Origin of the sequence: Microbacterium murale (assembly GCF_014635185.1) — a bacterium.
Classification (GTDB): domain Bacteria; phylum Actinomycetota; class Actinomycetes; order Actinomycetales; family Microbacteriaceae; genus Microbacterium; species Microbacterium murale.
In genome coordinates this window covers 170073-226994 of record NZ_BMCM01000005.1, presented here as the reverse complement: position 1 = coordinate 226994, position 56922 = coordinate 170073, and the positions used below count along the sequence as shown (strand labels likewise).

The window sequence follows — 56922 nt, the reverse complement described above, 5'->3', positions numbered from 1 at the left end:
GCTCAGACCGTTCGCGGCGTAGATCGCGTCCACGGACGTGCCGTGCTTCTGCGCGATCGCGAAGATCGTGTCGCCGGCGACCACGGTGTGTGCTGTGCCGCTGGCGGCCGCCGGGGCCGGCGTGGAAGCTGCGGGAGCTGCCGCGGGGGCAGGGGCGGGTGCTGCCGTGCCGGAGACCGCGAGGGTCTGACCCGGATAGATGACCGAATCCGGGCTCAGGCCGTTGGCCGCGAGGACGGCGTCGACGGTCGTCCCGTACTTCTGGGCGATCGCGAAGACCGTGTCGCCGGCGACCACGGCGTGCGTGCTTGTGGCGGCCGGAGCGGCCGGTGCCACCGGAGCCGACGCGGCAGGAGCCGGGGTCGAAGCGGGCGCAGCAACGATGAGGGTCTGACCCGGATAGATCACAGAGCGCCAGCCGAGTCCGTTCCAGGTGAGAACGTCGACGGTGCGCAGCCCGAAGCGCTGCGCGATCGAGAAGACGGTGTCCCCGTCTTGAACGGTGTAACTGGTGGGATTCGTCGTCGCGGGCAGGATGCGAGGCAACGCCGTGAGCCGATTCTCCGACTTCTGCTCGATCGGTGCTGCGGCGCTCGCTGGAGCGGCGCTCATCGCACTCGCCAGCACGCCCAGAACGGCCGCTGGAACGCCGAGCTGGACATATCTGGCACGAAGGCTCAGGGTGTTCGCTGTCAAGGTTTCCCCCCTTTGCTGACCCTGAAACGCTGACACGTATGTATATGGATGTCAACCAGAGTGACGGAAGTGATCTGTGTGAAAGAAGTGTCGATATGCGGTGCCGCGCTGAAGATGAGATAGTCGAAATGTGTCTGAGACTTCCCCCGAACCCACTGCCATCGAATGGCTGACGATGCCCGATCTCGTCGAGAGGCTCGACGAGCCGCTCGGCCGCGTGCGTCGGATGATCTCCGAGCAGTACCTGGTCGGATCGAACCGGAACGGTGTCTTCGGCGTGCCGGCGCAGTTCATCGTCGACGGGCATCCGCTCTCTTCCCTGCGCGGCACGATCATCGTCCTCACCGACGCCGGATTCACCGACGACGAGGTGATCGACTGGCTGTTCAGCGAGGACGACGAGCTCGGTCGCACGCCGATCGCCGCACTTCTGGACGGTCACAAGAGCGCCGTGCGCCGCGTCGCGCGCACACTCGCCTGACCCGCTTCAGGCGGAACGCACGGTCGCAGCGCGCGCGAGGTCTCGCAGCTCGCCGACGGCGGCGTTGTCCAGTCGCGCACCCGAGAGGGCGCGATCGGCCTCTTGCGCGTACGAGACGATGAGTTCCTCCACCCGCGCCAGTGCGCCGGATTGGGCGATCGTGGCCTGAAGCGCCGACACCTGATCAGCGGTGAGCGTCGGATCGCCCAGCAGCTCATCGAGCAGTCGCCTGGCCGATGCATCCAGCTGCTCACGCGTGAACGCGATCAGCACGGTGCGCTTGCCCTCACGAAGATCGTCTCCGGCCGGTTTGCCGGTGACCGACTGATCGCCGAACACACCGAGCACATCGTCGCGCAGCTGGAACGCCATGCCGATCGGATGGCCGAACCGGCGCAGCGCGTTCTGCTGCGACTCGTCGGCTCCGGCGAGCAGGGCGCCCAGCAGCAGCGGCTGCTCGATGCTGTACCGCGCCGACTTCAGCGAGATCACGCGCAGCGCGCGATCGGCGTGCTCCGAGATGGGATTGACCCGCCAGGCTGATTCCTCGGCGATGTCGAGGAACTGGCCCGTGGTGACATCGCGACGCATCCGGGCGTACTCCCGACGCACGTGGGGCGCCTGTGCGAGCCCGGTCAGAGCCTGCTCGAGCAGATCATCGCTCCAGGCGACGAGCAGATCGCCGAGAAGGATCGCGGCTGCGCGTCCGAACGGCTCGGCGTCTCCAGACCACGACAGCGCTCGGTACTGATGCTCGAGGGAACGGTGCGCTGCCGGAACGCCCCGTCGCGTGTCCGAGTTGTCGATCAGGTCGTCGTGCACGAGCGCGGCCGATTGGAAGATCTCCAGTGCGGCGCAGAGATCCCACAGTGCATCCGTCTCGACGGCGTCGCGTGCGGAGAAGCGCGCGACGGAGCGCCATCCGGCGTGGCAGAACCGTGCGCGCAGACGCTTGCCGCCCCGCAGCGTGGCTGCCGCGGATGCGATGAACATCGCAGCATCCGGTCCGTACGATTGCGTCTCGGATCCGAGCGCGGTCATGAAGAGATCCAGGCGGTCGGAGACGGCATCCTGGACAGGTGTGGAGGAGGGCACGATAATCAGCTTAGGTTCTCAGCCGATAACTAGCCTCGGCGGTTCCGCGAGCGTAGAATGAAAGACACTGAACCAAGGGGGGCGTCATGCCACTGTCTGAACAGGAGCAGCGTCTGCTCGACGAGATGGAACGCCATCTCCTGCACAACGACGCAGACATCGTAACCGCGCCCTCCGGCGATCGAACGCTCAGCTACCGCAATCTCGTGTACGGTGCCGTTCTTCTTCTCGTCGGAATCGGCGCGCTCGTCGCGGGCGTCGCACTCGGTGGCCAGCTCGGCGCTGTCGCCAGCATCATCGTCGGCGTGATCGGATTCGCCGCGATGGTCGCCGGCGTCATCCTGGCGGCGACTCCCGTGCGCCGCGTGGGCGGCACGCCTCGGGTCCGAAACGGCGCGGCGTCCAAGCCGCCGCAGACTTCGGCCTCCTTCATGGACCGGATGAACGACCGCTGGGATCGTCGCCAAGACGGTCGCTGACCTCTCCACTCACCAGAGCCCGGATGCATTGAGCATCCGGGCTTTTCTGCGTCCACGGGGATTGCGCGGCTTCTGAACGCCTCGATGCGTTGATCTCCTCCACTTTCCCTCCACGCTCCTCCACTGCACGCTGTTCCGCATTCTGGCGCGGAATCCCGGGGGAGGCGTGACCCGATATCGCCGAATCTGCCATGCTGTCCTGGTTTGCTCATATGAAAGTGGAGCAAAGTGGAGTAAAGTGGGGGACACCTCGAAGTTGGCCGGACACAGAGGGGGTGATGGCCGATGTTGCTGGGAACGCATTCACCGAAGCTCGACGACAAAGGTCGGGTCATCCTGCCTGCGAAGTTCCGTGAGGACCTCGGTGGCGGCATCGTCGTCACCCGCGGTCAAGAACGATGCCTGTACGTGTTCAGCACGGTCGAATTCGAGGCGATGCACGAGCGGATCCGGCAAGCACCGCTCAGCAACAAGCAGGCACGCGACTTCCTGCGCATGTTCCTTTCAGGGGCGAGCGCGGAGATGCCGGACAGCCAGAACCGCATCACGATCCCCGCGCACCTCCGTCAGTACGCGGGGCTCGAGAAGGAGCTCGTCGTCACCGGCGTCGGCGCGCACGCCGAGATCTGGGATGCGGCGGCCTGGAACGACTACCTCGCCGCCGGCGAGGACAACTACTCAGAACTCGAACAGGAGGTGATTCCGGGACTGTTCTGACCTCGACTGTGATGCCCCGCCGCTCCCGCCCCGACACACTTCCCCGGTGCCGGGTCGAGAAGCGGAGGGGGATCAGAGTCGAAGGTCACCCGAAACGATCATGAATCTTCGCGACATCCACACCCCGGTCCTCCTCGAACGCTGCGTCGAGCTGCTCGCGCCTGCGCTGCAGCATGACGGCGCAGTGCTGGTCGACGCCACGCTCGGCATGGGCGGGCACTCCGAGGCCCTGCTCGAGCGTTTCGGCAACATCCGTCTGATCGGGCTCGACCGCGACACCGATGCGCTGCGCATCGCAGGTCAGCGACTCGAACGCTTCGCCGATCGCGTCACGCTCGTGCACACGGTCTACGACGAGATCGGACTCCACGCACACGGCGCCTCCGGCATCCTCATGGATCTGGGCGTTTCGTCGCTGCAGCTCGATGAGGCCGAGCGCGGCTTCGCGTATTCGAAGGATGCTCCGCTGGACATGCGCATGGACCAGACGAAGGGCACGACCGCCGCCGATGTCCTCGCGACGTACAGCGAAGGAAACCTCCGTCGCATCTTCGAGCGCTACGGCGAGGAGAAGCTCGCTGCACGCTACGCCCGTTTCATCGTGCGCTCCCGTGATGAGAAGCCGCTCGTACGGTCGCAGGACCTCGTCGACCTGCTGCAGGCGGCGACTCCGGCCGCCGCACAGCGCGCAGGTCACCCGGCCAAGCGGGTGTTCCAGGCGCTGCGCATCGAGGTGAACTCCGAACTCAGTGTGCTCGCCGACGCGATCCCCGCCGCGATGGACGCATTGACCGTCGGCGGACGCATCGTCGTCATGAGCTACCAGTCGCTGGAGGACCGCCTCGTGAAGCAGGCCTTCGCGGCGGCATCCGCCTCCACGGCCCCTGCGGGGCTTCCCGTCGAATTGCCACAACATGCACCGCGCTTTCGCACCATCACGAAGGGCGCAGAAATAGCGGGCGAAGACGAGAAGGCACGAAATCCGCGCGCCATTCCGGTGCGTCTGCGTGCAGCCGAACGGATCAGGGAGGCCGCATGAGCCGTCAGGCGGCGACAGCCGCAGCACTGCTGCCCGAGCCGATCGCACCCGCGCCGCGCACGCCCCGTCGGCTTAAGCCCGTCACGGCGCCCGCTCGGCGTGCCAAGCCGAAGCTGGCCTACGCGCTCATCGCGCTCGGTGGGGCAGCGGCGATCGGGATCGCCCAGATCGGCCTGTCGCTGGCGATCACCCAGGACTCCTTCACCCTCGCAGACCTCACCTCGCAGCAGCGTGAACTCGACCTGCAGACGAGTGCGCTTCAGGATGAGCTCGCGGGGACGAGCTCACCTCAACTGCTCGCGACCAAGGCCTCCGAGCTGGGGATGGTCGTCGCCGGATCCGCCTCCTACCTGCGTTTGAGCGATTCGGCCGTGCTCGGTGCGAACACCGGCGCCGACGGCAGGTCGACGATCGATCCGAACGGGAACGGCGCGGTGCACAACGCGCTGTTGAACCAGAAGGCGCTCTCGGCGGCTGCGGCAGATGACGCAGAGACCTCGGCCGACGCCACCTCCGACGCCGTCGATGCGAACCTTCCCCCAGCCATCACCGACGGACTTCCGAGCCCCACGACCCGCTGATCACAGACGGAGAGAGCGACATGACGACACGATCCACCCGCGGCCCACGGCGCCGCACCGTCGTCGCCCTGGCGGTCATCCTCGCGGTGCTTTCGGCATTCGTCGTACGCCTCGTAGACATCCAGGTCGTCAGCGCGAACGATCACGTCGAAGACTCTCTGCATGTCGGACAGCTCGGCTCGACCGTGACGCTGCCCGGCAATCGCGGCTCCATCGTCGACGCGAACGGCACGGTGCTCGCATCCAGTGTCACCGTCTACGACGCGCAGCTGGACCCGATGCTGATCGCGAAGCTCGAGGACGATGAGGAGAACCCGCCGAAGACGTCCTGGAGCGACGCCGCCGACAAGATCGCGGCGATCACGGGGCAGGATGCAGACGATCTGCGCGCCGGTGTCGCCGCCACGCTCGAGAGCGACCCTGCATCGCGCTACCTGCCGCTGAAGAAGGGGCTCAGCACCGAGAAGTTCCTCGAGCTGCGCGATCTCGACCTGGTGTACCTCGACATGCTGCCGCGCGAGACGCGCGTGTATCCGAACGGCGCGGTCGCCGGCAACGTGATCGGCTACGTCGACAGCGCAGGTGTCGGCCAGTCGGGCGTGGAACAGCTCGAGAAGCAGTGCCTCTCGCCGGTGAACGGCGAGCGCACATATCTTCGCGGCAAGGACGGCAACATCATCCCCGGCAGTGATCGGACGGTCGCGGCGGAGAACGGCGGATCGGTGCAGCTGACGATCAACAGCGACCTGCAGTGGTATCTGACGCAGATGATCTCTGAGGAATCCCAGCGGATGGGCGCCCAGTCCGGCACAGTGACCGTAGTGGAGGTCGACACGGGCAAGATCCGCGCTGCTGCGGAATGGCCGTCGCTCGACCCCAACGACCTCAATGCCTCATCGCCCAACGACTGGGGCACGCGACTGTTCACCCACACGTTCGAGCCGGGGTCGACGTTCAAGGCGATCACGGCATCCACCGTGCTGGACACCGGTGCGGCCGACCTCAACACGACCGTCTCGGCGGCGAGCCGGGAGACGTTCCCCAACGGGGCCGTCATCAACGACGCGTTCGTGCACGGCGCCGAGAACTACACGCTCGCCGGCGGACTCATCGACTCGTCCAACGTCACCCTGTCGAAGTTCGGCACCATGGTCGACCCGCAGGTGCGCTTCGACTACCTGCAGAAGTTCGGCGTAGGAGAGCGGACGATCGACTTCCCCCGCGAGGAGCCCGGCGACTTGCCCCCCGCCTCCGGGTGGGACGCCCAGTCGCTGTACACCACGACGTTCGGGCAGCACTTCACCATCACCGCGCCCCAGCTCGCCGGCGCCTATCAGGCGATCGCGAACGGTGGCGAGAAGATCGACCTGTCGCTGATCGAGTCCTGCACCAAGGAGGACGGCGAGGTCGTGAAGCCCGATGCTCCCGAGCACGAGCAGATCGTCTCGGAATCGACCGCCGACACAGTGGCCAGGATGCTCGAGAACGTCGCCGTGCAGGGCGGTCTCTCCAAGATGGTCGACGTTCCCGGCTACCGCGTCGCGATCAAGACGGGTACCGGTGAGGTACCGGACGGCAGCGGCGGATACAAGCAGGGCGTGTATTTCACGAGCATGGTCGGCTTCGCCCCTGTGGACGATCCGCAGTACGTCGTGGTGGTCACTCTCGACCAGCCGACTAAGGTTGTATCGTCCACCGCCACGGCATCCGCCTTCCAGCAGGCGATGACGCAGGTGCTGAAGACCTACCGTGTCTCGCCCTCGACCGTCCCGATGGACGAGCTGCTTCCCAAATTCAAATAGCCGGCACTGAGCCGCGCATGGAGATTTCATGATCGCCCTGACGCTTGCCGAGATCGCCGCAATCACCGGTGGCGACTTGCGTCTCGTAGACCCCGACACTTCGGAGACCGTTGTGTCCGGTGTCGTCGACACCGACTCGAGGAACATGACCGCGGGCGGCGTCTTCGTCGCCAAGCCCGGAGCGGAGACCGACGGGCACCGATTCGTCGCGGCAGCGGTGACTGGCGGAGCGTCGGTGGCGATCGTCGAGCACATCGTGGACGCCCCGGTGTCGCAGGTGGTCGTGGCGGATGCCGTCGCCGCTCTCGCCGACCTCGCACGCGCTGTCGTCGCGCGCGTGCGCGCCGAAGGGCAGCTGAAGATCGTCGGCATCACCGGATCGAACGGCAAGACGACCACCAAGAACCTGCTCGCCCGCATCCTCGAGGATGAAGGCGAGACGATCGCTCCGATCAACTCGTACAACAACGAGGTCGGCGCCCCGGTCACGATGCTCCGCGTCACGGACAGCACCCGCTACCTCGTCAGCGAGTTCGGCGCCGCAGGCCCGGGCAGCATCGCCCACCTCGCGGGTCTCGTCGAGCCTGACATCGCCGTCGTCCTCATGGTCGGCATGGCGCACGCCGGCGGTTTCGGCGGCATCGAGGAGACGGCCAAGGCCAAGGCCGAACTCATCGCAGCCTCGCGCCCCGGCGGCACTGCCGTGCTGAACATCGACGACTCCCGAGTCGCCGCCATGCGCGATGCGGCCACGGCGCACGAGATGAACATCGTCGGCTTCGGGCAGGACGGCTCGGCCGACGTGCGCGCGAGTGACGTGCAGGTCGCCGCCGACGGCACCAGAGCGGTGATCACCACGGCCGAGGCGAGTCTGCCGCTGCACCTGAAGGTGCTCGGCGCGCACCACATCACCAACGCCCTCGCTGCGATCGCCGCCGCGGGCGTTCTCGGGGTACCCCTCGCCGATGCGATCGCCAGGGTCGAGACCGTTCAGGTCGCGGAGCGCTGGCGCATGCAGCCGCTCGGCAACGACCGTGTGCGCATCATCAACGATGCCTACAACGCCAGCCCCGATTCCATGGCCGCCGCCCTGCGCACACTCGCCCAGATCACCGGTCCTGACGAGCGCACCGTCGCCGTGCTCGGAGCGATGAGCGAACTCGGCGAGAGCGCAGGGGAGGAGCACGACAGGATCGGACTGCTCGCGGTGCGCCTGAACATTCGGCGCATCGTCGTCGTCGGTCCTGAGGCGCGTCGCCTCTACCTCTCCGTCGTCGGCGAGGGGTCCTGGGACAGCGAAGCCGTGCACCTGCCCGACCAGGATGCCGCCTACGAATACCTGCGCACGGAGCTCCGCGACGGAGACCGTGTGCTCGTGAAATCATCCAATTCCGTGGGCCTTCGGCATCTCGGCGATCGTCTGGGAGAATTGTTCTCGTGAGATCACTCCTCATGGCGGCTGCGATTTCGCTCGCCTTCACTCTGTTCCTGACTCCCGTCTTCCTCCGGCTGTTCCGCCGGTGGGGCTGGGGACAGGTGATCCGCACCCCCGAAGACATCGCGAATCCGAGCCACAGCGCCAAACGCGGCACGCCGACCATGGGCGGTCTCATCTTCATCGTGGGCACGATCGTCGGCTACTTCGTCGGCGTCTACGCTGGTGGCAGCGAGCCCGCACTTTCCGCGCTCCTCGTCCTCTGGCTCATGATCGGGTTCGGAGCCGTGGGCTTCATCGACGATTACATGAAGGTGAAGTCCCAGCGCAGTCTCGGCCTCTCGGGCTGGCGCAAGGTGATCGGCCAGCTCGTCGTGATGATCCCGTTCGGGGTCGTCGCACTGAACTTCCGGAACCAGTTCGGCCAGACGCCCGCAAGCGGCTACGTCTCGCTGTTCCGCGACATCACCTGGCTCAACCTGTTCGGCTTCGGTTTGATCCTCGGCTGGATCGCGTATCTGATCTGGATCGCCGTGATCGGCATCGCCACCTCCAACAGCGTGAACCTCACCGACGGTCTCGACGGGCTCGCATCCGGTGCCGGAGTCTTCGTCGTCGGCGCGTACAGCCTGATCGCCTTCTGGCAGTTCAAGCAGTCCTGTGCGAGCGCAGGGGTCGATCCCGGCACCCTCGACGCCTGCTATGAGGTGCGAGATCCGTTCAGCCTCGCGATCGTCTCCGCATCGTTCGCCGCCGGGCTCATCGGATTCCTCTGGTGGAATGCGCCCAAGGCCAAGGTGTTCATGGGTGACGTCGGCTCGATGGCGATCGGCGGCGTCATCACGGCGATGGCGATCCTCACCCGCACCGAACTGCTGCTCTTCGTGATCGCCGGCGTGTTCGTGCTGTCGTCCGGATCCGTCATCCTCCAGCGGCTGTACTTCAAGATCACCCGCGGCAAGCGCCTGTTCCTGATGAGCCCGTTCCACCACCACCTGGAGATGCGCGGCTGGTCGGAGATGACGATCGTCGTGCGTCTGTGGATCATCGCGGGTCTGCTCGCGGTCTCCGCTGTCGGTCTGTTCTACGTCGAGTGGCTCACCGGAGTGGACGGATGAGCAGCGTTCGTCTTGACGCTCTGACCAGCTGGCACGCCGACTGGAAAGGGCTTCGCGTCGCGGTGCTCGGCCTGTCGGTGACGGGCTTCTCGGCAGCCGACACCCTCGCCGAGCTCGGCGCCGATGTGCTCGTGCTCTCGGAATCCGCCGCGGAGGAGTACGAGCGCCTCATTCCCGTCATCGGTGCGCGCCTCGACCTCGGCGCACTCGACGAGGTGCCGCAGTCGCTGCGTGACTTCGACCCCGAGGTCATCGTCGCCTCTCCCGGCTTCTCGCCGTCGCATCCGATCATCCGCTGGGCTCAGGATGCCGGGATCGCTCTGTGGGGAGACATCGAACTCGCCTGGCGGGTACGCGACAAGGTCGTGCGCGCCGACGGAACCCCGGCCGAGTGGGTGCTGATCACCGGCACGAACGGCAAGACCACGACCACCCAGCTCACCGCGACGCTGCTCGTCGAGGGCGGCCTGCGGGCCGCTCCGTGCGGCAACATCGGCATCCCTGTGCTGGATGCCGTCCGCGACCCGGCAGGCTTCGACGTGCTCGTCGTCGAGCTCTCCAGCCACCAGCTCTGGTACATCGGTCTGAGCAGCAGTGCAGGCGCCCTCGTGCCGTACGCATCCGTCTGCCTGAACCTCGCCGACGACCATCTCGTCTGGCACGGCAGCGCAGCGGCCTACCGCGACGCGAAGGCCCACGTCTACCGGAACACCCGCGTCGCCTGCGTGTACAACAAGGCCGATGAGGCGACGCGCATCATGGTCGAGGACGCCGAAGTCATCGAAGGGGCGAGGGCGATCGGATTCGACCTCGGCGTGCCAGGACCGAGCGATCTCGGGGTCGTCGACGGCATCCTCGCCGACCGCGCATTTCACGACGACCGCGCTCACAGCGCCCTCGAACTCACCACCGTCGAAGACCTCGCCGAGGCGGGGCTGGCGGCCCCCCACATCGTGCAGAACATCCTGGCGGCCAGCGCGCTGGCTCGCTCACTCGGCACCGCTCCGGAGGCGATCAAGCGCGCCCTGCAGACGTTCCGCCTCGACGAGCATCGCATCCAGGTCATCGCCCGGCACGCCGGCATCACCTGGGTCGACGACTCCAAGGCGACCAACCCGCACGCGGCGGCCTCTTCGCTGCGCGCATACCCCGGCGCGATCTGGGTCGTCGGCGGCGATCTCAAGGGCGTGGACCTGTCGGAGCTCGTCGCGGATGCCGGCAGAACCGCCGGCGCTGCACTGGTGATCGGCGTCGAGCGCGGTGAGGTCGTCGCGGCATTCGCGCGACACGCGCCCGCGGTGCCGGTGATCGAGGTGGTCACTGGCGAGACTGAAGATGTCATGACCCGTGTGGTGGAACTCGCCGCAGGGATCGCCGATGACGGGGGAACGGTACTACTGGCTCCCGCCGCGGCGTCCTTCGACCAGTTCACGAGCTACGGGGATCGTGGACACCGTTTCGCCGACGCGGTGCGCAAGTGGATCGATCGGGGGAGCGCCGATGACGCAGGTGGCCCGCCCGCCGCGCACTGACGCGGGGCAGCCCAGCAGGGGACTCGCGGCGCGTGTCTCCCTCGGGCGCATCTTCACACCGCCGTCGAATGAGTTCCTCCTCATCGCATCCACGGCGCTCCTGCTGACGGTGTTCGGGATCATCATGGTGATCTCGGCCACGAGCGCGACAGAGACCGGCGTCATGGACACGGCCATCAAGCAGGCCATGTTCGCCGCCGTCGGCATCCCGCTGATGTTCCTGGTCAGCCGCCTCCCGATCCGTTTTCTCAAGCGGATGGCCTGGCCGGCGCTCATCCTCGCCACCATGGTGCAGCTGCTGGTGTTCATCCCCGGCATCGGCGTGAACAGCGACGGCAACCAGAACTGGATCCGCATCGCCGGATTCTCGATGCAGCCCTCGGAGTTCCTCAAATTCGCGCTCGCACTGTGGGTCGCGTACGTGCTGCTGCGCAAACGTGCGCTGCTCGGCATCTGGCAACACGTCTTCATCCCCGTGATCCCGGTCGCCGTGCTCGTGATCGGCACGGTTCTCGCGGGGCGTGACCTCGGCACCGGGATGGTGCTCGTGCTCATCCTGCTGGGCTGCCTGTTCTTCGCAGGCGTCAAGCTGCGCCTGTTCATCATCCCCGTACTGCTCGGCATCGTCGGCGTCATCGCGCTGGCTGTCCTGAGCCCTGACCGCATGCGACGCATCACCGCGGTGTGCACCGACATGAGCAACTACGAGAACGACTGCTACCAGTCGATCCATGCCGTCTGGGGCATGGCGAACGGGGGGATTTTCGGCCTCGGCCTCGGCAACTCGCAGGAGAAGTACGGATGGCTTCCGGCGGCCGCGAACGACTTCATCTTCGCGATCGTCGGAGAAGAACTCGGACTCATCGGGTGCCTTGTCGTCCTCGGACTGTTCACGTTCTTCGCGGTCGGCGCGTTCCACATCATCCGCAAGACGACCGACCCGTTCATCCGCGTCGCAGCGGGCGGCATCACGGTCTGGGTGCTCGGTCAGGCGCTCATCAACATCGGCGTCGTGATCGGCATCTTCCCCGTCATGGGCGTGCCTCTCCCGTTCATGTCGCAGGGCGGCACTGCGCTGCTCGCGGTGCTGCTGGCCTGCGGTGTGCTGCTCGCGTTCGCTCGCACGATCCCCGCATCCTCGCGGGGTAAAGTCACCAGGTGACCACGTACCTCCTCGCCGGCGGCGGCACCGCCGGCCACGTCAATCCGCTGCTTGCCGTCGCCGATTCGCTGCGTGAGCGTGACCCGGAATCGACCGTGCTCGTGCTCGGCACGAAGGAGGGTCTGGAGGCGCGACTTGTTCCGGAACGCGGCTATGAACTGCTGATCGTCGACAAGGTGCCGTTCCCGCGTCGTCCGAACAGGCAGGCTGCAGCGTTCCCCGCGCGGTTCCGGAAGGCGATCGCTCAGGTGCGCGTGCACATCCGCGAACACCGTGCCGAGGTCGTCGTGGGCTTCGGCGGCTACGCCTCGGCGCCCGCGTACATCGCGGCCCGCCGTGAGAAGGTGCCGTTCGTCGTGCACGAGGCCAATGCCAAGCCCGGACTTGCGAACGTGCTCGGCGCGCGCTGGGCGGCGGGAATCGGCGTCGCATTCGAAGGCACCCCGCTGAAGCGCAGCGAGGTGGTCGGCATGCCGCTGCGTCACGAGATCGTGGACCTCGACCGTGCAGCGACGCGCGCGGAAGCCGCGGATCATTTCGGAATGGATGCGGCACAGCCCGTGCTTCTAGTGTTCGGCGGCTCGCTCGGCGCGCTCCGCCTGAACGAGGCCTTCGCCGGCTCCTGGCGCGACGTGCTCGCAGCGGGGTGGCAGTTGCTGCATGTGACGGGGGAGCGCAGCGATCTCGTCGACCCTGAAGCGCCCGGCTACGTCATGCGCCGGTATATCGACCGCATGGATCTGGCGTTCGCCCTGGCCGATCTGATCGTCTCCCGCGCCGGCTCAGCCACTGTGAGCGAGATCAGCGCTCTCGGCATCCCCGCTGTGTATGTGCCGTACGCGGTCGGAAACGGAGAGCAGCGGCTGAACGCCGCGTCCGCGGTCGCCGCGGGCGCCGCGATCCTGCTCGAGGACGGCAGCTTCACGGGTGACACAGTCCGCGACACCGTCGTGCCGCTGCTGGCGGATCGTGAGCGCATCGACCGGATGGCGCGCGCGGCAGAGCACGTCGGCACGCGCACCGGCACCGAGAACGTCATCGCGATGATCGACCGCGCGCTCAGGGCCGCGAATTAGGATGGACAGGACATGATCAGACCTGACCTCTCCCTCCCGATCCCGGAGAACATCACCGCCGCCCACTTCATCGGGATCGGCGGGTCCGGGATGAGCGGACTCGCGAAGATGTTCCTGGATGCCGGCATCACGGTGTCCGGATCCGATCGGGCCGACAGCGACGCGCTGCGCTCGCTCGCCGCCGCCGGAGCCACGGTGCACGTCGGCCACGACGCTGCGCACCTCGGTGATGCCGACACGGTCGTGCACACCGGTGCGATCTGGCCGGAGAACCCCGAGTTCGTCACAGCCAAAGAGCGTGGTCTGCACGTCATCCATCGTTCGCAGGCGCTGCACTGGCTCATCGGCGGCCGCCGGTTGGTATCGGTCGCCGGCGCGCACGGCAAGACGACCTCGACCGGGATGATCGTCACCGCGCTGCAGGCGCTCGGCACGGATCCGAACTTCGTCAACGGCGGCGTGATCGAGCAGCTGGGCACATCCAGCGCGTCTGGCGCTGATGACCTCTTCGTCGTCGAGGCCGATGAGTCCGACGGCACCTTCCTGCTCTACGACACCGCGATCGCCCTGATCACGAACGTCGACCCCGACCACCTCGACCATTACGGGTCGGACGACGCGTTCCACGACGCATTCGTCCGCTTCGCCGACCGTGCGAGCGAAGCGGTCGTGATCTCCAGTGACGATCCGGGCGCGCTCCGTGTGAGGGCCGGGCTCTCGCATCGGAATGTGATCAGTTTCGGCGTCGCGCCCGATGCCGACGTCCGCCTGACCGACATCTCCACCGCGGGACCAGTGGCCGCGACCATCACACACGACGGACGCAGCGAGCGCATGCAGCTCGCGGTGCCCGGCGAGCACAACGTGATCAACGCGGCGGGAGCCGTCGCCGTGCTCCTGACGCTCGGTCATGATCTCGCCGACGCGGTGCGCGCCGTCGAGGGCTTCGCCGGAACGGTGCGCCGATTCGAGCTGCACGGCGTCGAACGCGGTGTGAGCGTGTTCGACGACTACGCGCATCACCCCACCGAGGTCAAGGCCGCGCTCGAGGCAGCACGCAGCGTCGTCGGCGACGGGCGGATCATCGCCATTCAGCAGCCGCACACGTATTCTCGTACTCAGCACATGTATCGCGAGTTCGCAGAGGTGCTCGAGACCTACGCCGACCACACCGTGATGCTCGATGTCTACGGCGCGCGGGAAGACCCCGTGCCCGGGGTCACCGGGGAGCTCGTCAGCGACGCATTCCGCGACCAGGAGCACGTGCACTACGTTATCGACTGGCAGCAGGCCGCCGACTACACGGCGACCGTGGCGCGCGAGGGCGACTACGTCATCACGCTCGGGTGCGGAAACGTGTATCTGATCATCCCGCAGGTGCTCGAATCGCTGCGGCGGACGACCGGAGCCTGATCGATGCGTCGCCCGCCCCCGCTCCCGACTCCGCCGGAGCAGGAGACGAAGCCCGCAACCGCACGCTCCTCCCGTCGCGGACGCGAGGAGGTCGACCCGGCTGACACGGGACGACCGATCGTGTCGGTCACCCGTTCAGGGGACGCACGAGCGGATGCCGTGGATGAGCAGCCCGAGTCGTCGGAGGCACTCACCGCTGGCGATGTCTGGCGCGCCGCGCGCGCCCGCCGCAAGGCACTGCGTGCGGAGATCCGCCGCTTCACCCAGCGTTCGCGGCGCAGACGACTGATCTGGCTCTGCGCCCTGGGGGCCGTGGTGCTGCTGATCGGGAGCAGCGTCGCCGCCGCATACAGTCCGCTGTTCGCCGTCGAGAAGATCACGGTCGCCGGCGCGTCGACGCTGGACGCCGCAGCCGTCGAGGCGGCGCTTGGCGATCAACTCGGCACACCGCTGGCTCTCGTCAGCGAGAGCGATGTCAAGGCGGCGCTCATCGCCTTCCCGCTGATCGAGACGTATGCGCTGGAGGCCAGGCCGCCCCATGATCTCGTGGTGAGGATCGTGGAGCGCACACCGATCGGCGTGATCGAATCGGGCGCCGGGTTCACTCTCGTGGATGCCGCGGGGGTGGCGCTCTCGACGACGGAGGACCGTCCCGACGGACAGCCGGTGATCGCCGTCGACGGCGGCATCGAATCCGATGCGTTCGAGTCGGTCGGACTCGTCATGAGGTCACTGCCCGCCGACGTGCGCGCCGTCGTCACCGATGTCTCGGCCACCACGCTCGATGACGTGACGTTGACCCTCGCAAGCGGTCTCACAGTGGTGTGGGGGAGCGCGGATCAGTCGGCGTACAAGGCCAGAGTGCTGGCGTCGACGATGGTGGCCAACCCCGCCGCTCGCGAGATCGATGTGTCCTCTCCCGACGTCGTCGTCGCTGGTTGAGCCGCGCGCGTCGCGCCTGCGCTCTGTTCTGCACGCCAAAGCAGCGACACGCCCGTGTCGTTGCGCGCGCGCGGCGCTACGGCGCATACCTTCGATCAAGAGAACGCAATACCGGGAAATACTTTACACCTCTAGTTGAGGTTTAAGGTTCACATTCGTTTCCAGGCTCAACACATCGGAGGCCGGCCATGAGCCAGAACCAGAACTACCTCGCCGTGATCAAGGTCGTCGGCGTCGGCGGTGGCGGCGTCAACGCCGTGAACCGCATGATCGATCTCGGCCTGCGCGGGGTCGAGTTCATCGCTGTCAACACCGACGCACAGGCGCTGCTCATGAGCGACGCCGACGTCAAGCTCGACGTGGGCCGTGAGCTCACCCGTGGTCTGGGCGCCGGTGCCGATCCCGAGGTCGGTCGTCGTGCCGCCGAGGATCACGCAGAGGAGATCGAACAGGCCCTCACAGGCGCCGACATGGTCTTCGTCACCGCAGGCGAGGGCGGCGGCACCGGCACCGGTGGTGCTCCGGTCGTCGCGCGCATCGCGAAGTCGATCGGTGCACTGACCATCGGTGTCGTCACCAAGCCGTTCTCGTTCGAAGGCCGCCGTCGTCAGAGCCAGGCAGAGGCCGGCGTCTCCAAGCTGAAGGAAGAGGTCGACACCCTCATCGTCGTGCCGAACGACCGACTGCTGGAGATCAGCGACCGTGGCATCTCGATGATCGAGGCGTTCGCCACGGCCGATCAGGTGCTCCTCGCCGGTGTGCAGGGCATCACCGACCTCATCACCACGCCGGGTCTCATCAACCTCGACTTCGCCGACGTCAAGTCGGTCATGCAGGGCGCCGGCTCCGCGCTGATGGGCATCGGCTCGGCGCGTGGCGCCGACCGCGCGATCAAGGCTGCTGAACTCGCGGTCGAATCCCCGCTGCTCGAAGCGTCGATCGAGGGCGCCCACGGTGTGCTGCTGTCGATCCAGGGCGGGTCGAACCTCGGCATCTTCGAGATCCACGACGCCGCCGACCTCGTCAAGGAGGCTGCGCACCCCGAGGCGAACATCATCTTCGGTACGGTCATCGACGACACCCTCGGCGACGAGGTGCGCGTCACGGTCATCGCCGCCGGCTTCGACGGCGGAGAGCCGTCGCTGCGACTCGACCCGATGGTGGTCTCGCGCCCCGCGGCGGAGACACTGCCCGAGGTGTCGCTCTCGGATGACTCGGAAGCCCCTGTCGCCGAGCAGAAGCAGAACGAGGCCCCCCAGCAGCCCGCACCGCGCATCGCGGCGACGAGCCTGGAGCCGGCGTTCGCCGACGATGACATCGACATCCCCGAGTTCCTGAAGTAAGGCCCTCTTGTCCGACCTCGCTGCGCGGCTGTCCGCGATCGATTCGCAGATCGCGGACGCCGCGCGCACCGCAGGCCGGGATGCGGCGGACATCACCCGAATCGTGGTGACGAAGTTCCATCCGGCGTCCCTCGTGCGTGAGCTGCATGCGCTCGGTGTGCGTGACGTCGGCGAGAACCGTCAGCAGGAGCTCGAGGCGAAGAGAGCGGAGCTGGAGACCGACTCGTCGCAGGATGCGCCGGCGCTCGACGGCCTGCGCTGGCACTTCATCGGGCAGGCGCAGACGAACAAGGCCGCCTCCATCCGGCGGAACGCGGATGCCGTGCACTCGGTCGACCGCATCAAGCTCGCCGATTCACTGCACAGAGTCGCTGGGGACGCGCAACAGGACGTCCTCGACGTGCTCGTGCAGGTCAACCTGACCGACGACCCCGGACGTGGCGGTGTCGCCCCCGACGAGGCGCAGCGGCTCGCAGAGCACATCCTCACCCTGCCGTCTCTGCGGTTGCGCGGCGTCATGGGCGTCGCCCCGCTCGATGAGGCACCCGCGTCCGCGTTCGCGCGGCTGCACGGCGTCGCAGACGGCATCCGCTCGCTCGACGCGAGTGCCACATGGATCTCCGCCGGCATGACCGGCGACTTCGCCGAGGCGATCGCTGCAGGTGCGACACACCTGCGGATCGGCTCCGCAATCACAGGACCCCGGCCCGACCGGGGTTAACCTCGAAACAGATCAGCCCACGTCGAACACGGAGGACACGATGGGAAACCCGCTCAAGAAGACCATGGTGTACCTGGGACTCGCCGATGAGGAAGAGGCCTACGAAGAGCAGCTCGCCCCGGCGCCTGCTCGCGCACATCGTGAGCGTGATCGCGACCGCGACCATGAAGAAGCCGCACCAGCACCGGTGACGCCGCTGCGTCGTCCGGTGGCAGTGCGTCAGCCTGCAGCCGGCACGGTCAACGAGATCCTCACCGTGCACCCCAAGCAGTACCGGGACGCGCAGCTGATCGCCGAGAACTTCCGCGAGGGCGTGCCGGTCATCATCAACCTGTCGCAGATGAGTGATGCCGATGCACGTCGTCTGATCGACTTCGCCAGTGGCCTCTCCCTCGGCCTGTACGGCCGTATCGAGCGCGTCACCAGCAAGGTGTTCCTGCTGTCGCCGGAGAACATCGCGGTGTCGGGTCATGGTGGTATCGCGAGCGCAGATCCGGAGTCTGCGGGCTTCGATCAGTCCTGAGCCGTGACCGCACTGGTCTCGGTGGTCGCATCGATCATTCACCTGGTCCTGCTGATCTACATCTTCGTGCTCTTCGCACGGCTGATCCTCGATTACATTCCGCTGTTCAATCGTGAGTGGCGCCCCAAGGGCGGCGGTCTGATCGCAGCGGAACTCGTGTACACGGTCACCGACCCTCCGATCCGACTGTTCCGGCGCTTCATCCCTCCGCTGCGCATCGGGACGCTCTCGTTGGATTTCGGCTTCACGTTCACCATGCTCGCCGTCCTGATCCTGATGGCGATCGTGCGCGCGTTCATCTGAGTCGTGCACCCGACCGTGGGCACCGCTGCCCACCCCTCATATCGCATCACCTGCGAGCGAGGACTATGCTTGCTCGAGGTGCGCGCCCCGGGTACGCGCCGGATCAATACCGAGCCACACTTCAGTCCCTGGCAACAGAACTCATCGAAAGAGGAGCCGAGAAAATGGCACTGACCCCGGATGACGTCGTCACCAAGCAGTTCCAGCACGTCCGTTTCAAGGACGGCTTCGACCCGGACGAGGTCGATGACTTCCTCGACGAGATCGTCGTCGAGTGGCGCAAGGCCCTCGAAGAGAATGCAGAGCTGAAGACGAAGCTCGCGGCCTACGAGTCCGGCGAGACCCCGGCTGCTCCGGCAGCTGAAGAGGCTCCCGCTGTCGTCGAAGAGGTTCCCGCCCCCGTGGCTGCAACCCCCGCTCCCGCCATCGAGGTGCCGGAGACCGCCGCAGTCGCCGCGGGTTCGACCACGGCTACCGCGGGCATCATCGAGCTGGCCCAGCGCCTGCACGACGAGCACGTCGCCGAGGGCGAGGCCAAGAAGAGCCAGCTGATCTCGGAGGCGCAGACCGAGGTCGACCGCATCCGTGCCGACGCTCAGGCGAAGGAACGCGAAGAGTCCGCCCGCCTCGAGCGCGAGCGCAACACTCTCGAAGCGCGCATCACCGAACTGCGCAACTTCGAGCGCGACTACCGCACTCAGCTGCGCGGCTACATCGAGGGTCAGCTCCGCGATCTCGACGAGAAGTCGGCATCGACGGACTCGACCCCGGTCTCCGCGATCGGGCTCTAGGTCGTCCCTTTGCCAGGACGTCGTCCACTCAGTCGGTCGGCGGCCGGCATCATCGTCGCGATTCTCGCGGCCCTGGTGCTGGCCGCCGATCAGTTTGTGAAGCACCTCACGATCGAGAACCTTCCTCTGCACGAGGTGGTCCCGGTTCTCGGCGAGTTCCTGCAGCTGTACTACATCCGTAACTCTGGTGCCGCGTTCTCGCTCGGCAGTGAAGTGACGTGGATCTTCACGATCGCGCTCACCGTCGTCGCCGGCATCATCATCTGGAAGTCGTTCGGCCTGCGTTCACGGCTGTGGGCAGTGGTGCTCGGTCTGCTCCTCGGTGGCGTGCTCGGCAACCTCACCGACCGGCTGCTGCGCGAACCCGGCTTCGCCGTCGGACACGTCGTCGACATGATCTCGATGCCGTGGATGATGCCGGCGATCTTCAACGTCGCCGACATCTTCATCGTGTGCGGCATGATCGCCGTCGCGCTGCTCGTCGTGCTCGGTCTGCGTTTCGACGGCACGCGCGAGAAGGACGACGTCGCACCGGATGCTGACGCGGACGCGACCGATTCAGACGTCGGTGCCGACGCCGCGAAGACGTCCGCACCGATCGACGCCGAGCCCGAACAGGCCAACTGAGGATGCAGTCCCGGTCGTTGCCGGTGCCAGACGGCCTCGAGGGCGCTCGCGTCGATGCCGCACTCGCGAAGATGCTCGGGTTCTCGCGCACTTTCGCTGCGGAGGTCGCTGAAGCGGGTGGGGTGAGCCTCGACGGCGTGACGCTGGGGAAATCCGATCGGCTTCATGCCGGCGGGTGGCTCAGCGTGGACTGGCAGCCCAAAGAGGAGCCGAAGATTGTTCCGGTCGTGGTGCCCGATCTGGGGATCATCCACGACGATGACGACATCGTCGTGGTGGACAAGCCGTCAGGCGTCGCTGCTCACCCGTCACAGGGGTGGGACGGTCCGACTGTGCTCGGAGCACTCGCGGGTGCCGGATTCCGGATCGCCACCAGCGGCGCGGCGGAACGCGCCGGCATAGTTCATCGTCTGGATGTCGGCACGAGCGGCCTGATGGTGGTCGCGAAGACCGAGTCCGCCTACACGGCGCTGAAGCATGCCTTCAAGGAGCGAACCGTCGAGAAGGTCTACCATGCCGTCGTGCAGGGGCATCCCGACCCGCTCGCAGGGACGATCGATGCACCGATCGGGCGGCATCCGAATCACTCGTGGAAGTTCGCCGTCACGCCGACAGGCAAGGATTCGGTCACGCACTACGAGACGCTCGAGGCGTTTCCAGGGGCCTCGTTGCTCGAGATTCATCTCGAGACTGGGCGCACGCATCAGATCCGCGTGCACATGGCCGCGCACCGGCATCCGTGCGTCGGCGATCCTCTCTATGGGGCGGACCCGACGATCTCCGCACGGCTGGGACTCACCCGGCAATGGCTGCACGCGCACCGGCTCGGGTTCACGCACCCGGCGACGGGGGAGTGGGTGCAGTTCGAATCGCCGTACCCCGCCGATTTCGTGCACGCACTGGATATTCTGCGCGGGGACTGATTCTGGATCGTCCTGACAGGCCGGTTTAGTCAGGTCAGAGCGTGCTCGCCCGAGCGGCCTCGACCACGGCGTCGAGCGTGCGGCTGAGGAACACGACGAGTTCGGTGTCGTCCACGCTCTCCTGTGTGGCGAGGGTGACGAGCACCTCTTCCGTGAACGACACCCAGGCACGCAGCGCGATCGTGAGCGCTCGCGTGTCGGGGATGCCGAGCTCGGAGAGTGCGTCATGGAGGTGCTCGGCGTTGATCTCGCGAGATTCGTCGACGAGCTCTCGCACCGTCTGATCACCGCTGGCGATGCCGCGGACGAGCGAGATGAATGTTCCACGATGCTCGCGCACGAAAGCGGCGAATCGCAGCAGAGTGTCCTCGATGCGCTCTCGCGGGGGCAGTTCGGGTCGAGGCGCCGTGGCCTGCAGCATGGCGTCTCGCGCGGTCAGCACGACGGCGCGATGCATGCCCTGGCGGGTGTCGAAGTAGTGGAAGAGCAGCGCACGCGACACGCCGGCCCGACGTGCAAGTTCATCGATCGTGAGTTCGTCGAGCGGATGGTCGGCGAGGAAGTTCACGCCGAGGGCGATCAGCTGAGCCCGGCGTTCGTCTGGCGTCAGTCGGCTGCGGCGATCGTCGGGCATGGGGCCAGCCTATCCGTCGGTGATACGGCGCGATCGGTATTGACTCTGAGTCAATGGTGGTTATGCTCGAACAGATGTCGTCGAAGGTGACGGCTCCGAATCTGGAGGATCGATGAAGTTCCCATCTCTCACCAAGTCCCACGCCGGCCGCGTCACTCTCGCAGCGGTTCCTGTCGGAGTCGTCGCTGCGCTGCTGCTCGGCGGCGTCGCGCAAGGAGCGGTTCCGGTCTCGTTCGCCGTGTCTGGCAGTCAGTTCCAGATCGGCGCCAGTCAGCTCGAGGGCACCGGGTTCTCCCAGTACGCGGGCGTCGCGACCGATTCCGAAGGCGGCGAGCACACCGTCGCCATCGCGAACATCAAGAGCGCGACGCTGTCGGATCTGTGCCAGTCGGTGATCACCGAGACTCCCCTCGGTACGGTCGGTGTGCTGATCAAGGCCGGTGGCGGCGGCAATCCCGCGTCTGCCTCCGATCTGCAGATCGGCATGACGGGTCTCAAGGGCGACGCCACCTTCGGCAACATCCGCATCGGTGTGGATGCCTCGACGGTGAACACCGATGCCAAGGGCTCGGCGGGCGACTTCGCCCAGGACTCAGACACAGTGTCGATCAGCAATCTGCAGCAGACGGCATGGAGCACACAGGCTTCGGTGTTCACCTTGACCGGCATGACGCTTGAGTTGACGGACGGATCCGAGGCATGCTTCTGAGCGTGAAGCGACAGGACGAGACCCGCGGCAACGAGCCCGAGCGCACACGCAAGAGTGCGGCCGCGCGGCCGAAGAGCCGACGCTTCCGGGTGTGGCGGCAGGAGCGTCCGTTCGTGGGCGGTGTTCTGATCGCGATCGCCGGCGTCGAGATGTTCTTCTCCGGGCAGCTCGACATCGGGCACCTGCACGTGCAGCTGGGCATCGAGGGGCTGCAGGCCACGGTGATCCCCGTGATGCTGGTGCTTCTCGGAGTTCTGGCCATCGTGATGCCGGCGCACCACATCTTCTACGGAGTGATCGCGCTCGCGGTCGGGATCTATGCGATCATCGGCGTCAATCTGGGTGGCTTCCTGATCGGCACGATCCTCGCGTGCATCGGCGGAGTGCTCGTGGTGGCGTGGATGACGCCGGATGCGCGAGCGCGAGCGAAGGAAAGGGCTCAGCGACTGAGCGAGGACGACGTGCAGAATGCGGAATCCGCATCGGGGGAGAGCGCGTGATCTCTCGCCGACTGCGAGTGGTCGGAATGCTCGCCGCTCTCGCGGTCGCCGCGCCGCTCGTCGCGGGTGCTGCGCCCTCGCCGCGTCACACGGGGTTCTGCGACTCATTCATGTCGTTCCTGTGTCCGAAGCCGACCCCGACAGAGCCGGCAGCGCCTGTCGATCCGACGGCGCCGGTCGATCCGGCCGTCCCCGATCCGTCGGCACCGGATCCGGTCGATCCGGATGCCGTGCTCCCGGAGGATCCCGCGACGCCGCCCGCATCGACCGAGCCGGTGCCTGCGCCAGTCGATGACGCGGCTCCGATCTTCACCGGCACGCCGGCGGCCATGCGCGCAGGCGGGCTGTCCTTCACCGGGCTGAAGGGGATCAGCATCGTCAGCGTCCCCACAGTGGACGGCGGATCCGTGCGCGCGCTCAAGATCAGTGCGGACTCCATCACCATCACCGGCTTCTCGCTGACCGTTCGCCCACCGGACCACGACGGGCTCGTCACGAACGCCGACACCATGGAGCTCGCAGGCGACGTGTCCGTGTATCTCGGCTCGGTGTCGGCGTCTTCGATGGGCGGAGCACCGCTGACGATCGGAACGGACACGCCGCCGCCGCTGGATGACGTGGCTCCCGGTCTGCTGGACGTGACGATGGGTCTCGTCGGCAGCACAGCGGACTCGATCCACTACACGAACACCGACCAGCGGATCGTCGCGGCCGAATAGCACCGGCGGCCGCTGCCCGTGGCGGATGTCGGCGGCATCCGCCACACTGTCGGCATGAGCATCGAGGTGCGGCCGGCGACGGTCTTCGACGACGTCGCGACGATCGTCGGCCCGAAGAAACCGACATCGAACGTGTGCTTCTGCCTGAGCTACCGACTGGGCTCGAAGGAGAACAACGAGCTGAAGGGGCCGGAGCGCGCGAATCGCGTGAAGGAGCTCTGCCGACAGGACCCAGCCCCAGGCGTCATCGCCTATCTCGATGACGAGCCTGTCGGATGGGCGGCGGTGCATCCGCGTCGCGACACGAGTTTCGCGACGAACAGACGGATCCCGCATGTCGACGATCTCGACGTCTGGTCCCTGTGGTGCGTCCGGGTACGACCGGGGTACCGCAAGCAGGGGATCATGCACGCCCTTGTGGACGGTGCCGTCTCCTACGCCAGAGAGCGCGGTGCCCCGGCCGTCGAGGCGTATCCCGTCGACAACGGGGGTGAGAAGGTCGACCTGACGATGGCGTACGTAGGGACGAAGGCGCTGTTCGAGAAGGCGGGCTTCGTCCAGGCATCCGAGACGTCATCCGTTCTGAACGGATTCCCGCGCGTTCTGATGCGGCTCGCCCTGACGTGATCGATGGTGCAGCGGGAGCGGAGAACGCCATATCAAAATGCCGACGTCGGCGCCCCGACGTAGACTCGAACACGTGGCATCCGACTCCTTCGTACACCTGCACGTGCACAGCGAGTACTCGATGCTGGATGGTGCTGCCAAGATCAACTCGATGACGCAGGCGGCTGCCGATTACGGTATGCCGGCCATCGCCGTCACCGATCACGGCAACACCTTCGCGGCCTTCGAGTTCTACAACGCGGCCAACAACGCTGGCGTGAAACCGATCATCGGCCTCGAGGCCTACGTCACCCCTGGAACGCACCGCAGCGACAAGTCGCGCGTGGCGTGGGGGTCTCCGGATCAGAAGCGCGACGACGTCTCAGGCTCCGGTGCGTACACCCACATGACCATGTGGAGCCAGAGCACCGAGGGCATGCACAACCTCTTCCGACTGAGCTCGCTGTCCAGCCTCGAAGGCCAGTACTTCAAGCCCCGCATGGACCGCGAGCTGCTGCAGACGTACGGCAGGGGGCTCATCGCCACGACGGGGTGCCCGTCCGGCGAGATCCAGACACGCCTGCGCCTCGGACAGTACGATGCCGCGCGCGCGGCCGCAGCCGAGTTCCAGGACATCTTCGGCAAGGAGAACTACTTCGCCGAGATCATGGATCATGGCCTCTCGATCGAGCGCCGGATCATGACCGACCTGCTGCGGCTGGCCAAAGATCTCGGCATCCCCCTGGTCGGAACGAACGACTCGCACTACACGCACCAGCACGAGGCCGATGCCCACGCTGCACTGCTGTGCGTGCAGTCCGGGTCGACCATGGACGACCCCAACCGTTTCAAGTTCGACGGCGACGGGTACTACATCAAGACCGCGCAGGAGATGCGCCAGCTCTTCCGCGACAACCCTGAGGCGTGCGACAACACCCTGCTGATCGCCGAGCGCTGCCAGGTCGACTTCAACACGTCCGCCAACTACATGCCGCGCTTCCCCGTCCCGGACGGCGAGACCGAGGACAGCTGGCTCATCAAAGAGGTCGAGGCGGGGCTGCACTACCGCTACCCGTCCGGCATCCCCGACAATGTGCGCAAGCGCGCCGAGTACGAGACCGGCATCATCCTGCAGATGGGTTTCCCCGGCTACTTCCTCGTGGTCGCCGACTTCATCAACTGGGCCAAGGACAACGGCATCCGCGTCGGACCAGGCCGTGGTTCCGGTGCCGGATCCATGGTCGCCTACGCGATGAAGATCACCGACCTCGATCCGATCGAGCACGGCCTCATCTTCGAGCGGTTCCTCAACCCAGACCGCGTCTCGATGCCCGACTTCGACGTCGACTTCGATGATCGTCGTCGCGGCGAGGTCATCGACTACGTCACCGAGAAGTACGGCTCGGAGCGCGTCGCGCAGATCGTCACGTACGGCACGATCAAGTCCAAGCAGGCGTTGAAGGATGCCGGGCGCGTGCTCGGTTTCCCGTTCAGCATGGGGGAGCGCCTGACCAAGGCGATGCCGCCGCCCGTGATGGGAAAGGACATGCCGCTGGACGGCATGTTCGACGCGAAGCATCCGCGATTCAAGGAAGCCAGCGAGTTCCGCACTCTGATCGAGACCGACCCGGAGGCGAAGACGGTCTTCGACCGCGCCGTCGGGCTGGAAGGGCTGAAGCGCCAGTGGGGCGTGCACGCCGCAGGCGTGATCATGTCGAGCGAGCCGCTGCTCGACATCGTGCCGATCATGCGCCGTGAGCAGGACGGCCAGATCGTCACGCAGTTCGACTACCCGTCGTGCGAGAGCCTCGGCCTGATCAAGATGGACTTCCTGGGGTTGCGCAACCTCACGATCATCTCGGACGCCCTCGACAACATCCGCACCAACCGTGGCGAGGAGGTCGATCTCGAGCATCTCGAGCTCGACGATCAGGGCGCCTACGATCTGCTCGCCCGCGGAGACTCCCTCGGTGTGTTCCAGCTCGACGGCGGTCCGATGCGCTCACTGATGCGCCTGATGAAGCCCGACAACTTCGGTGACATCTCGGCGCTCATCGCGCTGTACCGTCCGGGTCCCATGGGCGCGAACTCGCACACGAACTACGCGCTGCGCAAGAACGGGCTGCAGCCGATCACCCCGATCCATTCGGAGTTCACTGAGTCACTCGCCGAGATCCTCGAAGAGTCGTACGGCCTCATCATCTACCAGGAGCAGGTGATGGCGATCGCGCAGAAGGTCGCCGGATTCTCCCTCGGACAGGCAGACATCCTCCGCCGCGCGATGGGAAAGAAGAAGAAGTCGGAGCTGGACAAGCAGTTCGAGGGCTTCCAGTCGGGTATGCATGCCAACGGATACTCGGACGGCGCGGTGAACGCGATCTGGGAGATCCTGCTGCCGTTCTCCGACTACGCCTTCAACAAGGCGCACTCCGCCGCGTACGGCGTGGTCTCATACTGGACCGCCTATCTCAAGGCGCACTATCCGGCCGAGTACATGGCGGCGCTGCTCACCAGCGTCGGCGACTCCAAGGACAAGATGGCGATCTACCTCAATGAGTGCCGCCGCATGGGCATCCAGGTGCTGCCGCCCGACGTCCGAGAGTCGATCAACTTCTTCGCGGCCGTCGGCGACGACATCCGGTTCGGCCTCGGCGCCGTCCGCAACGTCGGCAGCAATGTCGTCGACGGCATCGTCCAGGCGCGCGAGAAGGAGAGCTTCGATTCCTTCCACGACTTCCTCAAGAAGGTTCCGCTGCACGTCTCGAACAAGCGGACCGTCGAATCGCTGATCAAGGCGGGCGCGTTCGACTCGATGGGCGACACCCGTCGTGCGCTCATGGAGATCCACGAGGATGCCGTGGAAGCAGCCGTCGGTCAGAAGCGGAACGAGGCGCAGGGCGCCATCGGATTCGATTTCGACAGTCTGTACGATGCGGTGGAAGAGACCGTTCCCGCGAAGGTTCCAGGTCGCCCGGAATGGGTCAAGAAGGACAAGCTCGCCTTCGAACGCGAGATGCTCGGCCTGTACGTGTCCGACCATCCGCTCGCCGGGCTCGAGGTGCCGCTCGCGAAGCACGCCTCGATCTCGATCAGCAACCTGCTCGCGTCGGAAGACCTGCAGGACGGCGACCAGGTCACGGTGGCGGGCCTCGTGACCAGCGTGCAGCATCGTGTGGCGAAGGCCAGCGGCAATCCGTACGGCATGATCACGGTCGAGGACTTCAACGGCGAGGTCACCGTGATGTTCATGGGCAAGACCTACACCGAGTTCCAGCACACTCTGCAGCAGGATGCGATCCTCGCCGTGCGCGGGCGGGTGTCGCGTCGCGATGACGGACTCAACCTGCACGCGCAGTCGGCGTTCTCGCCCGACGTCGGGTCGTTCGACACCGCAGGGCCTCTCGCTCTGGTGCTCGCAGAGCAGCGCGCGACCGAACGGGTGATGAACGACCTCGCCGAGGTGCTGCGTCGCCATAACGGTGAGACCGAGGTGCTGTTGAGGGTGCATCGAGGAACCACGGCGAAGGTGTTCGAAGTGCCGATGCCGGTGAAGGTCTCCGCCGATCTGTTCGGTGACCTGAAGTCGCTTCTCGGCCCCGCCTGCCTGGGCTGAATGGGCAGATCTGCACCATGCGCCGCCCCGATGCAGCAGGTAGTATCGGGACGCGTTGGGCGCACACGATCAGCCCGAGTGCGCCACGTTGAAAGGACCACGCTTCATGAGCACGGAATCCCCCCTTCCCGGCGACCCGGAGCCGTTCAGCGACCCGGAGAGTCTCGCCGACGCGGCGCCGTTGGCAGAAGACGACGGTGTGCTCTACGACGATGAGGTCGCACCGCAACCCGGCATCCTCGGGTTCACATTGCGGGAGCTGCTCATCGTCGGCGTATGGCTCGTCGCGTTCGTGACGTCGTTCTTCCCCGTGTACGCCCATGCCGGCGGCGCTTCGCTGTGGGGACAGGGAATCCAGTGGGTTCTCGCGCTGGGGCTGCCCACCGCGGCCGTCTTCCTGATCGTTCTCCGCCGCTTCTCACCGGACGGCATTCGCAGGGTCGGCTCGCTCGGGATCGACCAGTTCGCGTCCGTCGCTTTCTCGGTCAGCGCTCTCTACTGGGCGACCGTCAACTGGGACCTCGCCGCGGTCTCGGCGGCCACAGACGAGTTCGCGTTGACATGGCTCACGATCGTTCAGTTCGTCGCTGCGCTCGCACTCGTCGTGATCACGGTCTTCGCACCGCTCATCCCCGGACTGCGCGATGACTTCCACGGACGTCTGGTCACGCTCGCGCACCGCAACGCCAACCCGGTCCGCCCCGTGATCGCCCGCCCGCGCCCCGAGAAGCCCGCTCCCGCGCCGCAGGAGTCGCCGGTCACCGATCCCGAACTGTCCGGTGAGCACACGACCGACGAGATCGCGGATCTCGGGCTGGGCGACCGCGTGTCGTCCACGGCGCACGCGTCAAGTCGCGACCTCGGCGCCACGCCGGGGGCCGGAGCCGAGATCGGTCTCGGAACCACCGTCGGCGCCGACGACAGCGACTACCTTCCCGCCTATGCGCGGACGTCGCGACGGCAGTTCAACCCTGACCACGAGCAGGATGCCGTCGCCGCAGACCTTGCGGAAGAATCCGAGTCGACTCGCTCAGAGGTTGCCGAGCCCGCACCGGTCGATGACCGGACGGGTGTCATCGAAGACCTCGACGCGACGGCACCGCGTGAGGTCGCGGCTCCGGCGGCGACCTCGACGGAAGCACCCGTCGAGGAAACAGTCGAGCCCGCATCTTCGCAGCCGTTCTGGGCGCTCGCCCCGACCGAGCGCGACGTCGTGGATGAGCGCGGTGAGCCGCTGTTCCGCGTCGGTCCGACCGCATGGGCGCTGGTGATCGAAGACCGGGGCGGAGCGTTCGTGATCCGACACGACGACGGCCGGATCGGCTACCTGCACGACATCGCAGACATCACGAAGGGCTGAAGTGCGAACGATCGATCTGCGAGGGCAGAAGCTCTCGCCGGCAGCCATGCTCGCGGCTGTGCCCAGGGCCGCCCAGGCCAGAGCCGAAGCGCTCGAGACCGCGGCGCGGATCGTCGACGACGTCCGCGGACGCGGTGAGGATGCTCTGCGGGAACAGGCCGAGCGGTTCGACAGGGTCACCGACCACGCGATCCGCGTCCCGGCCGAGCACATCGCCGAGGCGCTCGCTTCCGTCGATCCCGTCGTGCGCGCGGCGTTGGAGGAAGCGATCCTCCGTGTGCGCCAGGGCTCCGCGGCGCAGGTGCCAGCTTCTCGGACCACGGCCATCGGCCCCGGCGCGCAGATCGTCCAGCGCTGGCAGCCTGTCACCAGGGCGGGCGTCTACATTCCGGGCGGCAAGGCCCCGCTCGCATCGAGCGTCGTCATGAACGTCGTCCCCGCCCAGGTCGCGGGTGTCACGAGCATCGCACTCGCATCCCCGCCGCAGCCCGACGGGCGGGTGCACCCGACGATCCTCGCCGCCGCCGGCCTCCTCGGCATCTCAGAGGTGTATGCGATCGGCGGAGCCGGGGCGATCGGCGCCCTCGCCTGGGGAGTGGCCGCGATCGGCCTCGACCCCGTCGACGTCGTCTCAGGACCAGGTAACAACTATGTCGCCTCGGCGAAGCGCGCCGTCGCCGGCGTCGTCGGCACGGACTCGGAGGCAGGCGCGACCGAGATACTGATCGTCGCAGACGCCGTGGCCGATGCACGCCTGATCGCCGCAGACCTCGTGAGTCAGGCCGAGCACGACGAGCAGGCCTCTGCCGTTCTCGTGACCGATGACCCGGCGCTGGCGGAGCGCGTCGCCGCCGAGGTCGAGCAGATCGCCGCAGGCACGAAACACAGCGAGCGCGTCGGCGTCTCACTCGCCGGACCGCAGTCGGCGATCGTCCTGGTCGATGACCGCGCGATGGCGACGTCCTTCAGCAACGCGTACGCCCCCGAGCACCTCGAACTGCACCTGTCAGATGCCGAGGCCGCGGCATCCGCCTTCACCAGCGCCGGTGCCGTCTTCGTCGGCGATCAGACGCCGGTGAGTCTTGGCGACTACATGGCCGGCAGCAACCACGTACTGCCCACGGGCGGTCAGGCGCGCTATGCGCCGGGGCTCGGCGCGTACACGTTCCTGCGTCCGCAGCAGGTGATCTCGTACGACCACGCCGCCCTCGCCGCAGTGCGCGCGGGCGTCGTCGCGCTCGCGAATGCCGAGGTGCTGCCCGCTCACGGCGAGGCGATCGAGGCACGCTTCCAGGGAGCGGCCGGGGGAGCGACTACGCTGTAACACCATGCACTGCCCCTTCTGCCGTCATCCGGATTCCCGTGTCATCGACTCCCGAACGAGCGACGACGGGCTCTCGATCCGCAGGCGTCGCCAGTGTCCGGAGTGCGGGGGACGATTCACCACCACCGAGACGGCCAGCCTCAACGTGATCAAGCGCTCAGGGGTCATGGAGCCGTTCAGCCGGGAGAAGGTCATTTCCGGTGTGCGCAAGGCCTGTCAGGGGCGGCCGGTGACCGAAGCCGACTTCGCGATCCTCGCGCAGCGTGTGGAGGAGGCGGTGCGCCAGACCGGCGTCTCGCAGCTCGACGCCAACGAGATCGGCCTCGCCATCCTCGGTCCCCTCCGCGATCTGGACGAGGTGGCATACCTGCGCTTCGCGAGCGTCTATCAGGCGTTCGATTCGCTGGAGGACTTCGAGAGCGCGATCAGCGACCTCCGCGCCGAGCACGCGCCGTCCGAACCGGAGTCCGTCGACCGGTAATCTGGCAGGGATGTATCCGCTGCTCTTCCGCGTCGTCCTGTCGCGCTTCGACCCCGAGTTCGCCCACCACGCCGCCATGGCGGTGATCCGCGTGCTCGGTGTTCCGCCGTTCTCGTGGATCACGCGCGCGATCGCATCGCCAGACCCGCAGCTGCAGGTTCAGGCGCTCGGCCTCACCTTCGACTCGCCGTTCGGCGTCGCCGCCGGGTTCGACAAGAATGCCGTCGGTGTGCGCGGGCTGGCCGCCCTCGGATTCGGTCACGTCGAGATCGGGACGATCACGGCCATCGCGCAGGACGGCAACCCCCGGCCGCGCCTGTTCCGTCTGGTGCCCGATCGCGCCGTGATCAACCGGATGGGCTTCAACAACGCCGGAGCGGATGCTGCGTCACGCCGCCTTGAGAAGCTCCGTCGGCGCCGCCCGAAGACCGTCATCGGCGTGAACATCGGCAAGAGCCGCGTCGTCGACGTCGCGGACGCGACCTCCGACTACGTCGCCAGCACGAAGCGACTCGCATCGTTCGCCGATTACCTGGCCGTCAACGTGTCCTCCCCGAACACGCCGGGGCTGCGCGGGCTCCAGGCGGTCGAGACGCTCGCACCGCTGCTGCGCGCGGTCAAGGCGGCCGCCGGTGCGACACCCCTGCTGGTGAAGATCGCGCCGGATCTGCCAGACGACGAGATCTCGGCGATCGCGCAGCTCGCCGTCGCCGAGGGGCTCGACGGCATCATCGCGCATAACACCACGATCAGCCGCGAGGGCCTCAAGACGGATGCTGCGATCGTCGAGGCGGCCGGTGCGGGCGGGCTCTCTGGCGCACCGCTGCGCGCACGGTCGATGGAGGTGCTGCACGTGGTTCGCGCGGCCGTTCCGAGCGATTTCTGTGTGATCTCGGTCGGCGGAGTGGAGACGGCGACAGACGTGCAGGAGCGACTGGATGCCGGCGCGACGCTCGTGCAGGGCTACACGGCGTTCCTCTACCGAGGACCGCTCTGGGCGCGTCAGATCAGCAGGGGCCTCAGGCGGGGTACTGGCCGCGCTTGACCTGCGGCTTGGGAAGGCGCATGAAACGCATCTGCAGCGCGCGCATCGCGGCGTACCAGCCGAGACCCTTCTCCATGCGGTCCTTGCCGAACTTCGCGGCGACCTTGCGCTTGACGCGGATGCCGAGCAGCACCATGTCGATCACGGCGATGACGATGAACGCCCACAGGCCGATGAACGCGAAGAACGAGAACGTCGGGTCGGGGATGAGCGAGACCAGGATGACGACCACCATCAGTGCCATGACCCATTCGGAGAGGTGCCAGCCGGCGTCGACGTAGTCGCGCACCCAACGGCGCTGCGGGCCCTTGTCGCGCGGCGGGAGGTACTTGTCCTCACCGGCGGCCATGCCGGCCTGCGCACGCTCGCGCTGCTCCCGCATCTGCAGCTTCGCTGCGGCGCGGGCCTCCTTGGTGTCGGCCACCAGCGGTCGTCGACGTGCGGCTTCCTGCTCGGCGCGGCTCGGCGTCGGGCGTCCCTTGCCGGCGACGGGCGTGTCGGCCGCGTCGTCGTTCGTCGGTGGGGTGGAAGTGGCCACGAGGCTCCTCGGATAGAAATCGGTGTTCAGCCTTAAGATTACTCGCATGACTTCACAGACGCAGAACGTCGACCCCGCGATCGAATCAGCAGTCACAGAAGCGGTGGCCATCGGTATCCCCTCCGCGCTGTCCGACCTTGGCGACCTCGTCCGGATCCCCGGCATCGCCTGGCCGTCGTTCGATCAGACGCAGCTCGAGCGCAGCGCCGAGCGCGTGGCATCGCTTGCGACCGGCACCGGCGTCTTCGACGAGGTCAGGGTGCTGCGTGCCGCGATCCCCGGCACTGACGAGCACGGTCAGCCCGCCGTGCTCGCGACGCGGGCCGCGCGCAACGGCAAACCGACGATCCTGCTCTACGCACACCACGACGTGCAGCCTCCAGGCGCCGACGAGCTGTGGGAGACGCCGCCATTCGAGCCGACGGTCCGTGACGGGCGGCTGTACGGCCGCGGCGCCGCCGATGACAAGGCCGGCATCATGGCGCACATCGCGTCACTGCGTGCGGTCGCCGAGGTGCTCGGGGACGACCTCGAACTCGGCGTCTCGTTGTTCATCGAGGGTGAGGAGGAATACGGCTCGCGCTCGTTCGCGCAGTTCCTGAGCGACAACGCCGAAGCGCTTCGTGCCGATGCGATCGTGGTCGCCGATTCCGGCAACTGGGACTCCACGACGCCCGGCCTCACCGTGTCGCTGCGCGGGAACGCACGCTTCACCCTGAAGGTGCGCACGCTCGATCACGCCTCGCACTCCGGCATGTTCGGGGGAGCGGTGCCCGACGCCATGATGGCGACGGTCCGTCTGCTCTCCACACTCTGGGACGAAGACGGGGCGGTCGCCGTCGATGGGCTCTCCGAGACCGACACCCCGACGCCCGACTACACCGAGGAAACGCTGCGGGACGAGGCTGGGCTCCTTCCCGGCACCTCGCCGATCGGGCGGGGCACCGTCCTGAGCCGGATCTGGAACAAACCCGCCATCACCGTCATCGGTATCGATGCGACCAGTGTGGCGTCAGCATCCAACACGCTGCTTCCGGAGGTGACCGTCGTCATCAGCGCACGCGTCGCGCCGGGGCAGTCGGGTCAGGACGCGTACGAGGCGCTCGAGGCGCACCTGCGCGCCCACGTGCCCTTCGGCGCCGAGCTGACCTTCTCGGACGTCGATCTCGGCGACGGGTTCCTCGTCGACACCAGCGGGTGGGCGGTGAGCCTCGCGCGTCAGGCGATGGCGGACGGCTACGGCGCCGACCCGGTCGATCTCGGGGTCGGAGGATCCATCCCGTTCATCGCCGACCTCGTGCGGGAGTTCCCTGCGGCGCAGATCCTCGTCACCGGAGTGGAGGATCCGCACGCACGTGCCCACAGCCCCAACGAGTCGCTGCACCTCGACACGTTCCGTCATGCCGTCGCGACCGAGGCGCTGCTGCTGACCCGGATGAACGAGATCACCCGCTGATCACGTTCATGACCTGATCAGCGCCCATCCGGGTGCTCGAAGGTAGAATCAGAACGAACCGCCGCCTGCACGCGCGGCCTGTCACAAGGAGCGACATGAGCGACACCACACTGACCACAGAGACCTCGACCGCACACGGCGTCACGCTGACCGATGCGGCAGCGACCAAGGTGAAGAACCTCCTCGAGCAGGAGGGGCGCGACGACCTGCGTCTGCGTGTCGCCGTGCAGCCCGGCGGATGCTCCGGCCTGATCTACCAGCTCTACTTCGACGAGCGCTACCTCGACGGTGACGAGACCGTTGATTTCGACGGTGTCGAGGTCATCGTCGACAACATGAGCGTCCCGTACCTCGACGGTGCGGCGATCGATTTCAAGGACACGATCTCCGAGCAGGGATTCACCATCGACAACCCGAATGCAGCGGGAAGCTGCGCCTGCGGAGACAGCTTCCACTGAGAGTCGGCCGTGCCCGACCTGCGTGGTTGGCATGAATCAGGTGTGAGGTTGCCCTAGACTTGAACGTGCCTTGTCCGTCATCTTGAAAGGTGCATCGTGCCCTCGAAACGCCGCCTTCGTTGGGCCGCCATTCCTCTGGGAATCGCGGCAGCCGTGGCTCTGGCGGGATGCTCTCCCACCGAACTCCACGGATTCCTCCCGGGCTTCGTAGAAGACGGCACTGCCGCCACGAACCAGACCGACCGGGTCGCAGGACTCTGGGTCAACTCCTGGATCGTCCTTCTCGCGGTCGGCATGATCACCTGGGCACTCATGGGGTGGGCCGCTGTCGCGTACCGCCGCCGCAAGGGCCAGACCGGCCTGCCGGTGCAGATGCGCTACAACATGCCGATCGAGATCTTCTACACGGTGATCCCGCTGATCCTCGTCATGGGCATGTTCTTCTTCACGGTGAAGGACCAGGCCTCGATCGAGACGCAGTGGGGCGACGACGCAGACGTCGAGATCACCGCGATCGGCAAGCAGTGGGCGTTCGACTTCATGTACGCCGGCGAAGACGACGATCTGTCCGATGCCGTCTGGACCATGGGCGTGCAGGCGCAGCCGGACGCCGAAGGCAACATCGACACCGAGAAGCTGCCGACCCTGGTGCTTCCGGTTGACCAGAAGGTGCACATCAGCCTTCAGTCGCGTGACGTCATCCACTCGTTCTGGATCATCGACTTCCTCTACAAGAAGGACATGTACATCGGGAAGGACAACTCCTGGTCCTTCATCCCGACGCGCGTCGGCGAATACGCCGGCAAGTGCGCTGAGCTCTGTGGCGAGTACCACTCGATGATGCTGTTCAACGTCAAGGTCGTCGAGCAGGACGAGTACGACGCATACGTCGAGTCGCTTCGCGAGGAGGGGAACACGGGCGACATCACCGATGCCTACGACCGTCTCAACAACCTCCCCGGCACCACAGGTACGACGTCCGAGACGGACTCTGAAGAAGAGGGAGAGTAACCTCATGACCACTACTGAGGCCCCGAGCCAGCCTGCTGGCGCTCGCCCCACAGCCATTCCGGCACGCCAGGCCGCTCTGATGAGCTCCTCGCGCGTCGAGCAGAAGGGCAACATCGTCGTCAAGTGGATCACGTCCACTGACCACAAGACCATCGGGTACATGTACCTGATCGCCTCGGTGCTCTTCTTCCTCCTCGGCGGAGTGATGGCGCTCGTCATCCGCGCTGAGCTGTTCGCTCCTGGCATGCAGATCGTTCCCACCAAGGAGCAGTACAACCAGCTGTTCACCATGCACGGCACGATCATGCTGCTCATGTTCGCGACGCCGCTGTTCGCCGGGTTCGCGAACGCGGTGCTGCCGCTGCAGCTCGGCGCGCCCGATGTGGCGTTCCCCCGTCTGAACGCGTTCGCGTTCTGGCTCTTCCTCTTCGGCTCGATCATCGCGGTCGCCGGCTTCCTCACCCCGCAGGGTGCGGCCTCGTTCGGCTGGTTCGCCTATCAACCTCTGGCGAGTGCGACGTTCACGCCTGGTGCAGGTGGAAACCTCTGGATGGTGGGGCTCGGCATGTCCGGCTTCGGAACCATCCTCGGAGCCGTGAACTTCATCACCACGATCATCACGATGCGTGCGCCCGGCATGACGATGTGGCGTATGCCGATCTTCAGCTGGAACACGTTGATCACGAGCCTTCTTATCCTGATGGCGTTCCCGGTGCTCGCGGCAGCGATCTTCGCCGCAGCTGCCGACCGCATCCTCGGTGCGCACATCTACGATCCGGCGAACGGCGGTGTGCTCCTCTGGCAGCACCTTTTCTGGTTCTTCGGTCACCCCGAGGTGTACATCATCGCGCTGCCGTTCTTCGGTATCGTCTCTGAGGTCTTCCCGGTGTTCAGCCGTAAACCGATCTTCGGCTACAAGACCCTTGTCTACGCGACGATCGCGATCGCGGCTCTGTCGGTGGCTGTGTGGGCCCACCACATGTACGTCACCGGATCCGTGCTGCTGCCGTTCTTCGCGTTGATGACCATGCTCATCGCCGTGCCGACCGGTGTGAAGATCTTCAACTGGATCGGAACGCTCTGGCGAGGGTCGGTGACCTTCGAGACGCCGATGGTGTTCGCGCTCGGTTTCCTCGTGTCGTTCGTCTTCGGTGGTCTGACCGGCGTGATCCTCGCGGCTCCGCCGCTGGACTTCCACCTCAGCGACTCGTACTTCGTCGTCGCCCACTTCCATTACGTCGTCTTCGGTACCGTCGTGTTCGCGATGTTCGCCGGCTTCTACTTCTGGTGGCCCAAGTGGACAGGGCGCATGCTGAATGAACGCCTCGGCTACGTGCACTTCTGGATGCTGTTCGTCGGCTTCCACATGACGTTCCTCATCCAGCACTGGCTCGGCGTGGACGGCATGGTGCGTCGCTACGCTGACTACTCGGCGGCCGACGGCTGGACCTGGGGCAACCAGGTGTCGACGATCGGCGCGATCATCCTCGGCGCCTCGATGCTGCCGTTCTTCCTGAACGTGTGGATTACGGCACGCAAGGCGCCCAAGGTCATGGTCAACGACCCGTGGGGCTACGGTGGATCGCTCGAGTGGGCGACCAGCTGCCCGCCGCCGCGACACAACTTCACCTCGATTCCGCGCATCCGCAGCGAGCGCCCCGCGTTTGATCTGAACCACCCCGAAGCGGCGGAGCACCCTGTGGCCGCACCGGAGCCCGCAGTCGCCGGTGCGAGCGGAGAGGCCAAGTAAGCCATGCGTTCAAACATCATCCTGTGGTGGATTCTCGCCGGTTTCTTCTCCGTGGTCGCTGCCGTGTACACGGTGTGGCACATCCTGGAGTACCCCGAGCTGGTCGGTGCAGCCAAGGTCGAGTGGGTCGGTTCTGTCGCGCTGCTCTTCGGCGCCTGCATGTCCGCCATGATCGCGGTGTACTTGGCACGCACGCACAAGGCGCAGGGCGGCGAGCTGCCCGAAGACATCCTGACTGCCGACATCGATGACGGAGACCCCGAGCTGGGCGAGTTCAGCCCCTGGTCCTGGTGGCCGATCGTGCTGGCCGCTTCTGCTGCCGTGTTCCTGATCGGAATGGCCGTCGGACACTTCCTGCTGCCGATCGGCGTGGCCATCTTCGCCGTCGCAATCGTCGGCTGGGTGTACGAGTACTACCGCGGTCACTTCGCTCGCTGAGCGCGTGTCGTCCTGAAGGCCCCTGGATCTCGATCCAGGGGCCTTCAGCGTTGCAGGGGCGATCATTCTCTTGCAAGGACGATCATCTGCTGAGCCGGTAGGCGCTCAGCCCCGTCGGAGTGGTGATCAGAGCTGTCTCGTCGCGGTCATGCCCGGCCGCGACGACTTGAGCGACGCCGCGTGGTGTTGTGCCAGGCAGCGCCGTCCGTCGCCACAACTCCTGTCCGTCGTCGGCGTCCCACGCGACGATCTCCACGGCGCCTTCCGAGCCGACCACGTAGGCGAGCACGACGTCTCCCGCGCGAAGCGGGGCGCTGAGCAGTCGCGCTTCGACGCTCCACGGCCTCGACCGGAGTCGTCCAGTCCTCGTGCGGCGCGTAGCCCGTCGATAACTCCATCGCGGCGGCGAGTGTGATGGCCACAGTCAGGCGGACCTGCGCTCGTATGCTCGTTCCCCTTCGCATCGGGACGTCACGGACCGCGACGGCTCGATGGTAGGGGAGTGCAGTCGGGCCGCGTGGGCGACCTATGGATAAGTCAGGCCCGCGTGCGGATTCGGGCGACGCCCGTGAGCGGATCGACCGGGCGCCGATGCACGCCGTCGGCGTCTTCGATCGGGTATCCCTCGCGGACCCAGTACTCGAAACCGCCGATCAGTTCGCGAACGGTGTAGCCGAGCTTCGCGAACTCCAGCGCGCCCTTGGCGCCGGCGTTGCATCCGGGGCTCCAGCAGTAGACGACGACCTCTGTTCCGACCGGAATCTCCACGGGCGCACGAGTCGCGATCTCGCTGTAGTGCATGTGCGCGGCGCCTGCGATGCGCCCCTGCGCCCACGCCTCGTCGGAGCGCACATCGATGACCATGACGCCATCAGCGGCCTTCTGGCGTGCGTACAGGTCGCTCGCGTCCGTCTCGTATGCGAGTTTGGCGGCGAAGTGGTCAGCGCGATCGATCATGCCTCCAGCTTAGAGATCTCGCCGCAGAGGCATCGCGTTGTGTCTGTCGCACAGCATCCGATTCCCGCCATCATCCCTGTACCGGAAGAAGCCGTGCGCCGGAACGAAGAAGGCCCTGACCGCGCTCCGAAGAGCGGCGGGCAGGGCCAGGGGAGCGGCGGTGTTACTCGCCGTCCTCCGACTTCTTCTCTGGCGTCTCGACCTCGCCGTTCGCAGAACCCTTCTTGGGCTTCTTCACCGGTTCGGTGGCGATCACAGAGCTCGGCGTGTTGGCGGTCTCGTCGATGTGCGTCTCGACGGGAGGACTCAGCGGTGCGTCCGGGACGCCGGCACGTTCGTGAGCGCCCTGGATCTCCGCAGCCTCAGTCTCGTCCATGTGAGTCGTGACGTGATGCTGGTGCGCATCAGCGGCCGCGACCTCGGCGTGTGTGAGCGGCGCGAGACGGTCCTCGAAGAACCAGCGCGAGATGGAGGAGCGCAGGTTCTCGGTCCACGGGATGCGGCCCTTGTCGTTCGGGCGCACCACCAGAGGCTCGTAGCCGTCGACGTCGATGAGCTTCCAGCGGTCGTAGGTGTCGACGGGCTGGTGCACCTCGATGTACTCGCCGCCGGGAAGGCGGACGATGCGACCGGACTCGTAGCCGTGCAGCACGATCTCGCGGTCCTTCTTCTGAAGCGCGATGCAGATGCGCTTGGTGATGAAGTAACCGAGGATCGGGCCGAGGAACAGCAGCGCCTGAAGCGTGTGGATCACGCCCTCCATCGTGAGCATGAAGTGCGTCGCGATGAGGTCGGAGGATGCTGCCGCCCACAGGACCGCGTAGAAGATGACGCCGGCGGCGCCGATCGCGGTGCGCGTGGCGGCGTTGCGGGGACGCTGCGCGATGTGGTGCTCACGCTTGTCTCCGGTGATCCACGCCTCGAGGAAGGGATAGATCGCGACGGCGACGATGAACAGGCCGAGGACGAGCACGGGAACGATGATTCCGAACGACCAGGTGCGGTCGAGGAAAACGAGGTCCCAGTTCGATGGCGCGAGCCGCAGCGCGCCGTCCGCGAATCCGATGTACCAGTCCGGCTGGGTACCGGCCGAAACCGGGGACGGGTCGTATGGTCCGTACGCCCAGATCGGGTTGATCTGGAAGAACGTCGCTATCAGCACGATCGAGCCGAAGACGATGAACAGGTAGCCGCCCATCTTCGACATGTACACCGGCATCATCGGGTAGCCGACGACGTTGTCGTTCGTGCGACCGGGGCCGGCGAACTGGGTGTGCTTGTTGATCACCATCAGCATCAGGTGCACGACGATGAGGGCGATGACCAGCATCGGAAGCAGCAGGATGTGCAGCGAGTACAGGCGACCGACGATGTCGGTACCGGGGAACTCTCCACCGAAGATCAGGAACGAAGTCCACGTGCCGATCAGGGGGAGTCCCTTGACCATGCCGTCGATGATGCGCAGGCCGTTGCCCGAGAGCAGGTCGTCAGGCAGCGAGTAGCCGGTGAAGCCCTCGGCCAGCGCCAGGATGAACAGCACGAAGCCGATGACCCAGTTCAGCTCACGCGGCTTGCGGAACGCGCCGGTGAAGAAGATGCGCAGCATGTGGATGCCGATGCCGGCGACGAACACGAGAGCTGCCCAGTGGTGGATCTGGCGGACCAGCAGACCACCGCGCAGGTCGAACGAGATGTGCAGCGTCGATTCGAGTGCCGCGGACATCTCGATGCCGCGCATGGGGGCGTAGGCGCCGGTGTAGTGCGTCTCGACCATCGACGCCTGGAAGAAGAACGTCAGGAACGAGCCGGAGATGAAGACGACGACGAAGCTCCACAGCGCGATCTCGCCGAGCATGAACGACCAGTGGTCGGGGAAGATCTTGCGACCGAGCTCCTTGACGAAGCCCGAGAGGCTGGTGCGCTCGTCGATGTAGTTCGCCGCTCCACCGACGAATCGGCCGCCGAGGGGCGCCTTGGTGTCCTTGTCCTCTTTGGACAGCGTTGCGGTACTCAATGGCGCTCCCAGAAGCTCGGGCCGACAGGCTCGGTGAAATCGCTGCGTGCGACGAGGTAGCCCTCATCGTCGACGGTGATCGGCAGCTGAGGCAGTGGACGGGCGGCCGGGCCGAAGATGACCTTCGCGTGGTCGGTCACGTCGAACTGCGACTGGTGGCACGGGCACAGCAGGTGGTGCGTCTGCTGCTCGTACAGGGCGACGGGGCAGCCGACGTGCGTGCAGACCTTGGAGTACGCGACGATGCCGTCGTACGACCAGTCCTTGCGGTCTTCCGCTTCGATGAGCTGCTCGGGGCGGAGGCGCATCATCAGCACGATCGCCTTGGCCTTCTCCTCGAGGTAGCCGTCGTGGTGGCTCAGCTCCGCGAGATCCTCAGGGATCACATGGAAGGCGGAGCCGAGGGTGACGTCTGCCGCGCGGATCGGCGTGCCGTCAGGGTCGCGCACGAGACGCTGTCCCTCTGCCCACATGGTCTGCTTCAGCAGCACGACGGGGTCACCGGCTGTGGGGTCCTCAGGAGTGCTGTGCGGTGCAAGACCGCGGAAGAGCGCCACACCGGGAATGATCGATGCGATGACCGCTGCGAACAGCGAGTTGCGGATCATCGTGCGTCGGCCGAAGCCGGACTCCTCGTTCGCGTCTGCGAACGCCTGGACTGCCGCTTCGCGCGTCGAGTCCTTGCCCCGGGTGGGGTGACGGTGCTCGATGAACTCCTTGTCGGACATCAGGGCCTTGGACCAGTGGATGGCGCCGATGCCGAGCGACAGCAGCGCCAGAGCGATGCCGAGACCGATGAAGAGGTTGTTGTAGCGGATCGCTCCCAGGGAGCCGTCTTCGATCGGGAACAGCATGTACGCCGCGACAGCCCAGATGCTGCCGGCCAGCGACAGGTAGAACAGCGTGTAGACCGTGCGGACCGCGCGCTTCTCAGCCTTGGGGTCCTTGTCGGTCATCCGCTCACGGTGTGGCGGCAGCCCCGGGTTCTGCACGGGATCGCTGACTGCGACACCCAGCCCCGGAGAGGGCTGGTAGGCCCGCTCAAGGGCCTTCGAGTCGTCGTCGTTTGCCATGGTGCTCCTCGTACGTTCCTCTTCGATGAATAAGCGTCAGTTGGACTTCGCCGTGATCCACACGGTGATGGCGACGAGGCCACCGATTCCGAAGATCCAGACGAACAGTCCCTCGGAGACGGGCCCGAGGTTGCCGAGCGAGAATCCGCCGACCGAAACCGACTCCTGCTGGAAGAGCAGTGCGGAGATGATGTCACGCTTGTCGTCGTCGGAGAGGTTCATGTCTCCGAACACCGGCATGTTCTGCGGGCCGGTGACCATCGCCGCGTAGATGTGCAGCGCGCTGGTCGAGGTCAGGGCCGGGGCGTACTTGCCCTCGGTGAGCGCACCGCCGGCGGCCGACACGTTGTGGCACATCGCGCAGTTGACCCTGAACAGTTCGGCTCCGTGTGCGACATCGCCTTCACCGTCGAGGATCTCGTCGGAGGGGAACGTCGGGCCGGGCGCCTCGGACTGCACGTATGCGGCCATGGCGTCGATCTGCGGCTGCGTGAACTGGGGGCTCTTCTGCGGAGCCTGCGGTCCCTGCGCCTGCAGGGGCATGCGTCCGGTCGCCAGCTGGAACTCGACGGACAGCTCGCCGACGCCGTAGAGGCTGGGGCCGGTGTCGGTGCCCTGCAAGTCGAGACCGTGGCAGGTGGCGCAGTTCGACTGGAACAGCTTCTCGCCGTCTTCGACGCTCAGGGTGGTGCTCGCGCTCGTCTGGGTGTCAGTGGCGGCGATCGCCGCCGACGCTCCGGCGTAGATGCCTCCTGTGATGAGGAGTCCTGCACCGATCAGAGCCGCGGCCGCCAGTGGGCTGCGGCGTCCGTTCGAGCGACGCTTCTTCTCTCGTGCCATTTCGCAGGTCAGCTCCGCTCTTATTTCAGGAAGTAGATGACGAAGAACAGCACGATCCAGACGACGTCGACGAAGTGCCAGTAATAGGACACGACGATCGAGGAGGTCGCCTCTTTGTGCGTGAAGTTCTTCACTGCGAACGCGCGGCCCATGATGAGCAGGAACGCGATGAGTCCGCCGGTGACGTGGAGAGCGTGGAAGCCCGTCGTCAGGTAGAAGGCCGAGGCGTACGAATCTGCCTGGATCGGCATGCCCTCGGTGACGAGCTGCGCGTACTCCCAGACCTGGCCGGAGACGAAGATCGCGCCGAGCGCGAACGTCAGCCAGAACCACTCGATCATTCCCCAGCCGAAGAGGCGGCGGCGACCGGCAAGGTTGAGCTGGCCCTTCGCGAGCCGATAGGGCTGCAGGTCCTCAGCCGCGAACACGCCCATCTGGCAGGTGACGGAGGAGAGCACGAGGATCGCCGTGTTGATGCCGGCGAAGGTCACGTTGAGCAGTTCCGTACGGTCTGCCCAGAGTTCGGGAGACGTGCTGCGGAGGGTGAAGTAGATCGCGAACAGTCCCGCGAAGAACATCACCTCGCTGCCGAGCCACACGATGGTGCCGACAGCTACCGAATTCGGGCGCTTGATCGTTCTTGCCGCCGGGGCATAGGTCGCTGAGGTGGTCACCCCTCCATTATGGCCGATCCGCGAGCGCGATTCTTGCATCCACGGCACCCGATTCGCTGTTCTCTGACTTAGGGAACCCTAAGAAGACACTGCGAATCCTCGGTGAATTCAAGGGAAATCAAGGATGCACGCCTGCGCACTCTGCGCAAGTAATTTATTCGCGCCGATAGGATCACAGACATGCCTGATTCCCTGACATGGCCCGATGTGCTCACGACTCTCCTGGAGCGACGCGATCTCAGCGTCTGGGAGTCGACCTGGGCCATGCGTCAGGTCATGCAAGGCAAGGTCTCCGATGCCAAGCTCGCCGGTTTTCTGATCGCGTTGCGCGCCAAAGGCGAGACGATCGACGAGATCGTCGGGTTCCGTGACGCCATCCTCGAGGCGGCAGTCCCATTGCCCGTCTCGTCCAACGTGCTCGACATCGTCGGCACTGGCGGTGACCGCGTCGGCACGGTGAACGTCTCGACGACGGCGGCGATCATCATCGGAGCGACCGGCATCCCTGTCGTCAAGCACGGCAACCGCGCTGCCAGTTCGGCATCCGGTTCGTCCGACGTGCTGGGCGCGCTCGGCCTGCAGCTCTCGCTCGCCCCTGACCAGGTCGCGGCGGTGCTGGACCGCACCGGCATCACGTTCGCGTGGGCGGCAGCGTTCCATCCCGGCTTCAAGCATGCAGGGGGCGCGCGTGGTGAACTCGGGGTTCCGACGGTGTTCAACATGCTCGGCCCGCTCTGCAACCCTGCGCGAGCGGAGGCGAACGCCGTGGGTGTGGCGCAGCTCGAGCGCGTACCCCTCATCACCGGCGTGTTCCGCACCCGCGGTGCGACGGCGCTCGTGTTCCGCGGCGACGACGGCCTCGACGAGCTGACGACCACCGGCCACAGCCGTATCTGGGAGGTCACTCTCGGTGACATCCACGAGCACGACCTCGACCCTCGCGATCTCGGCATCCCCACAGCGGATCTCGCCGACCTCATCGGCGGATCTCCCGAGCACAATGCGGGAGTGCTGCGCGACACGCTGGCGGGCACCAAGGGTCCCGTGCGTGACATCGTCCTGCTGAACGCCGCGGCCGGAATCGTCGCGTTCGAGCTCTCTCAGGATTCGACGCAGGTGCAGCGCCCGATCCTCGACCGTCTTCGCGAGGGCTACGCGCGAGCGGAAGCAGCGGTCGATGACGGCAGCGCTGCGGCCAAGCTGGAGGCATGGGTGGGCGCGACGCGCGAGCTCGCCTCTGCCTGAACGATCATGGATCCTGTTGCCGCGCTGCTGGAGATCGCGACCCTTCTCGAGCGGGAACGTGCGTCACGGTACCGGGCGAAGGCGTTCCGGCAGGCTGCGTCGACCGTGCAGGACCTGCCGGACGATGTGCTGAACGATCCGACTCGCCTTCGCGCCACGAAGGGCATCGGCGAGTCGACCTTCGCGGTGATCCGTCAGGCTCAGGCCGGAGAGACACCGGAGTATCTCGTGGAGTTGCGCGGCGAGGTCGAGCCGGAACGCGCGTCCGTGCTCCGCGGAAAGCTGCGAGGCGACCTCCACGCGCACACGGACTGGTCAGACGGAACGACCTCCATCGGCACGATGGCCGCGGCGGCACGCGCTCTCGGGCACGACTACCTTGCGATCACCGACCATTCTCCTCGGCTCCGCGTCGCTCGAGGGCTGTCCGCCGAACGGCTGCGTGAGCAGATGCCGCTCGTGCGCGGCGAATCGACAGACGGCTTCACGATGTTCGCCGGGATCGAGGTCGACATCCTCGAAGACGGCGCGCTCGATCAGGAAGCCGAGCTGTTGAGTGCGCTCGACATCGTGGTGGCATCCGTGCATTCCAAATTGCGCATGGAACCGCGACCGATGACCGCCCGCATGATCGCCGCGGTGAGGAGTCCTCATGTCAACGTGCTCGGGCACTGCACCGGGCGACTCGTGCAGGGTGAGCGCGGCACGCGGCCGCCCTCGCAGTTCGATGCGCGTGCCGTGTTCGACGCGTGCGCTGAGAACGGAGTCGCCGTCGAGATCAATGCCCGACCCGAGCGGCAGGACCCGCCGGACGAGCTGATCGCGATAGCGCTGGATGCCGGCTGCCTGTTCTCGCTCGACTCGGATGCGCATGCGCCGGGGCAGCTGTCGCTACTCGATTACGGCGCGGAGCGGGCCGAGAAGGCCGGAGTGCCGGGCGAGCGGATCGTGACCACATGGGGACTTGAACGTCTGAGGGCGTGGGCGGAGTGAGTCGCCGATCTATCCCGTGGCTTGTCGTCGCGGGGGTGCTCGTCGCGGCGCTCAGCCTGCGGGCGCCCATCATCGCGGTCACGCCGGTGCTGCCGGACATCGTCCGCGACCTCGGCATCGGCGCGGCATTCGCCGGCCTGCTGACGACGGCACCCGTCATCATGTTCGCGGCGATCACGCCCATCGCTGCGCTTCTGATCCGACGGGCCGGTGCCGAGCTCGCGCTGCTGTTGTCGCTGAGCGGTGTGCTGCTCGGCACGTTCGTGCGCGCGGTGCCCGGCTACGGCGCGATGCTCACCGGAATGTTCATCATCGGCGCGGCGATCACGATCGGGAACGTCGTCGTTCCGGTGATCATCCGGCGCGAACTTCCGCCCGAACGCACCGCGGTCGCAACCGCTGCGTACTCGGCGACGCTGAACGTCGGCTCGCTCGTCACCGCCTTGGGGACCGTGCCGCTCGCCGAACTCACGGGGTGGCCGCTCGCTCTGCTGCTGTGGAGCACTGTGACGGTCGTGGGTCTCGTGCTGTGGGTGTTCCACATCATCCGCTCGCGATCGTGGCGCACTGCCGAGCGCGCATCGGGGGAGACGGGGCCGCAGCAGCGGACCGACACCGGTGAGACGATCACGGGTCCGTTGCCCGTCATCGTCGACAATCGTGTCGCAGCGATCGTGCGTCGCCCGATCGTCTGGATGCTGTTCGCCGCGTTCGGCATGCAGTCGGCGATCTACTACGGCATGTCGACTTGGCTGCCGACGATGCTGATCGACACCACAGGTGCGGATGCCGCGACCGCAGGCGCGCTGGCCTCGCTGTTCCAGGGCGTGGCGATCATCGGGGCGTTACTCGCTCCGGTGCTGCTGAGATACCTCGGAGCCGTGCCGGCCGGCGTGCTGATGGGAGCATGCTTCGCCGTCATGGTGCTCGGGATGCTGTTCGCGCCCTGGCTCGCCGCCGTGTGGGCCTCGTTCGGTGCGATCGCGCACTCGAGTGGGTTCGTGCTGATCTTCACAGCGCTGGTTCGAGTGTCGCGCTCGGACGCCGAGGCTGCGACGATGTCCGCGCTCGTGCAGGGCGGTGGATACCTGCTCGCTGCGCTCGGCGCTCCACTCCTGGGCGCGCTGAATGAGATCAGCGGAGGGTGGCAGGTGCCGATGTTCGTGGTGATCGGTGCGACGGCTGTCTATTCGACGGCACTCGTGTCAGCGATGTTCGTCGCTCTGCGTCGCCGGTGACGGCTCAGTCGTGTTCAGCGGCCGAGGGACGCGATCGCCCGATCCATCGACGAGCCGAGATTCCACTTCTGCGCGAGCGCGACGGCGACGTCGGCCTCTGATGGATCGAGCGCACGCACCGGGTCTGTCGGCGGTGCGATGTCGAGAGAGCGCGCGACCTCGACAACGGTCGGCGCGACGTCGAGGTAGAGGGATGCCGCGAGGATCTTCGCGCGCAGACCGGCGCTCATGCCCTCGCCTGCCTCGGCGGCGGAGCGGATGCCGGCGAGGTCGCCGTGCGTCTGCAGGAGAGTGGCTGCGGTCTTCTCGCCGACGCCCGGCACCCCGGGAAGTCCGTCGGAGGCGTCGCCGCGCATGGTCGCGAAGTCGGCATACTGCGACGGGAGCACGCTGTACTTGGCGACGACGCTCGTCTCGGTGAGAGTGTCGAGATTGCTCATTCCTCGGGCGGTGTAGATGACACGGATGCCGCGCTCGTCGTCGATGAGCTGGAACAGGTCGCGGTCGCCTGTGACGATGTCGACGGGCATCGACGCGAGGGTGGCGAGGGTGCCGATCACATCGTCGGCCTCGTGCGCTGCGACACCGATGATCGGGATGCCGAGTGCCGTCAGCGATTCGCGGATCAGCGGGATCTGCGCCTCGAGCGGATCGGGCACCTCTTCGACGTCGGGACCGGCGGGCACGATCTCGACGACACGATGGGCCTTGTAGCTGGGGATGAGGTCGACGCGCCACTGCGGACGCCAGTCGTCATCCCAGCAGGCGACGATGTGAGTCGGTTCGTACAGGGTGACGAGCTTGGCGACGATGTCGAGCAGACCGCGCACCGCGTTGACCGGGGAGCCGTCGGGAGCCTTCACCTTGTCGGGTACGCCGTAGAACGCCCTGAAATAGAGGGAAGCGGTGTCCAGCAGCATCAGCCTGTCGCTCATGGATTCAGCATGGCACAGGGCACAGACGACGTCGGTTCTCCGATGGCGCCGGTGTCAGCAGCCGGGGGAGTCCGGTGCCTGCTGGCAGGTGTGCGCGACCAGCGCGGTGTGCGCCTCGAAGATGCGGATCTGCTGCGGCGGCCCGGCAGAGGTGACCTCGCCGGAGATGGGGAACCAGCCGATGCCGAAGTCGACTTCTGCCGTGTAGCGCAGATCGACCTGTGCGGAGTAGGTGCCGCGCTCGGTGTAGGTGTGGCTCGTCGGAGTGGGGGTGAACTGGGCTTGGCCGAGGTCGGCCCATGACCGACCGCCTGAGGTGGTGGTCGCGGTCGTGCCGTCACCGAAACTGAAGTCGTAACCGGACGGAGTGAAGCGCACGGCGACCGGGAAGCCGAAGAGCGAGTCGTTCACGGTATGGACAGATGCCGTCGCCACGAAGTTCGTCGGCAGGCCGACGACGCCGACGTTGTCAGGTTCTCCGGTGATGGCGGAGCCAGCCGGGGCGAATCGGGCGACATCATTGATCGTGATGGCCGGGATCGCCGGTTCAGCGGCTTCCTCCGGCGTCTCTTCTTCGGCCTCTTCAGTCGCCCGGAAGCAGTGGATATACGAATCCCAGTTGTGCAGGCACTGCGCGAAGTCGAAGTCCGGCGGTGGCGTCCAATCTGCGGGCGGCGTCCAGTCCCCGTCGGTGTCGGAATCCCAGTCGCCGATCGGGGAGGTGCCGGGCTCGCCAGGATTGTTGTGACTTCCGTCGATGATGATCTCGTTGCCGTCGTTTCGTACGCCACACCCGCCAATTACTAGGTCCGTGTCGCTGCAACTCGTGCCTGAGCTAGCGGAACTGGTAACCGTAGGGGCCAAAAGCAGCCCGGCAAAGAGGATGGCGGTCAGCATGTCTCACCTGGAGCAACCTCATACTCGCTAATCAAGAGGTGATCCGCGGCGCCCGTTAGTTCAACAGAGATCGTGTACGTATCGCTTCGGTCAGCCGCAGTGACGTCCGTACCCTGATCGTCGATGGCGCGTGCTTCCGTGATGTCGAGGCACACATTCGCCACGACCCGAGCAACGCTCTGACTGTGATCACTCACCCGACCTTCGAAGCCAACCACCTTTGTCGGGCCCACGATGTGGATTCCGGTAGCCTCAAGCTCTTGTGCAGTCTTGAGCTCGGAGTCGAGTATTTTGCCGGTCAAATAGTCGTACGGATCCGCATCATCATCGCCAGTGCGGTGGGCATTTAGGGCATCGTTGTAAGCCCGGTAGACCTCCTCCGCCGCGGCGAATGCTTCCTCTTCCGATGCGAACGCGGCTGTCGGCGTCGGCGTAGGCTCGGGAGCCGGTGTGCAGGCGCTCAACGCTGACGCCGCGAGTGCGAGCAGTGCCAGCATCCGGAACCGGCTCGTCTTCGATCGGGGGAGAGTCACCCATTCACGGTAACGCGAAGCGCCAGCATCCGCCGGAGTTATCCACAGCAGCGTTCGCGACGATTCTCTGATAATCTGAAGTGTCACTCGTGGCGTGCACTCGCATGCCCGGGGGATTGAAAATCCAAATCCATTCGCTTTCAGGCGATCACTCATGCGTGCATGAGCGTCTGTGGCCCGAGTACCCACCCACAAGGACAACCCACTACATGACTACCGCAACGACCGCCCCGGCCACCAAGCAGGTCGCCATCAACGACATCGGATCTGCTGAGGACTTCCTGGCCGCGGTCGAGAAGACTCTGAAGTTCTTCAACGACGGCGACATCATCGAAGGAACGATCGTCAAGATCGACCGCGATGAGGTTCTGCTCGACGTCGGATACAAGACCGAGGGTGTCATCCCCTCCCGCGAACTCTCCATCAAGCACGACGTCGACCCCAACGAGGTCGTCAAGGTCGGCGATGAGGTCGAGGCTCTTGTTCTCCAGAAGGAGGACAAGGAAGGCCGTCTGATCCTGTCCAAGAAGCGCGCGCAGTACGAGCGTGCGTGGGGCGACGTCGAGAAGATCAAGGAAGACGACGGCGTCGTCACCGGTACGGTCATCGAGGTCGTCAAGGGTGGACTCATCGTCGACATCGGCCTCCGTGGCTTCCTGCCGGCATCGCTCATCGAGCTGCGTCGCGTCCGCGACCTGACCCCGTACCTGGGCCAGGAGATCGAGGCGAAGATCCTCGAGCTCGACAAGAACCGCAACAACGTCGTCCTGAGCCGCCGCGCGCTGCTCGAGCAGACGCAGTCCGAGTCGCGCTCGAACTTCCTCAACAACCTGCACAAGGGCCAGGTCCGCAAGGGTCAGGTCTCCTCGATCGTCAACTTCGGTGCGTTCGTCGACCTGGGCGGCGTTGACGGCCTCGTGCACGTCTCCGAACTGTCGTGGAAGCACATCGAGCACGCATCCGAGGTCGTCGAGGTCGGCCAGGAGGTCACCGTCGAGATCCTCGAGGTGGACCTGGAGCGCGAGCGCGTCTCCCTGTCGCTCAAGGCGACGCAGGAGGACCCGTGGCAGGTCTTCGCCCGCACCCACGCGATCGGCCAGATCGCACCGGGCAAGGTCACCAAGCTCGTTCCGTTCGGTGCGTTCGTTCGCGTCGCAGACGGCATCGAGGGCCTCGTGCACATCTCGGAGCTCTCCAGCAAGCACGTCGAGCTGGCTGAGCAGGTCGTGTCCGTCGGCGAAGAGGTCTTCGTCAAGGTCATCGACATCGACCTCGAGCGTCGTCGCATCTCGCTGTCGCTCAAGCAGGCCAACGAGTCGGTCGACCCCAACGGCACCGAGTTCGACCCGGCACTGTACGGCATGCTCGCCGAGTACGACGAGAACGGCGAGTACAAGTACCCGGAGGGCTTCGACCCCGAGACCGGTGCATGGAAGGAAGGCTTCGACACCGCTCGCGAGGCATGGGAGCAGGAGTACGCTGCAGCCCAGACCCGCTGGGAGGCTCACAAGGTCGCGGTTGCCAAGGCAGCCGAGGCAGAAGCCGCTGCAGGCGACGACTTCGCTGCAGCACAGACCTTCACGAGCGACTCCGGTGCCGGAACGCTTGCTGACGACGAGGCTCTCGCGGCTCTGCGCGAGAAGCTCTCTGGCGGCAACGCGTAAGCACGCTTTTCAGGAACGGGCCGTCACCTTCGGGTGGCGGCCCGTTTCGCGTATACCGCCGAATGCTGTTACGTGACGGAAGATTACGCTCGCTTTCGTAACATGGGTGCACCTCCGGGACGATAGGAGTATGACCTCCGCACTCCTTGCCCCGCGCAGCGCCAACGCGCCGGTCGCGCTGGGTGCGGCGAACGCCGTCCGTCTCGAGAACATCGAGCGCTCGTTCCCGATGCCGGACGGCCGTCGTGAAGTTCTGCGCGGTGTCGACGTCGAACTGGCGGCCGGCGAGATCGTCGCAGTGGTCGGTCCGTCCGGCTGCGGCAAGTCGACGCTTCTCCGCCTGGTCGGAGGGCTGGACACGCCGACGAGTGGAGGCATCAGCCTCGACGGCACCGGCGTCACCGACACCGATGAGCGCACTGCCATCGCGTTCCAGGAACCCCGGCTGCTCCCGTGGCGCACGCTCGCGCAGAACGTCGAGCTCGGCCTGCCTCGCGGCACTCGCCGCCGCGACGGGCGCGAGCGCGTGCGCGAACTGCTGCACCTGGTCGGTCTCGACCACGCCGCCGACCAGCATCCCCGTGAGGTGTCCGGAGGGATGGCGCAGCGCGCCTCACTCGCCAGAGCCCTGGCGCGAAACCCCGGCGTGCTCCTGCTCGACGAGCCGTTCGGCGCCCTCGATGCGCTCACGAGGCTCCGGATGCAGGACCTTCTGCTCGACATCCAGGTAGCCGAGCCCACCACCATCCTCCTCGTCACCCATGACGTCGAGGAGGCCCTCTACCTCGCCGACCGTGTGCTGCTGCTGCGCTCGCTCGTCGGCGAATCCGGCACGGGCGCGACATCCGTCGCGCGCACCATCACCGTGCCAGGCGTACGCCCGCGTGACCGCGCCGATCGCGGCCTCGCGGACCTTCGCGCCGACCTTCTCGAAGGACTCGGCGTCGACACCCACCACCGCATTTCCACCGAGGAGACCCGATGAGCACCATCACCCGCCGAATCGTCCCTGCGATCGCCATCGCCGGGACGATGATGCTCGTCGCCACTGGCTGCGTCGCCGGAGAGAATGCCGGAGCATCCGAGTCCGACGACGCCGCCGCAACCGGCGAGTGGTCCTCGGACACGCTCACGGTCGACTTCGCGACCTACAACCCGCTCAGCCTCGTCATCAAGGACCAGGGCATCCTCGAAGACATCGTCGGTGACGATGTCGACGTCGAATGGGTGCAGTCCGCCGGCTCGAACAAGGCCAACGAGCTGCTGCGCTCGGGATCGGTCGATGTCGGATCGACGGCCGGATCAGCGGCGCTGCTCGCCCGCGCCAACGGCTCGCCCATCCAGGTCATCGACATCTACTCCCAGCCCGAGTGGTCGGCCATCGTCGTCGGCCCGGACAGCGGCATCACGTCGCTCGAAGACCTCGCCGGCACCTCGATCGCCGCCACCAAGGGCACCGACCCGTACTTCTTCCTGCTGCAGGCGCTCGAAGAGGGTGGACTGTCGCTCGACGACGTCGAGGTGCAGAACCTGCAGCACGCCGATGGGCGCGCGGCCCTCGACGGCGGCTCCGTGGACGCCTGGGCAGGGCTCGACCCGATCATGGCAGCAGCCGAGGTGGAATCGGGCGATCAGCTCATCTACCGCAACGTCGACTTCAACACCTACGGCTTCCTCAACGCCACCGAGGACTTCATCAACAACCACGCCGACCTCGCACAGGCCGTCGTCGATGCCTACGAGCAGGCACGCGTCTGGGCTCTCGAGAACCCGGAAGAGACAGCCGAGCTGCTCGCCGAGGTCGCGGGCATCGACATCGAGGTCGCGACGACCGTGATCGAAGAGCGCTCCAACCTCGACGTGAACGGCATCCCGGGCGACGCGCAGCTCGAGGTTCTCGAGAAGATCGCTCCCGTGCTCGTCGACTCCGGTGACGTGCAGGGCGGCCAGGAGTCGGTCGACAAGGCGCTCGAGACGATCATCAACGCCACGTTCGCCGAGAAGGCGGCCAAGGGCGAATGACGGACTTCGCTGACGCTGCGGCGCTCGAGGGTGCCAAACGCGCTCTTGAGCTTCCCGGCGCGTCCGCGGGCCGACGAGCGGATGCCGGTACGCGAGGCATCTGGGATCGCACCGGTGTCCGTGTCGCGGCAGGTCTGATCCTGCCCGTCATCATCCTCGTCGCGTGGCAGGTCGTCACCACGAGCGGTCTGGTGCCGCCGTACCGCCTGCCCACGCCGGCATCCGTGTTCACCGCGGGAGTCGAGCTGGCCGAGGCCGGCCAGCTGTGGACGCACATCGCGATCTCGGTGCAGCGCGTGCTGCTGGGCTTCGCGATCGGATCCGTGATCGGCCTCGCCTTCGCCGGCTTCGTCGGTCTGTCTCGCCTCGGTGATGTGCTTCTCAGCCCGACGCTCGCCGCACTCCGCGCCGTGCCGTCGCTCGCCTGGGTGCCGCTGCTCATCCTCTGGCTGCAGATCGGCGAGGAATCCAAGGTCACGCTGATCGCGATCGGTGCCTTCTTCCCCGTGTACACGACAGTCGCCTCGGCGCTGCGTCACGTCGACCCGCAGCTGGTCGAAGCGGGGCGCTCGTTCAGCCTGCGCGGCTGGTCGCTGTTCCGCACCGTGCAGCTCCCGGCCGTCGTGCCCTCGGTCGTCTCTGGTCTGCGGCTCGCACTCGCTCAGGCATGGCTGTTCCTCGTCGCCGCCGAGCTCATCGCCTCGTCGATGGGGCTCGGGTTCCTGCTCACCGACTCGCAGAACAGCGGCCGTGTCGACCGCATCCTGCTGTCGATCGTGCTGCTCGCGCTGCTCGGAACGATCACGAACGGGATTCTCGCGCTTGTCGAGAAGTACCTGCTCAAGAAGTGGGCCTGAGAGTGACGGAAGCACGACTGCTGGAGACGCGCGAGTACGCACCTCCGGCCGCATTCACCGCGCAGGCGAACGTCACGGCAGAGATCTATGCCGAGGCGGATGCCGATCCCACTGCTTTCTGGGAGCAGGCGGCCCGGCGACTCGACTGGGTCGAGCCGTGGCACACCGCTCATGAATGGGAGCCGCCCACAGACGGGGCGATCCCCGCGGCACGCTGGTTCGTCGGTGGAAAGCTCAACGTCGCGTACAACTGCGTCGACCGTCACGTCGAAGCCGGGCGGGGCGACAAAGTCGCGCTGCATTTCGAGGGCGAGCCCGGCGACCGCACCACGGTGACGTACGCGGATCTGCAGCGGCGCGTCTCTCAGGCTGCCAACGCCCTGACTTCGCTCGGCATCGAGCCGGGCGACCGCGTCGTGATCTACCTCCCTGTGCTCGTCGAGACGATCGTCATCACGCTCGCCTGCGCGCGCATAGGCGCCGTGCACTCGCTCGTGTTCGGTGGATTCTCCGCAGAGGCCGTGCGCTTCCGGCTGGAGGACACCGGTGCGAAGCTGCTCGTCACCAGTGACGGCCAGTTCCGCAGGGGAGCGGCGACCGAGGTCAAGTCGAGCGCGGATGCCGCGGCCGCCGGCCTGCCCGACCTCGAGCACGTGCTCGTGCTGCGCCGCACCGGGCAGGATGTGCCATGGGCCGAAGGGCGCGACGTCTGGTGGCACGATGTCGTCGACACCGCCTCCGACGAGCATGAGGCGCAGCCGTTCGACGCCGAGCATCCGCTCTTCATCATCTACACGTCGGGCACCACGGGTAAGCCGAAGGGCTTGGTCCACACCTCCGGCGGCTACCTGACACACACGAGCTGGGCGCACTGGGCGCACTTCGATGCCAAGCCGGACGACGTGCACTGGTGCACGGCAGACCTGGCCTGGGTCACCGCGCACACCTACGAGATCTACGGGCCTCTCTCGAACGGGCTCACGCAGGTCATCTACGAGGGCACGCCAGACACCCCGAACAAAGAACGGCATCTCGAGATCATCGAACGCTACGGCGTCACGGTCTACTACACGGCGCCCACTCTGATCCGCACGTTCATGACATGGTTCGGCTCGGATCTCCCCGCCGGGCATGATCTCTCGAGCCTGCGCCTGCTCGGCACGGTGGGTGAGGCGATCAATCCGGAGGCGTGGATCTGGTTCCGTCGCAACTTCGGCCGCGATGAGTTGCCGATCGTCGACACCTGGTGGCAGTCCGAGACGGGCGCCGCGATGATCGTGCCGCTCCCCGGCGTGACGACGCTCAAGCCCGGATCCGCAACAGTGCCGCTGCCGGGCATCGACGCCACCGTCGTCGACGAGAACGGCGACGAGGTCGCACCAGGGCGTTCAGGAACGCTGGTCGTGCGCCGTCCGTGGCCCGGCATGGCACGCACGGTCTGGGGCAACCCGCAGCGCTACCGCGACTCGTACTGGGCGACCTTCGCCGGCCACGGCGACCTCGGGGGCTATTACGTCGCCGGCGATGGCGCGACGAAGGACGCCGACGGCCACATCTGGCTCCTCGGACGCCTCGACGACGTCGTGAACGTCTCCGGCCATCGGCTCTCCACGATCGAGATCGAATCCGCCCTCGTCGCGCACGAGAGCGTGGGAGAGGCCGGCACCGCCGGAGTGTCCGATCCGGTCACTGGCCAGGCGGTGGTCGCGTTCGTGACGCCGTCCGGTGCGGCAGAGGTGACGGCATCCGCTCTTCGCGATCAGGTCGCGCAGGCGATCGGGCCGGTCGCCAAGCCGAAGCACATCATCGTCGTTCCCGACTTGCCCAAGACGCGCTCGGGCAAGATCATGCGCCGGCTGCTCGCGCAGCTGTGGGAGGCTGAACAGGATCGACGCGCCGGCCGGGAGCCGAAGGCGCTCGGAGACACGACATCACTGCAGAACCCGTGGGCCGTCGACGGCATCGCCGACGTGCTGGCCGCGACCTAACCGAGGACATCATGACGGAAGAGCACCGCTTCGGGTTCCGCACCCGCGCACTCCACGCGGGCGGCACGCCCGACGCATCCACCGGCGCACGCGCCGTGCCGATCTACCAGACGACATCGTTCGTCTTCGATGACGCGACGGATGCGGGCAACCTCTTCGCGCTGCAGAAGTACGGCAACATCTACTCGCGCATCGGCAACCCCACGGTCGCCGCGCTCGAAGAGCGGCTCGCATCGCTCGAAGGCGGAATCGGCGCCGTCGCCACGGCATCAGGCATGAGCGCCGAGTTCATCACGTTCGCCGCCCTCGTCGGCGCCGGTGACCATGTCGTCGCCTCCGCGCAGCTCTATGGCGGAACCGTCACCCAGCTGGATGTGACGCTGCGCCGATTCGGGGTCGAGACGACCTTCGTTCCGTCGAGCGACCCCGCCGACTTCGCCGCCGCGATCCGTCCCGAGACAAAGGTCGTCTACGTCGAGATGATCGGGAATCCCTCCGGGGAGATCGCCGACATCGAGGGTCTCGCGGCTGTCGCGCACGAGGCAGGCGTTCCGCTCGTCGTCGACGCGACGCTCGCCACGCCGTATCTCGCACGGCCGCTCGAGCACGGCGCCGATATCGTGATCCATTCGGTCACGAAATTCCTCGGCGGGCACGGCACGACCCTCGGCGGCATCGTGATCGAGAAGGGGACGTTCGACTGGGGAAATGGCAAGTTCCCGCAGATGACCGAGCCCGTCGAGTCGTACGGCGGCATCAAATGGTGGGACAACTTCGGTGAGTACGGATTCCTCACCAAGCTTCGCTCTGAGCAGTTGCGCGACATCGGCCCCGCACTGAGCCCGCAATCGGCGTTCAACCTCTTGCAGGGCGTCGAGACGCTTCCGCAGCGCATCGACGCGCATCTCGCGAACGCGCGCATCGTCGCGGAGTGGCTGGATGCTGACCCTCGGGTGTCGTACGTCACGTGGGCGGGGCTGGAAGCGCATCCGCACCGTGAGCGAGCAGCGAAGTACCTTCCGCTCGGGCCCGGATCGGTGTTCGCCTTCGGCGTCGCCGCTGACGACGGGCGCGCGGCGGGGGAGGCTGTCATCGAGAACCTGCAGCTCGCGTCGCATCTGGCGAACATCGGAGATGCGCGCACGCTCGTCATCCATCCGGCATCCACGACCCACCGTCAACTGTTGGCGCCGCAGCTCGACGCCGCCGGTGTGCGCCCCGACCTGATCCGCATCTCGGTCGGCCTGGAGGATGCGGACGACATCATCTGGGATCTCGATCAGGCTCTCACCGCAGCGACAGGAGCGACCCGATGAGTACTTCGATCCCCGCGGACTCCTGCGCCCTTCCGGCGCCGACGGATGCTGTCGCGTGCGCGCTGCCAGGAGCGACAGATGCCGCCACATCGGGACGTACCTGGGTCGGCCCTAACCAGCAGGAGCGCTTCGCACTTCTGCGCCGATCGAAGTCGATCGCCATCGTCGGGGCATCCAACAACCCCGCGCGCGCCTCGTATTTCGTGACGACGTACCTGCTGTCCAGTTCGCCGTA

The 56922-nt window shown here is 66.4% G+C and carries 57 protein-coding genes (2 of these 57 running past the window's edge); 44 read left to right on the top strand and 13 right to left on the bottom strand.

The features are described from left to right. Window positions 1-696: the 5' portion of a LysM peptidoglycan-binding domain-containing protein gene (locus IEV67_RS15450; RefSeq protein WP_229703188.1), read on the bottom strand. Its footprint begins 525 nt before the window's first position; 696 of the gene's 1221 nt are visible here — the first part of the coding sequence; the start codon lies at window positions 694-696; its stop codon lies off the left edge, out of view. A 130-nt stretch (window positions 697-826) separates the two neighbouring features. On the opposite strand from IEV67_RS15450, the gene IEV67_RS15445 reads away from it, so the two are divergent. Then, on the top strand, window positions 827-1177 hold the full coding sequence (locus tag IEV67_RS15445) for an Rv2175c family DNA-binding protein (RefSeq protein WP_373284499.1): 351 nt from the start codon (window positions 827-829) through the stop codon (window positions 1175-1177). Between the two features lie 6 nt (window positions 1178-1183). Here IEV67_RS15445 and IEV67_RS15440 read toward each other — a convergent pair whose 3' ends face one another. Continuing rightward, window positions 1184-2272: a polyprenyl synthetase family protein gene (locus IEV67_RS15440; RefSeq protein ID WP_229703186.1), complete on the bottom strand. Its 1089-nt coding sequence runs from the start codon at window positions 2270-2272 to the stop codon at window positions 1184-1186. Between the two features lie 86 nt (window positions 2273-2358). Here IEV67_RS15440 and IEV67_RS15435 point away from each other — a divergent pair, with 86 nt between their 5' ends. The 19 genes from IEV67_RS15435 to IEV67_RS15345 all read left to right on the top strand — a co-directional run bounded on the left by IEV67_RS15435 (window position 2359) and on the right by IEV67_RS15345 (window position 20799). Beyond that, window positions 2359-2751 carry an SCO2097 family morphological protein gene (locus IEV67_RS15435; RefSeq protein ID WP_188437460.1) on the top strand — a complete coding sequence of 131 codons (393 nt, stop codon included), beginning with the start codon at window positions 2359-2361 and terminating at the stop codon, window positions 2749-2751. 285 nt (window positions 2752-3036) lie between these two features. Next, window positions 3037-3468 (top strand): division/cell wall cluster transcriptional repressor MraZ, encoded by a 432-nt coding sequence (mraZ, locus tag IEV67_RS15430; protein ID WP_188437459.1) that lies wholly within the window; start codon window positions 3037-3039, stop codon window positions 3466-3468. Window positions 3469-3568: 100 nt separating this feature from the next. Beyond that, the gene (gene rsmH / locus IEV67_RS15425) at window positions 3569-4507 is read left to right on the top strand and encodes a 16S rRNA (cytosine(1402)-N(4))-methyltransferase RsmH (RefSeq protein WP_188437458.1); all 939 of its coding nucleotides are present in this window, start codon (window positions 3569-3571) and stop codon (window positions 4505-4507) included. Beyond that, complete coding sequence (gene ftsL / locus IEV67_RS15420; protein WP_188437457.1) at window positions 4504-5088, top strand: cell division protein FtsL; 585 nt, start codon at window positions 4504-4506, stop codon at window positions 5086-5088. Before rsmH ends, ftsL begins: the two co-directional genes overlap by 4 nt. Window positions 5089-5108: 20 nt before the next feature. After that, window positions 5109-6890: a peptidoglycan D,D-transpeptidase FtsI family protein gene (locus IEV67_RS15415; protein ID WP_188437456.1), complete on the top strand. Its 1782-nt coding sequence runs from the start codon at window positions 5109-5111 to the stop codon at window positions 6888-6890. 28 nt (window positions 6891-6918) lie between these two features. Next, window positions 6919-8331, top strand: a complete 1413-nt coding sequence (locus IEV67_RS15410) for a UDP-N-acetylmuramoyl-tripeptide--D-alanyl-D-alanine ligase (RefSeq protein WP_188437455.1) — start codon at window positions 6919-6921, stop codon at window positions 8329-8331. Then, on the top strand, window positions 8328-9443 hold the full coding sequence (gene mraY, locus IEV67_RS15405; protein ID WP_188437454.1) for a phospho-N-acetylmuramoyl-pentapeptide-transferase: 1116 nt from the start codon (window positions 8328-8330) through the stop codon (window positions 9441-9443). Before IEV67_RS15410 ends, mraY begins: the two co-directional genes overlap by 4 nt. Then, the gene (murD, locus tag IEV67_RS15400; protein ID WP_188437453.1) at window positions 9440-10975 is read left to right on the top strand and encodes a UDP-N-acetylmuramoyl-L-alanine--D-glutamate ligase; all 1536 of its coding nucleotides are present in this window, start codon (window positions 9440-9442) and stop codon (window positions 10973-10975) included. The genes mraY and murD overlap by 4 nt, the downstream gene beginning before the upstream one ends. Beyond that, window positions 10944-12137 (top strand): putative lipid II flippase FtsW, encoded by a 1194-nt coding sequence (gene ftsW, locus IEV67_RS15395; RefSeq protein ID WP_188437452.1) that lies wholly within the window; start codon window positions 10944-10946, stop codon window positions 12135-12137. Before murD ends, ftsW begins: the two co-directional genes overlap by 32 nt. Further along, window positions 12134-13213, top strand: coding sequence for a UDP-N-acetylglucosamine--N-acetylmuramyl-(pentapeptide) pyrophosphoryl-undecaprenol N-acetylglucosamine transferase (locus tag IEV67_RS15390; RefSeq protein WP_188437451.1), 1080 nt, complete (start codon window positions 12134-12136; stop codon window positions 13211-13213). Before ftsW ends, IEV67_RS15390 begins: the two co-directional genes overlap by 4 nt. A 12-nt stretch (window positions 13214-13225) precedes the next feature. Beyond that, the gene (gene murC, locus IEV67_RS15385) at window positions 13226-14626 is read left to right on the top strand and encodes a UDP-N-acetylmuramate--L-alanine ligase (protein WP_188437450.1); all 1401 of its coding nucleotides are present in this window, start codon (window positions 13226-13228) and stop codon (window positions 14624-14626) included. A gap of 3 nt (window positions 14627-14629) precedes the next feature. Continuing rightward, window positions 14630-15568 carry a cell division protein FtsQ/DivIB gene (locus IEV67_RS15380; protein WP_188437449.1) on the top strand — a complete coding sequence of 313 codons (939 nt, stop codon included), beginning with the start codon at window positions 14630-14632 and terminating at the stop codon, window positions 15566-15568. A gap of 188 nt (window positions 15569-15756) precedes the next feature. Continuing rightward, complete coding sequence (gene ftsZ / locus IEV67_RS15375) at window positions 15757-16911, top strand: cell division protein FtsZ (RefSeq protein WP_188437448.1); 1155 nt, start codon at window positions 15757-15759, stop codon at window positions 16909-16911. A 7-nt stretch (window positions 16912-16918) separates the two neighbouring features. After that, the gene (locus tag IEV67_RS15370; RefSeq protein WP_188437447.1) at window positions 16919-17632 is read left to right on the top strand and encodes a YggS family pyridoxal phosphate-dependent enzyme; all 714 of its coding nucleotides are present in this window, start codon (window positions 16919-16921) and stop codon (window positions 17630-17632) included. A 40-nt stretch (window positions 17633-17672) separates the two neighbouring features. Continuing rightward, window positions 17673-18155 (top strand): cell division protein SepF, encoded by a 483-nt coding sequence (locus IEV67_RS15365; protein ID WP_188437446.1) that lies wholly within the window; start codon window positions 17673-17675, stop codon window positions 18153-18155. A 3-nt stretch (window positions 18156-18158) separates the two neighbouring features. Beyond that, a complete protein-coding gene (locus tag IEV67_RS15360; protein WP_188437445.1) occupies window positions 18159-18458 on the top strand; it encodes a YggT family protein in 300 nt (99 codons plus the stop codon). A 164-nt stretch (window positions 18459-18622) separates the two neighbouring features. Continuing rightward, window positions 18623-19249, top strand: coding sequence for a DivIVA domain-containing protein (locus IEV67_RS15355; protein ID WP_188437444.1), 627 nt, complete (start codon window positions 18623-18625; stop codon window positions 19247-19249). A 9-nt stretch (window positions 19250-19258) separates the two neighbouring features. After that, entirely contained in the window at window positions 19259-19876 is a 618-nt protein-coding gene (gene lspA, locus IEV67_RS15350; protein ID WP_188437443.1) for a signal peptidase II, read from the top strand. Window positions 19877-19878: 2 nt separating this feature from the next. After that, the gene (locus IEV67_RS15345) at window positions 19879-20799 is read left to right on the top strand and encodes an RluA family pseudouridine synthase (protein WP_188437442.1); all 921 of its coding nucleotides are present in this window, start codon (window positions 19879-19881) and stop codon (window positions 20797-20799) included. A gap of 34 nt (window positions 20800-20833) precedes the next feature. On the opposite strand, the gene IEV67_RS15340 is transcribed toward IEV67_RS15345, so the two are convergent. Continuing rightward, window positions 20834-21433, bottom strand: coding sequence for a TetR/AcrR family transcriptional regulator (locus IEV67_RS15340; protein ID WP_188437441.1), 600 nt, complete (start codon window positions 21431-21433; stop codon window positions 20834-20836). Between the two features lie 112 nt (window positions 21434-21545). On the opposite strand from IEV67_RS15340, the gene IEV67_RS15335 reads away from it, so the two are divergent. The 9 genes from IEV67_RS15335 (at window position 21546) to IEV67_RS15295 (ending at window position 31790) form a co-directional block, all read left to right on the top strand. Beyond that, a complete protein-coding gene (locus tag IEV67_RS15335) occupies window positions 21546-22142 on the top strand; it encodes a DUF6230 family protein (RefSeq protein WP_188437440.1) in 597 nt (198 codons plus the stop codon). Between the two features lie 2 nt (window positions 22143-22144). Next, window positions 22145-22642 (top strand): DUF6114 domain-containing protein, encoded by a 498-nt coding sequence (locus tag IEV67_RS15330; protein WP_229703184.1) that lies wholly within the window; start codon window positions 22145-22147, stop codon window positions 22640-22642. Then, the gene (locus IEV67_RS15325; protein WP_188437439.1) at window positions 22639-23361 is read left to right on the top strand and encodes a hypothetical protein; all 723 of its coding nucleotides are present in this window, start codon (window positions 22639-22641) and stop codon (window positions 23359-23361) included. The genes IEV67_RS15330 and IEV67_RS15325 overlap by 4 nt, the downstream gene beginning before the upstream one ends. 54 nt (window positions 23362-23415) lie before the next feature. Next, window positions 23416-23988 (top strand): GNAT family N-acetyltransferase, encoded by a 573-nt coding sequence (locus tag IEV67_RS15320; RefSeq protein ID WP_188437438.1) that lies wholly within the window; start codon window positions 23416-23418, stop codon window positions 23986-23988. 121 nt (window positions 23989-24109) lie between these two features. Next, the gene (dnaE, locus tag IEV67_RS15315) at window positions 24110-27580 is read left to right on the top strand and encodes a DNA polymerase III subunit alpha (RefSeq protein ID WP_229703207.1); all 3471 of its coding nucleotides are present in this window, start codon (window positions 24110-24112) and stop codon (window positions 27578-27580) included. Between the two features lie 106 nt (window positions 27581-27686). Further along, complete coding sequence (locus IEV67_RS15310; protein WP_229703182.1) at window positions 27687-28940, top strand: hypothetical protein; 1254 nt, start codon at window positions 27687-27689, stop codon at window positions 28938-28940. A gap of 1 nt (window position 28941) precedes the next feature. Then, window positions 28942-30264 (top strand): histidinol dehydrogenase, encoded by a 1323-nt coding sequence (gene hisD / locus IEV67_RS15305; protein ID WP_229703180.1) that lies wholly within the window; start codon window positions 28942-28944, stop codon window positions 30262-30264. A 4-nt stretch (window positions 30265-30268) separates the two neighbouring features. Then, on the top strand, window positions 30269-30745 hold the full coding sequence (nrdR, locus tag IEV67_RS15300) for a transcriptional regulator NrdR (protein ID WP_188437436.1): 477 nt from the start codon (window positions 30269-30271) through the stop codon (window positions 30743-30745). 10 nt (window positions 30746-30755) lie between these two features. Next, complete coding sequence (locus tag IEV67_RS15295; RefSeq protein WP_188437435.1) at window positions 30756-31790, top strand: quinone-dependent dihydroorotate dehydrogenase; 1035 nt, start codon at window positions 30756-30758, stop codon at window positions 31788-31790. On the opposite strand, the gene IEV67_RS15290 is transcribed toward IEV67_RS15295, so the two are convergent. Further along, on the bottom strand, window positions 31765-32376 hold the full coding sequence (locus IEV67_RS15290) for a DUF3043 domain-containing protein (protein ID WP_188437434.1): 612 nt from the start codon (window positions 32374-32376) through the stop codon (window positions 31765-31767). The two genes, IEV67_RS15295 and IEV67_RS15290, sit on opposite strands and share 26 nt — an antisense overlap. On the opposite strand from IEV67_RS15290, the gene IEV67_RS15285 reads away from it, so the two are divergent. From IEV67_RS15285 to IEV67_RS15265, 5 genes are all read left to right on the top strand, one after another. Then, window positions 32375-33784, top strand: a complete 1410-nt coding sequence (locus IEV67_RS15285; RefSeq protein ID WP_188437433.1) for a dipeptidase — start codon at window positions 32375-32377, stop codon at window positions 33782-33784. The two genes, IEV67_RS15290 and IEV67_RS15285, sit on opposite strands and share 2 nt — an antisense overlap. 95 nt (window positions 33785-33879) lie before the next feature. Then, the gene (gene erpA / locus IEV67_RS15280) at window positions 33880-34242 is read left to right on the top strand and encodes an iron-sulfur cluster insertion protein ErpA (protein ID WP_188437432.1); all 363 of its coding nucleotides are present in this window, start codon (window positions 33880-33882) and stop codon (window positions 34240-34242) included. A gap of 96 nt (window positions 34243-34338) precedes the next feature. Next, entirely contained in the window at window positions 34339-35253 is a 915-nt protein-coding gene (gene ctaC, locus IEV67_RS15275) for an aa3-type cytochrome oxidase subunit II (protein ID WP_188437431.1), read from the top strand. A 4-nt stretch (window positions 35254-35257) separates the two neighbouring features. Then, on the top strand, window positions 35258-37003 hold the full coding sequence (ctaD, locus tag IEV67_RS15270) for an aa3-type cytochrome oxidase subunit I (RefSeq protein ID WP_188437430.1): 1746 nt from the start codon (window positions 35258-35260) through the stop codon (window positions 37001-37003). A 3-nt stretch (window positions 37004-37006) separates the two neighbouring features. Further along, window positions 37007-37441 carry a cytochrome c oxidase subunit 4 gene (locus tag IEV67_RS15265; protein ID WP_188437429.1) on the top strand — a complete coding sequence of 145 codons (435 nt, stop codon included), beginning with the start codon at window positions 37007-37009 and terminating at the stop codon, window positions 37439-37441. Between the two features lie 82 nt (window positions 37442-37523). Here IEV67_RS15265 and IEV67_RS15260 read toward each other — a convergent pair whose 3' ends face one another. From IEV67_RS15260 to ctaE, 6 genes are all read right to left on the bottom strand, one after another. Further along, window positions 37524-37730, bottom strand: coding sequence for a hypothetical protein (locus tag IEV67_RS15260; protein ID WP_188437428.1), 207 nt, complete (start codon window positions 37728-37730; stop codon window positions 37524-37526). A 248-nt stretch (window positions 37731-37978) separates the two neighbouring features. After that, window positions 37979-38398 carry a rhodanese-like domain-containing protein gene (locus tag IEV67_RS15255; RefSeq protein WP_188437427.1) on the bottom strand — a complete coding sequence of 140 codons (420 nt, stop codon included), beginning with the start codon at window positions 38396-38398 and terminating at the stop codon, window positions 37979-37981. Window positions 38399-38561: 163 nt separating this feature from the next. Further along, window positions 38562-40412 carry a cytochrome bc1 complex cytochrome b subunit gene (gene qcrB, locus IEV67_RS15250; RefSeq protein ID WP_188437426.1) on the bottom strand — a complete coding sequence of 617 codons (1851 nt, stop codon included), beginning with the start codon at window positions 40410-40412 and terminating at the stop codon, window positions 38562-38564. Beyond that, on the bottom strand, window positions 40409-41485 hold the full coding sequence (gene qcrA, locus IEV67_RS15245; protein ID WP_188437425.1) for a cytochrome bc1 complex Rieske iron-sulfur subunit: 1077 nt from the start codon (window positions 41483-41485) through the stop codon (window positions 40409-40411). The genes qcrB and qcrA overlap by 4 nt, the downstream gene beginning before the upstream one ends. 36 nt (window positions 41486-41521) lie before the next feature. Next, entirely contained in the window at window positions 41522-42325 is an 804-nt protein-coding gene (gene qcrC / locus IEV67_RS15240; RefSeq protein WP_188437424.1) for a cytochrome bc1 complex diheme cytochrome c subunit, read from the bottom strand. A gap of 20 nt (window positions 42326-42345) precedes the next feature. Continuing rightward, complete coding sequence (ctaE, locus tag IEV67_RS15235; protein WP_188437423.1) at window positions 42346-43038, bottom strand: aa3-type cytochrome oxidase subunit III; 693 nt, start codon at window positions 43036-43038, stop codon at window positions 42346-42348. Between the two features lie 141 nt (window positions 43039-43179). Between ctaE and trpD the strand changes: the two genes are divergently transcribed. From trpD to IEV67_RS15220, 3 genes are read left to right on the top strand one after another with little or no spacing between them, the layout of a single operon-like run. Beyond that, on the top strand, window positions 43180-44244 hold the full coding sequence (trpD, locus tag IEV67_RS15230) for an anthranilate phosphoribosyltransferase (protein WP_188437422.1): 1065 nt from the start codon (window positions 43180-43182) through the stop codon (window positions 44242-44244). Between the two features lie 6 nt (window positions 44245-44250). Next, complete coding sequence (locus IEV67_RS15225) at window positions 44251-45237, top strand: PHP domain-containing protein (protein WP_188437421.1); 987 nt, start codon at window positions 44251-44253, stop codon at window positions 45235-45237. Then, window positions 45234-46475 carry an MFS transporter gene (locus IEV67_RS15220; protein WP_188437420.1) on the top strand — a complete coding sequence of 414 codons (1242 nt, stop codon included), beginning with the start codon at window positions 45234-45236 and terminating at the stop codon, window positions 46473-46475. The genes IEV67_RS15225 and IEV67_RS15220 overlap by 4 nt, the downstream gene beginning before the upstream one ends. A 14-nt stretch (window positions 46476-46489) precedes the next feature. On the opposite strand, the gene IEV67_RS15215 is transcribed toward IEV67_RS15220, so the two are convergent. Genes IEV67_RS15215 through IEV67_RS15205 form a run of 3 tightly spaced genes read right to left on the bottom strand, consistent with a single transcriptional unit; the run spans window position 46490 to window position 48840 of the window. Then, a complete protein-coding gene (locus IEV67_RS15215) occupies window positions 46490-47410 on the bottom strand; it encodes a 5'-3' exonuclease (RefSeq protein ID WP_188437419.1) in 921 nt (306 codons plus the stop codon). A gap of 54 nt (window positions 47411-47464) precedes the next feature. Next, window positions 47465-48307 (bottom strand): hypothetical protein, encoded by an 843-nt coding sequence (locus tag IEV67_RS15210; protein ID WP_188437418.1) that lies wholly within the window; start codon window positions 48305-48307, stop codon window positions 47465-47467. After that, window positions 48301-48840: a hypothetical protein gene (locus tag IEV67_RS15205; protein ID WP_188437417.1), complete on the bottom strand. Its 540-nt coding sequence runs from the start codon at window positions 48838-48840 to the stop codon at window positions 48301-48303. Before IEV67_RS15205 ends, IEV67_RS15210 begins: the two co-directional genes overlap by 7 nt. Window positions 48841-49049: 209 nt before the next feature. Here IEV67_RS15205 and rpsA point away from each other — a divergent pair, with 209 nt between their 5' ends. From rpsA to IEV67_RS15170, 7 genes are all read left to right on the top strand, one after another. After that, window positions 49050-50504, top strand: a complete 1455-nt coding sequence (rpsA, locus tag IEV67_RS15200) for a 30S ribosomal protein S1 (RefSeq protein ID WP_188437416.1) — start codon at window positions 49050-49052, stop codon at window positions 50502-50504. Window positions 50505-50634: 130 nt separating this feature from the next. Continuing rightward, window positions 50635-51489, top strand: coding sequence for an ABC transporter ATP-binding protein (locus IEV67_RS15195; protein ID WP_188437415.1), 855 nt, complete (start codon window positions 50635-50637; stop codon window positions 51487-51489). Then, window positions 51486-52526, top strand: a complete 1041-nt coding sequence (locus tag IEV67_RS15190; RefSeq protein WP_188437414.1) for an aliphatic sulfonate ABC transporter substrate-binding protein — start codon at window positions 51486-51488, stop codon at window positions 52524-52526. Before IEV67_RS15195 ends, IEV67_RS15190 begins: the two co-directional genes overlap by 4 nt. Then, window positions 52523-53383, top strand: coding sequence for an ABC transporter permease (locus tag IEV67_RS15185; RefSeq protein WP_188437413.1), 861 nt, complete (start codon window positions 52523-52525; stop codon window positions 53381-53383). Before IEV67_RS15190 ends, IEV67_RS15185 begins: the two co-directional genes overlap by 4 nt. Window positions 53384-53385: 2 nt before the next feature. Further along, window positions 53386-55371: an acetate--CoA ligase gene (acs, locus tag IEV67_RS15180; protein ID WP_229703177.1), complete on the top strand. Its 1986-nt coding sequence runs from the start codon at window positions 53386-53388 to the stop codon at window positions 55369-55371. Between the two features lie 11 nt (window positions 55372-55382). Then, entirely contained in the window at window positions 55383-56687 is a 1305-nt protein-coding gene (locus tag IEV67_RS15175) for an O-acetylhomoserine aminocarboxypropyltransferase/cysteine synthase family protein (RefSeq protein WP_188437411.1), read from the top strand. Beyond that, window positions 56684-56922 carry the start of a CoA-binding protein gene (locus IEV67_RS15170; RefSeq protein ID WP_188437410.1) on the top strand. Its footprint extends 343 nt past the window's final position, so the window shows 239 of its 582 coding nt (coding positions 1-239); the start codon lies at window positions 56684-56686; its stop codon lies beyond the right edge, outside the window. The genes IEV67_RS15175 and IEV67_RS15170 overlap by 4 nt, the downstream gene beginning before the upstream one ends.

Excerpts from the sequence above, each read along its gene's own strand:
- IEV67_RS15435 (WP_188437460.1), top strand. The coding sequence starts at position 2,359 with ATGCCACTGTCTGAACAGGAGCAGCGTCTGCTCGACGAGATGGAACGC.
- mraZ (WP_188437459.1), top strand. The coding sequence starts at position 3,037 with ATGTTGCTGGGAACGCATTCACCGAAGCTCGACGACAAAGGTCGGGTC.
- rsmH (WP_188437458.1), top strand. The coding sequence starts at position 3,569 with ATGAATCTTCGCGACATCCACACCCCGGTCCTCCTCGAACGCTGCGTC.
- ftsL (WP_188437457.1), top strand. The coding sequence starts at position 4,504 with ATGAGCCGTCAGGCGGCGACAGCCGCAGCACTGCTGCCCGAGCCGATC.
- IEV67_RS15415 (WP_188437456.1), top strand. The coding sequence starts at position 5,109 with ATGACGACACGATCCACCCGCGGCCCACGGCGCCGCACCGTCGTCGCC.
- IEV67_RS15410 (WP_188437455.1), top strand. The coding sequence starts at position 6,919 with ATGATCGCCCTGACGCTTGCCGAGATCGCCGCAATCACCGGTGGCGAC.
- murD (WP_188437453.1), top strand. The coding sequence starts at position 9,440 with ATGAGCAGCGTTCGTCTTGACGCTCTGACCAGCTGGCACGCCGACTGG.
- ftsW (WP_188437452.1), top strand. The coding sequence starts at position 10,944 with ATGACGCAGGTGGCCCGCCCGCCGCGCACTGACGCGGGGCAGCCCAGC.
- murC (WP_188437450.1), top strand. The coding sequence starts at position 13,226 with ATGATCAGACCTGACCTCTCCCTCCCGATCCCGGAGAACATCACCGCC.
- IEV67_RS15380 (WP_188437449.1), top strand. The coding sequence starts at position 14,630 with ATGCGTCGCCCGCCCCCGCTCCCGACTCCGCCGGAGCAGGAGACGAAG.
- ftsZ (WP_188437448.1), top strand. The coding sequence starts at position 15,757 with ATGAGCCAGAACCAGAACTACCTCGCCGTGATCAAGGTCGTCGGCGTC.
- IEV67_RS15365 (WP_188437446.1), top strand. The coding sequence starts at position 17,673 with ATGGGAAACCCGCTCAAGAAGACCATGGTGTACCTGGGACTCGCCGAT.
- IEV67_RS15355 (WP_188437444.1), top strand. The coding sequence starts at position 18,623 with ATGGCACTGACCCCGGATGACGTCGTCACCAAGCAGTTCCAGCACGTC.
- IEV67_RS15345 (WP_188437442.1), top strand. The coding sequence starts at position 19,879 with ATGCAGTCCCGGTCGTTGCCGGTGCCAGACGGCCTCGAGGGCGCTCGC.
- IEV67_RS15340 (WP_188437441.1), bottom strand. The coding sequence starts at position 21,433 with ATGCCCGACGATCGCCGCAGCCGACTGACGCCAGACGAACGCCGGGCT.
- IEV67_RS15335 (WP_188437440.1), top strand. The coding sequence starts at position 21,546 with ATGAAGTTCCCATCTCTCACCAAGTCCCACGCCGGCCGCGTCACTCTC.
- IEV67_RS15320 (WP_188437438.1), top strand. The coding sequence starts at position 23,416 with ATGAGCATCGAGGTGCGGCCGGCGACGGTCTTCGACGACGTCGCGACG.
- dnaE (WP_229703207.1), top strand. The coding sequence starts at position 24,110 with ATGCTGGATGGTGCTGCCAAGATCAACTCGATGACGCAGGCGGCTGCC.
- IEV67_RS15310 (WP_229703182.1), top strand. The coding sequence starts at position 27,687 with ATGAGCACGGAATCCCCCCTTCCCGGCGACCCGGAGCCGTTCAGCGAC.
- nrdR (WP_188437436.1), top strand. The coding sequence starts at position 30,269 with ATGCACTGCCCCTTCTGCCGTCATCCGGATTCCCGTGTCATCGACTCC.
- IEV67_RS15295 (WP_188437435.1), top strand. The coding sequence starts at position 30,756 with ATGTATCCGCTGCTCTTCCGCGTCGTCCTGTCGCGCTTCGACCCCGAG.
- IEV67_RS15285 (WP_188437433.1), top strand. The coding sequence starts at position 32,375 with ATGACTTCACAGACGCAGAACGTCGACCCCGCGATCGAATCAGCAGTC.
- IEV67_RS15290 (WP_188437434.1), bottom strand. The coding sequence starts at position 32,376 with ATGCGAGTAATCTTAAGGCTGAACACCGATTTCTATCCGAGGAGCCTC.
- erpA (WP_188437432.1), top strand. The coding sequence starts at position 33,880 with ATGAGCGACACCACACTGACCACAGAGACCTCGACCGCACACGGCGTC.
- ctaD (WP_188437430.1), top strand. The coding sequence starts at position 35,258 with ATGACCACTACTGAGGCCCCGAGCCAGCCTGCTGGCGCTCGCCCCACA.
- IEV67_RS15265 (WP_188437429.1), top strand. The coding sequence starts at position 37,007 with ATGCGTTCAAACATCATCCTGTGGTGGATTCTCGCCGGTTTCTTCTCC.
- IEV67_RS15255 (WP_188437427.1), bottom strand. The coding sequence starts at position 38,398 with ATGATCGATCGCGCTGACCACTTCGCCGCCAAACTCGCATACGAGACG.
- qcrA (WP_188437425.1), bottom strand. The coding sequence starts at position 41,485 with ATGGCAAACGACGACGACTCGAAGGCCCTTGAGCGGGCCTACCAGCCC.
- qcrC (WP_188437424.1), bottom strand. The coding sequence starts at position 42,325 with ATGGCACGAGAGAAGAAGCGTCGCTCGAACGGACGCCGCAGCCCACTG.
- ctaE (WP_188437423.1), bottom strand. The coding sequence starts at position 43,038 with ATGCAAGAATCGCGCTCGCGGATCGGCCATAATGGAGGGGTGACCACC.
- trpD (WP_188437422.1), top strand. The coding sequence starts at position 43,180 with ATGCCTGATTCCCTGACATGGCCCGATGTGCTCACGACTCTCCTGGAG.
- IEV67_RS15225 (WP_188437421.1), top strand. The coding sequence starts at position 44,251 with ATGGATCCTGTTGCCGCGCTGCTGGAGATCGCGACCCTTCTCGAGCGG.
- IEV67_RS15215 (WP_188437419.1), bottom strand. The coding sequence starts at position 47,410 with ATGAGCGACAGGCTGATGCTGCTGGACACCGCTTCCCTCTATTTCAGG.
- IEV67_RS15210 (WP_188437418.1), bottom strand. The coding sequence starts at position 48,307 with ATGCTGACCGCCATCCTCTTTGCCGGGCTGCTTTTGGCCCCTACGGTT.
- rpsA (WP_188437416.1), top strand. The coding sequence starts at position 49,050 with ATGACTACCGCAACGACCGCCCCGGCCACCAAGCAGGTCGCCATCAAC.
- IEV67_RS15195 (WP_188437415.1), top strand. The coding sequence starts at position 50,635 with ATGACCTCCGCACTCCTTGCCCCGCGCAGCGCCAACGCGCCGGTCGCG.
- IEV67_RS15190 (WP_188437414.1), top strand. The coding sequence starts at position 51,486 with ATGAGCACCATCACCCGCCGAATCGTCCCTGCGATCGCCATCGCCGGG.
- IEV67_RS15185 (WP_188437413.1), top strand. The coding sequence starts at position 52,523 with ATGACGGACTTCGCTGACGCTGCGGCGCTCGAGGGTGCCAAACGCGCT.
- IEV67_RS15175 (WP_188437411.1), top strand. The coding sequence starts at position 55,383 with ATGACGGAAGAGCACCGCTTCGGGTTCCGCACCCGCGCACTCCACGCG.